Raw genomic sequence first — 57671 nt, forward strand, 5'->3', positions numbered from 1 at the left:
TGCGCCGGGGTTCGGTGGTGCTGATCGAGCGACGGGCATCGAGTTTGCCGGTGACCTGGCCCGCGGGTTGGGACGTGTTGAGCAGCCGTCGCTACGGTGACACCCGGGTGGAACTGGCCGAGGTGGGGTAGGGCGACGACCTGTAGCGTCGTCACCCATGAGTGGTGCGGTATGCCCGGGCTCCTTCGACCCGGTGACCCTTGGCCATGTCGACGTCTTCGAGCGTGCGGCCGCACAGTTCGACGAGGTGGTGGTGGCGGTTCTGGTGAACCCCAACAAGAAGGGGATGTTCGACCTCGGCGAGCGGATGGCGATGATCGCCGAATCGACCACACACCTGCCCAATCTGCGGGTGGAGTCCGGTCAGGGCCTGGTGGTCGACTTCGTCAAGGCGCATGGCCTGACCGCGATCGTCAAAGGCCTGCGCACCGGTACCGACTTCGAGTACGAGCTGCAGATGGCGCAGATGAACAAGCATGTGGCCGGGGTCGACACCTTCTTCGTGGCCACCACGCCGCAGTACTCGTTCGTGTCGTCGTCGTTGGCCAAGGAGGTGGCCTCCCTGGGCGGGGACGTGTCGGCTCTGCTGCCCGAGCCGGTGAATCGCCGGTTGCAGGAGAAGCTGGCCTAGGCTCCGGCGACGAACGGCTCGTGGTCGAGTTCTCGCCGGGATTTCGCGCACAAGCCAACGCTCGGCGGGCAAACAAGCTCGTGCGCGACACACCGATTGTGCTCCCCAGTCACAGGCGTAACACCAGGCACACTGGTCACTAACAAACGACGCCTGGAGGGTTCTGCCGTGTACCGAGTTTTTGAAGCGCTCGACGAGCTCGGCGCGATCGTCGAAGAAGCGCGTGGTGTGCCGATGACCGCCGGCTGTGTGGTGCCGCGTGGTGATGTGCTCGAGCTGATCGATGACATCAAGGACGCCATCCCGGGTGAACTCGACGACGCGCAGGACGTGCTCGACGCCCGTGATTCGCTGTTGCGGGAAGCCAAGGAGCACTGCGAGTCGGTGATGTCGAAGTCCAATGCCGACGCCGACGGCATGCTCAACCACGCCAGGGGTGAGGCCGACCGGGTGCTCGCCGAGGCCAAGGCCCAGGCGGACCGGATGGTCGCCGAAGCCCGCCAGCACAGTGAGCGCATGGTCGGTGAGGCCCGCGAAGAGGCGGCTCGCCTGGCGGCCGTGGCGAAGCGGGAGTACGACGCGAGCACGGGCCGGGCCAAGACCGAAGCCGACCGCCTGATCGAGAACGGCAACCTGGCCTACGAGAAAGCCGTCCAGGAGGGCATCAAGGAGCAGCAGCGGCTGGTGTCGCAGACCGAGATCGTCTCGACCGCGACTGCCGAGGCCACCCGGCTCATCGACGCGGCGCACGCGGAAGCCGACCGGCTGCGCGGGGAGTGCGACATCTACGTGGACAGCAAACTCGCCGAGTTCGAGGACTTCCTCAACGGCACGTTGCGGTCGGTGGGGCGCGGGCGCCACCAGCTACGTACCACCGCGGGCACCCACGACTACGCCACCCGCTGAGGGCCCGACCGATACCCGGTCCCAACGTGCGTCGTGACGGGTCCTGCCGCCGCCGTAGGATTGATTCATGGCGACTCATGCGAGATCGGGCAGGCAGGGAGGATCTGGACGGGCCGGTGTTTCCCGATCGCCGCTGGTGATCGATGTGGCGAGACTGGGCCGGCGGCCTGGTTCACTGCTGACGCATCGGGAGACTGTGCCCAGCCCGGTCCGGATCGGCGCGGAACTGATCGCCATCGAACAGGGCGCGCCGCTGGACCTCGACCTGCAGCTGCAGTCGGTCTCGGAGGGAGTGCTGGTCAGCGGGACCGTCTCGGCCCCCACGGTCGGTGAATGTGCGCGTTGTCTGACCCCGATCACCGGTGACGTCGAGATCGGTCTCACCGAGTTGTACGCCTACCCGGACAGCGCCACTGACGAGACGACCGAGGCCGACGAAGTCGGCCGGGTGGGTTCCAGTGGCCAGGCCGACACGGTCGACCTGGAACAACCGATCATCGACGCGGTCGGACTGGCCTTGCCGTTCTCGCCGCTGTGCCGCCCGGACTGCCCCGGGCTGTGCCCCGACTGCGGTGTTGCCCTGGCCAACGCAGAGCCGGGGCATCATCACGACAAGATCGATCCCCGCTGGGCCAAGCTGGCCGCGATGCTGCCCACCGAGAAGCGGCCCGGGGGAGAGAAGTGACCGATTCGCATGCCGCACTGCTCGAAGCGCTGGGCATCGAACTGCCGTCCGACCTGCTCACCATCGCGCTGACCCATCGCAGCTACTCCTACGAGAACGGCGGGATCCCGACCAACGAGCGGTTGGAGTTCCTCGGGGACGCGGTGCTGGGATTGACCATCACCGAGGAGCTCTATCACCGTCATCCCGATCGCTCGGAGGGGGATCTGGCCAAGCTGCGGGCCAGTATCGTCAACACCCAGGCGCTGGCCGACGTCGGTCGCGGCCTGACCGATTGCGGGCTGGGCAGCCACCTGCTGCTGGGCAAGGGGGAGGAGAATTCCGGGGGCGCCGACAAGTCCAGCATTCTCGCTGACGGTGTCGAATCCCTGCTCGGCGCAATCTATTTGCAACACGGCCTGACCACCGTCCGCGAGGTGATCCTGCGGCTGTTCGGTGAACTGCTCGACACCGCTCCCACCCTGGGCGCCGGCCTGGACTGGAAGAGCAGTCTGCAGGAGCTGACCGCCTCCCGCGGGCTCGGTGCGCCCTGCTACGTGGTGACCTCCACCGGCCCCGATCACGACAAGGAATTCTCGGCGGCCGTGGTGGTCGGCGACGTCGAATACGGCCGAGGTGTGGGGCGGAACAAGAAAGAAGCCGAGCTCAAAGCGGCGGCCGCGGCCTGGAACGCGCTCGACACCGCCGTCGACAAAGCCGTGGACGCAGCCGGCGACAAGGCCGTCGACAACGCCCTCGACAATGCGTGAGCACCGATGCCCGAACTGCCCGAGGTAGAGGTTGTCCGCCGCGGGTTGGCCGAACATGTTGCCGGCAAATCGATTTCGGCGGTACGTGTACATCATCCGCGCGCGGTACGCCGGCATGAGGCCGGTCCTGCGGACCTGGCGGCACGGCTGTTGGACGCGCGCATCACCGGCACCGGACGGCGCGGCAAGTATCTCTGGCTGACGCTCGCGGAGGACGGCGGCCAGGACGAAACCGAAGCCCTGGTGGTGCATCTGGGGATGAGTGGGCAGATGCTGCTGGGGCCGATCCGCGATGATCGGCATCTGCGGATCGCGGCGATGCTCGATGACGGCACGGCCTTGAGTTTCGTCGACCAGCGCACGTTCGGCGGTTGGCAACTGGCCGAGTTGGTGACGGTGGACGGCACCGCGGTACCGCAGCCGGTCGCACACGTCGCGCGTGATCCACTGGATCCGCTGTTCGATCGCGAGCACGTGGTTAGCGTCTTGCGGCGCAAGCACTCTGAGATCAAACGGCAGCTGCTCGATCAGACGGTGGTGTCCGGGATCGGCAACATCTATGCCGACGAGGCCCTGTGGCGGACCAAGATCAACGGGGCCCGGACCGCCGCGCGGCTGCCTCGCCGTCAGCTGGCCGAGGTACTCGACGCCGCAGCCGAGGTGATGACCGATGCGTTGAGCCAGGGCGGCACGTCTTTCGATTCGCTGTATGTCAACGTCAACGGCGAATCCGGTTACTTCGAGCGGTCTTTGGACGCGTATGGCCGCGAGGGCGAGCCGTGCCGGCGCTGCGGCGCGGTGATGCGCCGGGACCGGTTCATGAACCGGTCGTCGTTTTACTGCCCGAAGTGTCAGCCCCGTCCCCGGGGCTGACACCATCGATCAGGGCATGCTGGGCATGCCCGGCATGTCGGACATGCAGATCTTCCAGGATCCGCTCTCCTTGCGCAGGTAGAACTTTCCGGGACCGGCGCTGGTGGAGATGTCGACGACGGCCTTGCTTCCGTTCACCGTGATCTTGGTGATCTCCGCCGTGCCGCTGGGGTCGGTGCTGTGTGGGATGTCGATCGCATCCAGACCACCGAACTTCTCGAACAGGTCTTGATCGGCCTGACAGAAATAGGGCAGCGCGTCCTTGAGGTCACTGCTGCTCGACATGACCTCCTGTAGGAATTCGCGGACCTCTTTCTGTTCGTCGCTCTCGTTGGAGGAACCTCCGGAGGATTTTCCTCCGGACGATTGCGACGACCCGGCGTTGTTGCGTCCGGAGTTGGAATCCGAGTCACCACTCAACGCGAAAATCGCGATGCCGCCGATGAGGATCACCACGGCCAGCACCGCCGCGCCGATCGCCAGCCACTTTCCGTTTCCGCCACCTGGCGGCGTGGGTGCGGGGTAGCCGTACGGCTGCTGAGGCGCCCCGTAGGGCGGCTGCGCTCCGTAGGGCGCCCCGTAGGGCGGTTGGCCCGGCTGGGGGACGCCATAGGGCGCACCGTAGGGCGGTTGAGGCTGCTGCGGCCCGCCGTAGGGGGCTCCGTAGGGTTGTCCGTAGGGTTGCTGGCCCGGCTGGGGGGCGCCAGAGGGCGCCCCGTAGGGCTGTTCGGGTGTCGGCCCGCCGCTCGGATATCCCTGCGGCCCGCCCTGCTGATACGGCTGCTGCCACGGCTCGGGCGGACCCGAGGGTGGGGTGGGCGGATTGCTCGGCGGATACGTCACGGTGCTCCTCAACGAAAGTCGGTGTGACGAGTCTATCGTCGCGGCCCGTGGTCGCGCCGCGCCGAACCGCCGCGCCGGGGCCTCCCGCTCGTCTTTGCCGCTGGACCGCCCGCGTGTCGCGACGTGTAGAAATACTCCCATGACCGATCTTTGGGTTGATCGCACCGGCGTGCGCCGCTACGTCGGGCGCAGTTCGCGTGGTGCAGAAGTACTCGTCGGCAGTGAGGACGTCGAGGGGGTGTTCACCCCCGGCGAGCTCCTCAAGATCGCGCTCGCGGCGTGCAGTGGGATGGCCAGTGACCAGCCGCTGCGCCGCCGGCTGGGCGATGACTATCCGGCGACGATCCGGGTGTCCGGCCCGGCCGACCGGGAGCAGGAGCGCTATCCGCTGCTGGAGGAGAAACTTGAGATCGACCTCTCGGGCCTGACGGAATCCGAGGTGGCCAGGCTGCTGACGGTGGTCGAGCGGGCCATTGATCAGGTGTGCACCGTGGGCCGCACCCTGAAATCGGGTACCGAGGTGAAGTTCGAGGTCGCCGGCCGATGACCGGTCCGGAACCTCCCGCCGCGCCGGCCGACGACCAGGTCAGGTTGAGCGCCTGGGTGCACGGTCGGGTGCAGGGTGTGGGGTTCCGGTGGTGGACTCGTTCACGCGCGTTGGAACTCGGTCTGACCGGGTTTGCTTCGAATCGGCCCGACGGCCGGGTGCACGTGGTGGCCCAGGGTTCGCGGGAGATGTGTCAGCGCTTGCTTGACCTGCTGCGCAGCGGTGAAACTCCAGGATCGGTGGACAACGTCGTCGTGGATTGGGCGGATGTCGACGCCCCGATGGCGGGGTTTCACGAAAGGTAGCCGGGTCGGCGGTAGGGTAAGTCGCCGTGCACCTCAAGAGTCTGACGTTGAAGGGCTTCAAGTCCTTCGCCTCGCCGACGACTCTGCGGTTCGAGCCCGGCATCACCTGTGTCGTCGGCCCGAACGGATCGGGTAAGTCCAACGTCGTCGACGCCTTGACCTGGGTGATGGGGGAGCAGGGCGCCAAGACCCTGCGCGGCGGCAAGATGGAGGACGTCATCTTCGCCGGCACGTCCTCGCGGGCGCCGCTGGGCCGCGCCGAGGTGACACTGACCATCGACAACTCCGACAACGCGCTGCCGATCGAGTACTCCGAGGTGTCGATCACCCGTCGGGTGTTCCGCGACGGCGCCGGCGAATACGAGATCAACGGCAGCAGTTGCCGGTTGATGGACGTACAGGAGCTGCTGAGCGACTCCGGCATCGGCCGGGAAATGCACGTCATCGTCGGCCAGGGCAAGCTTGCCGAGATCCTGGAGTCGCGTCCCGAGGACCGTCGCGCCTTCATCGAAGAGGCGGCCGGGGTGCTCAAGCACCGCAAGCGCAAGGAAAAAGCGGTCCGCAAGCTCGAGTCGATGGCGGCGAACCTGGCCCGATTGACGGACCTCACCACAGAGCTTCGGAGACAGCTCAAACCGCTGGGCCGGCAGGCCGAGATGGCGCGCCGCGCCGCGACGATCCAGGCCGACCTGCGTGACGCCCGGCTCCGGCTGGCCGCCGACGACCTGGTGCGACGACAGGTGGAGTTTCACAACACCAATCAGGCCGAGACCACGATGCGCCGTGAGCACGACGAGGCGACCGTGCGGTTGGAATCGGCGACCGTCGAACTGCAGGCGCACGAAGCCGCGGTTGCCGAACTGACCCGCCGCGCCGAGGCTGCCCAGCAGACCTGGTTTCGGGCCTCGGCGCTGGCCGAACGGGTCAGCGCCACCGTGCGTATCGCCACCGACCGGGCCCAGTTGTTGGAAGCCGAGCCGGAGACGACGAGCGACCGTGACCCCGAGGCGCTGGAAGCCGAGGCCGACGAGGTCGCCGAGCTCGAGATGGAGCTGCTCGGCGAGCTGGAGGAGTCTCGCATCGTCCTGGAGAGCGCCCGGGCCGAGCTGGCCGAGCGCGAGCAGCATGCCGCCGAGGCCGAGCGGGCGCACATGGCCGCCGCCCGGGCCGAGGCCGACCGGCGCGAGGGGCTGGCCCGGCTGGCCGGACAGGTCGACACGATGCGCACCCGGGTCGAGTCGAACGACGAGGGCGTCATGCGGCTGTCGGTCAGCATCGAGGAAGCTGCCGCCAAAGCCCAACAGACTCAAGCCGAATTCGAGACCGTGCAGAGCCGGGTCGGTGAACTCGACGCCGGAGAGGTGGGCCTGGACGAACAACACGACCGCTCGGTGAACGCGTTGAAGCTCGCCGACGAGCGGGTGGCGGAACTGCAGACCGCAGAGCGGGCCGCCGAACGTCAGGTGGCCTCGCTGCGGGCCCGGATCGAGGCCCTGTCGGTCAGTTTGGACCGCCGCGACGGTGCTGCCTGGCTGCAGAAAAACCACAGTGGCACAGGACTTTTCGGCACTATCGGGGACTATCTGAAAGTGCGTCCCGGCCATGAGGTGGCGGTGGCCACCGTCCTCGGCGCAGCAGCCGACGCGTTGGCGGCCGAGGACTTCGGGGTGGCTGCCGCCGCGGTGGCTGCGCTGAAGGAATCCGATGGCGGCCGCGCGGCATTGCTGCTCGGGGACTGGAAGACGAACGGCTCGGCACCCTCGGGTGCGCTTCCCGATGGCGCGATCTGGGCCAACGACGTGGTCTCGGTTCCCGATCGGTTGCACGGTGCGATCACCGCGATGCTGGCCGGGGTGGCGGTGGTGAGCGACCTGCGCGCTGGACTGCAACTGGTCTCGGCTCGGCCGGATCTGCGTGCCGTGACCGCCGACGGTGACCTTGTCGGTGCCGGTTGGATCAGCGGCGGATCTGATCGCAAACCCTCCACACTGGAGATCAGTTCCGAGATCGACAAGGCCCGAAGCGAACTGGAGATCGTCGAGCGGCAGACCGGCGAGTTGGCCGCCGCATTGTCGGGGGCGCTGGCCGAGCAGACGGCCCGCCAGGAGTCGGCCGAAGAGGCGATGGCCGCGCTCAACGAATCCGATGCGGCCATCTCGGCGATCTACGAGCAACTGGGGCGGCTGGGGCAGGAAGCCCGCGCCGCCGGTGACGAGTGGCAGCGGCTGATCCGGCAGCGCGACGAGCTCGAGGCCGGACGCACCAAGACGGTCGAGGAACTCACCGAACTCGAGACGCGGCTGCACAACGCCGAGCAGCTGCCGATGTTCGAGGCCGAGCCGGTGGACCGGCAGGCCTCCGTCGCCGCCGCCGAGGCGGCCCGCTCGGTCGAAGTGGAGGCGCGGCTGGCGGTACGCACCGCCGAGGAACGCGCGAATGCGGTACGCGGACGGGCTGATTCGCTGCGTCGGGCGGCCGCGGCGGAACGGGAGGCCCGGGTGCGCGCCCAGCGGGCGCGGGAGGCGCGCGAGCACGCGGCCAGGGTGGCCGCGGCGGTGTCGGAGATGGGTCGCGTGGTGGCACAACGGTTGAGTGCCGTGGTCGCGGTGGCCTCCCGGATGCGCGACGAGCTGGCCACCGAACGTCAGGTGCGCGGCACCTCGCTGTCGCAGGCCCGCGAGGAGGTCGCCGAACTCAACGCGAAGATCACCGCGCTCACCGACGCGCTGCACCGCGACGAAATGGCCAAAGCGCAAGCGTCACTGCGGATCGAGCAGCTCGAGGCGCAGGTGCTCGAACAATTCGGGATGCCTGCGGCCGACCTGATTGCCGAGTACGGGCCCCAGGTGGCCCTGCCGCCGAGTGAGCTGGAGATGGCCGAGTACGAGCAGGCCCGGGAGCGGGGCGAACAGGTCATGGCACCGGCGCCGATGCCGTTCGACCGGCCGACCCAGGAGCGCCGGGCCAAGAAGGCCGAACGCGAACTCTCGGAGTTGGGGCGGGTGAATCCGCTTGCCCTGGAGGAGTTTGCCGCGCTGGAGGAGCGGTACAACTTCCTGTCCACCCAACTCGAGGACGTCAAGGCCGCCCGCGGCGACCTCCTCGATGTCATCGCCGATGTGGATACGCGGATCCTGCAGGTGTTCACCGAGGCGTATGTCGATGTGGAGCGCGAGTTCGAGCAGGTGTTCTCGACGCTGTTCCCCGGCGGCGAGGGCCGTCTGCTGCTGACCAACCCGGCGGACATGCTGACCACCGGAATCGAGGTCGAGGCCAGGCCACCGGGCAAGAAGATCAAGCGCCTGTCGCTGTTGTCCGGCGGCGAGAAGTCGTTGACCGCGGTGGCCATGCTGGTGGCGATCTTCCGGGCCCGGCCGTCCCCGTTCTACGTGATGGACGAGGTCGAGGCCGCTCTCGACGATGTGAACCTGCGCCGGCTGATCAGTCTGTTCGAGCAGCTGAGGGAGCGCTCCCAGCTGATTGTGATCACTCACCAGAAGCCGACCATGGAGGTCGCTGACGCGCTCTACGGTGTGACCATGCGCGGCGACGGGATCACCACCGTGATCTCGCAGCGGATGCGCGGGCAGGAACTTGCGCCGAGCGCCAGCTGAAAGCCGTTGGCTGCGAGCCTGTTTGATAGATCGAGGGGGATCCCTAGTCAGGCCCGGGGAAGCGGGCCATTCGAATATCGGCCGGTGTGGCCGGCGTGCGGGGTGAGCGACGGATTCCCCCGTGGATCCGCTGCTCACCCCGCACGCGTGCCGGATGTGTGCCCTTGTCGACCGTCGGACTGGCCGGTGCGCTGATGCTGTTGTGGCCTCCCTTGTGCAGCAGTGCGTTTCGAGTCACGGTGGGTGGCGGCGGCGCCGGGGGAAGCGGTCGCTTCGCTGCGGTGCACCCGGTGGGCCAGATCGGCGCGGGTGGCTGTCGCGGCGCGTGGGGCACCGTCGGATCGCCGCTTCTGCTGCAGCGGGGACCGCGGTGGTTCCTCGGCCCGCTCGGCGGTGGTGGCGCTCGCCGCGGTGTGGGATGTCGCGGTGTGGGATGTCGCGGGGCGCCTGTCGAACCCGCGCAACCGGGCGCGGGCCGGCTGTGACCGCTCCGGTGCCACGGTCGGGCCGGCTGCCGGCTCGGGGGCCGACGGCGCAGTCGGCGGTGCAGCGTCGTCGTCTCGGTGTGGCGTGGTGGTTTCGACGCCCAGGTCGGCGAGCGCTTGATGCAGGCCCTGTTTCGCCGCGGCGCTCAGGTCCGACCTGAGCTGGTCCGCGTCGATGTCGGGGATCAGCCCGGCCCGGGTCGGGATTCCCATGTGCTCCGGGGTGCGGTCGTAGGCCAGATCGATCAGCACCCGTAGCGTCGGCTCGACCAGGTCCAGCACCGGTGTGGGAAACCCGATGTCCCGCAATGGTTGCAGCAGCGGCAGGTGTTCGGTGTGCACCAGGTAGTAGGTGGTGTTGCCCGCGGTGTGGGACTGGTAGGTGGCGGGGTCGTTCAGGTCGATGACCGACGATCCGTAATTCGGGTGCAGGTAGATGTAGCCGGCCAGGGCGTTGAGATCGGCCAGCAGATTGAGTGGATATTTCGGGAAGTCCGCGATCAGGTCGTACTCGCGGGCCACGTCGATCGTGCGGTAGATGTCGTCCGGGGTGGCGGCGTCGAAACTGATTCCGAGGAGCGGAATGTAGACGCCCTCGAATCTGGCCAGAATCCCACCGTTGGGTCGGTTGGGGTTGGCGACGAATACGAACGACAGCTCGTCACCGGACGGGACGACGGCCCCCTGGGCGCGAAGTTCGGCCAGATTGCGCTTTTCGCGGGTGGCGATGTTGGCGCTCTGCGAGTAGCCGACGATCACCTTTTCTCCGGGTGTCGTCAGGATCGCGTTGTTGAGGCTCAGGACACCGCGCGCGACGGAGGTGTCGAAACTGATGTCGGCCAGGCCGGTGGCAGGCCAGAACTGCTCGGGCGTCGGCACCCACTTCAAGTCCCCGGCGCCCAGGTGGCGGCCCGACAGATAGGTGCGGTTCACCTGTTCCAGATACGTTCCGGTGCCCCACTGATGCGGGTCTCCGAGCGCTTTCATCCCGGTTCCGCCCATGATCAGCGCGGTGGCCGTCAGTTGGACCAGCGTGGTCAGGCTCGCCGAGACCACCAGGCCGGCGGTACCGATCAGCGCTACCACCGTCAGCGCAATTCCCCGAAGCACACGAATGCGCATTCCCCATCCCTTCTTTCACGGCAATTCCCGAGGGAAGGACTGCACGCCGCCGAAAGGCTGAAGTCATTCCCGACCCAGGTGGATCGTCATCCCGACTCTGGGTGCCTGTCAGCGAATTCGTAAAAGTGGGGTAATAAAAAAGAAAGACGCAGATAATAATGCATATCTGCGGTGACCGTCGGGCGAGCTCAGCTAAGCCGCAAACTAAATTTACGGCCTGTACAAAAAAATCTCTTCCCCGAGGTGTCGTGGCAGCAATATACCGCTGTGGTACATGCATGTACCAAAGTTTGGGGCAATGGGTTCCGTCGAGATTTCGGGTGACCGGTATGCGCATCGTCCGGCTCACCCGATCGCGGTGCGACGACGGGTCAGCGGGGCCGGTCGGTGCCGGACATGTCCCCTGAGACAATGGCCGGGTGACAGAAGGTGCGTTGTTGGGTCTGTGGATCGCCATCGCGGTGGTCGCCGTTCTCGTCGTCGTGGCGCTGACCGTGGGTTTGGTGCGCTACCGGCGGCGGCGAATCAGCCTGTCGGAGGGTGAGGCGACAAAGTCGATCGACCGCTCCGGGGGCTACACCGCGTCCTCGGGCATCACGTTCAGCCAAACGGCGGCACCGACCGCCGAGCGCATCGACACCAGTGGCCTGCCCGCGGTGGGCGATGACGCCACCATTCCCCGAGACGCGCCCAAGCGGACCATCTCCGACGTTCAGTTGCCGGAGCCGGCACCGGAACCCACCGTCGCACCCGAAACGCCCGCCGCACCCGAAGTGCCCGAAGCGCCTCCGGCCCCCGAGGTCGCTGACGAATCCCCTGGGGCCGTCGCCGAGCGCGAACCGGTGGATGCGGTGGCCGCTGCGGTCGAGGAGATCGCGCCGGCCGAGGGCCGGATGGACCGGTTGCGCGGCCGGCTGGCCAAATCCCAGAATGCGTTGGGCCGCAGCATGCTCGGCCTGCTCGGCGGCGGTGACCTCGACGAGGACTCCTGGGAGGAGATCGAGGACACGCTGCTGATCGCCGATCTCGGTCCGGTGGTGACGCAGTCCGTCGTCGCCGCGTTGCGAGAGCGGATGGCCAGCAAGGGGGTCCGCAACGAGGCCGAGGCACGGGCCGTGCTGCGCGAGGTGCTGATGTCGGAGCTGCGGCCTGAGCTGGACCGGTCGATCAAAGCCCTGCCACACGCCGACAAGCCGTCGGTCCTTCTCGTGGTCGGCGTCAACGGCACCGGCAAGACCACCACGGTCGGCAAACTTGCCCGGGTCCTGGTCGCCGACGGCCGCCGGGTGGTCCTCGGAGCAGCCGACACCTTCCGCGCCGCGGCGGCCGACCAGCTGCAGACCTGGGGCTCGCGGGTGGGGGCCGACGTGGTGCGCGGCCCCGAGGGCGCCGATCCGGCGTCGGTTGCCTTCGATGCGGTCGACGAAGGGATCAAGACCGGGGCCGACGTGGTGGTGATCGACACCGCCGGCCGGTTGCACACCAAGACCGGACTGATGGACGAACTCGGCAAGGTCAAGCGGGTGGTGGAGAAGCGGGCCGCGGTCGACGAGGTACTACTGGTGCTCGACGCCACGATCGGTCAGAACAGCCTGCCGCAGGCCAAGGTGTTCGCCGAGGTCGTGGACATCACCGGGGTGGCGCTGACCAAACTCGACGGCACGGCCAAGGGCGGCATCGTGTTCCGGGTTCAGCAGGAACTTGGTGTCCCGGTGAAACTCGTCGGTCTCGGCGAGGGGCCGGACGATCTCGCACCGTTCGAACCCGCTGCGTTCGTCGACGCCTTGTTGGGCTGACACCGCCCCGTCGGGGCTGGTGAGCTTCGGGAAACATGAGTGTAACGGGGTCCCGGATTGCGTTCACGTTGACGAAACGCGAGCGCATCACCGATGAAACGCCCGCGAACGAACCTCATCGGGAGGCCGATTCCTCGGCGCTCTTCCCAAGGAGGTTCACACAAAGTGGTCTTAGCCCTACCTGACGAATCGTTCGCCGCATTCGACAGCGGCGATACGGCGTGGGTGCTCGTGAGCGCCGCGCTGGTGTTGTTGATGACGCCGGCCCTGGCGTTCTTCTACGGCGGCCTCTCCCGGCAGAAGTCCGTGCTCAACATGATGATGATGTCCTTTTCAGCCCTGGGCGTCGTCAGTGTCATCTACGTGTTGTGGGGCTACTCGATGTCGTTCGCCTCGGCGCACACCGGTGGATCGGACGTCGCCGGCATCTTCGACAACCCGTTCGCCCTGTTCGGTCTGTCCCAATTGCTCGAGACGCGCGAGATCGGCGGGCAGGAATTGCACGTCATCGGTGGGTTCGGGTCGGTCCCGGCGATCGTGTGGGTGGCGTTTCAGCTGACATTCGCGGTGCTCACCGTGGCGCTGATCAGCGGCGCGCTGGCCGAGCGGGTCAAGTTCGGAACCTGGCTGGCGTTCGCTGGGATCTGGGCCACCCTGGTGTATTTCCCTCTGGCGCACATGGTTTGGGGCGGCGGTCTGCTGTCGGGCAATGAGCACGGGCTGGCGTCCTGGCTGTTCGGGACCACCGAGGGTGACGACGGCGTGGCCGCGGCCACCGTGGCGCCCATCGACTTCGCCGGTGGCACCGTCGTGCACATCAACGCAGGTATGGCCGCCCTGGTGTTGGCGATCCTGGTGGGACGGCGTCGTGGCTTCGGCAAGATGGCCTTCCGGCCGCACAACATCCCCTGGGTGATGCTCGGTGCCGCGCTGCTGTGGTTCGGCTGGTTCGGTTTCAACGTCGGCTCCGAGGGTGCCGCCGATGCCACCGCCGGTCTGGTGTGGATCAACACCACCGCCGCCACCGCCGCGGCGATGCTCGGCTGGCTCGTGGTCGAGCGTCTTCGCGACGGGCATCCCACCAGCGTGGGTGCGGCCTCCGGAATCGTGGCCGGCCTGGTGGCCATCACACCGGCGTGCGGGGCGCTGAGCCCGATCGGCTCGCTGATCCTGGGCGCGATCGCCGGCGCGCTGTCGGCCCTGGCGATCGGCCTGAAATACAAGTTCGGTTACGACGATTCGCTCGATGTGGTGGGTGTGCACCTCGTCGCGGGCTTGTGGGGCACCATCGCCATCGGCTTCTTCGCCACCGAAACCGGCCTGTTCTACGGCGGCGGCATCAGGCAGTTGGTCGTTCAGGTCGTCATCGCCGTCGTGGCAACTCTGTTCACCGCAGTCATGACTGCGATCATTGCCTTGGCCCTCAAACCGCTGGGCTGGCGTGTCACGGAAGAGGATGAGGCCACCGGTATCGATGAGACCGAGCATGCGGAAACGGCTTACGAGCTCGCCTGATCGTGAACAATTGTCCTGGAAGGGATGGAATTTATGAAGCTGATTACTGCGATCGTCAAGCCGTTCACGCTGGAGGATGTCAAGACCGGCCTGGAGCAGACGGGCATTCTGGGAATGACCGTCAGCGAGGTGCAGGGCTACGGCCGGCAGAAGGGCCACACCGAGGTCTATCGCGGAGCCGAGTACTCGGTGGACTTCGTGCCCAAGGTTCGGGTCGAGGTCGTGGTGGACGACTCTGCGGTCGACAAGGTCGTGGACGTCATCGTGCAGGCTGCCCGCACCGGCAAGATCGGTGACGGGAAGGTGTGGGTCAGCCCGGTGGACACTGTGGTCCGCGTTCGCACCGGCGAGCGGGGCGCCGACGCCCTGTAGCCGGATTCGTCAGACGGGATGTCGTCTCCGGCCGGGAGCAGTGTGGCGTTGGTGACCAGTTGGCCGGGGGAGGAGTCCAAATGACAGAGCAGAAACCAGAATCCACGCGCAACGGACTGCGGGTGGAGCCGGAGACGAGCACCGGAGCCTCCCGCGCGGAGGCTCCGGTCGGCTCACCGCGACCGGCCGACGATCTCGCCGCGGCCACCCGGCAGTTGCTCGACGGGGGATCGCACCCGCTGGATTCGGCTCCCTTGCGCGATGCCCTGCTGGATCTGCACGAGTTCTGGCTCGCCACCAAGGCCACCGAGATCGGCATCACGCCGACCAGTGGCTTTTCCATCGTGGCCACCGGTGGGCTCGGCCGTGGCGAGATGTTGCCGTACTCGGACCTCGATCTCATGCTGTTGCACGACAACATGCCGGTGGAGCTGGTTTCAGAGGTGGCCGAGAAGCTCTGGTATCCCTTGTGGGACGCCAACATTCGTATCGACCACAGTGTGCGCACCGTGCCGCAGGCGCTCAAGGTGGCCAGTGAGGACATCTCGGTCGGCCTGGCCATGCTGGATGCGCGACACATCGCCGGTGATGCCGACCTGTCGGCGCTGCTGGTGGGCGGGGCACGCAGGCAGTGGCGGATCGGAATCGCCTCGCGCTTCGACGAACTCGTCGAGCACGCGCAGGCGCGGTGGCAGCGCAGCGGGCAGATCGCCCACCGCGCCGAACCGGATCTCAAGTCGGGCCGCGGCGGCCTGCGCGACGTTCAGCTGCTCAACGCGCTAGCGATAGCGCAACTGGCCGATGTGTATCCGAGTCGCGCCCTGGCCTCGCCGACCGGGACGTTGGGCGGCGCCCACCTGGCGCTGCTGAACGTGCGTACCGAACTTCACCGGGCGTCGGGACGAGGCCGTGAGCTGTTGTTGGCCCAGCATGCCGACGACATCGGGGCGGCCCTGCGGATCGGGGACCGCTTCGACCTGGCCCGCATGCTCTCGGACGCGGCCCGCACCGTCAGCTTCTATGTCGACTCCGGCATTCGCACGGCCGCCAATGCCTTGCCCCGCCGGGGTTTTGCGGCACTGCGCCGCCCGGTACGTCGCCCGCTGGACGAAGGGGTGATCGAATACGCCGGAGAGGTGATCCTGGCCCGCGATGCCCGGCCGGAGCGCGATCCCGGTCTGGTCCTGCGGGTGGCCGCGGCGTCGGCCAGTACCGGGCTGCCGATGGCGGTGTCCACCTTGAGCCGGCTGGCCGAAACCGCCCCGGAACTGCGCACCCCCTGGCCGCGCCAGGCGCTCAAGGACCTGCTGGTGCTCCTGGCGTCGGGACCCGCCGCGGTGGCCACCATCGAGGCGCTGGACCGGACCGGGCTGTGGGGGCGGTTGTTCCCGGAGTGGGGGGCGGTGCGCGACCTGCCGCCGCGGGATGTGGTGCACATCTGGACGGTTGACCGTCACCTCGTCGAAACTGTCTCGCGGGCAAGTGCTTTCACCACCCGGGTGGCCCGCCCGGATCTGCTGCTGCTCGGTGCGCTGTGTCACGACATCGGTAAGGGCCGCGGCGGCGACCACAGCGTGATCGGTGCGGAGTTGGCCACCCAGATCGGCACCCGGCTGGGGCTGTGGCCGTCCGACATCGAACTGCTGTCCAAGGTGGTGCGCCACCACCTGCTGCTGCCCAACACCGCCACGCGGCGAGATCTGCAGGACCCCAAGACCATCGAGTCGGTCGTCGACGCGCTGGGCGGCGACATGGTGCTGCTGGAGCTGCTCGATGTGCTGGCCGAGGCCGATTCGCTGGCCACCGGTCCCGGGGTGTGGGGTGACTGGAAGGCGTCGCTGATCGGGGACCTGGTGCGGCGCTGCCGGCTGGTGATGGCCGGCGAACAGCTGCCCCGGCCCGATCCCGTCGACCCGCGATTTCTGGCGATGGCGACGCAAGTGGGCGTCCACGTCGAGCTCACCGCAGGTGACAGCCCGCACATCTACCACGTCACGATGATCGCCGGGGACCGGCGCGGTCTGCTGTCCAAGGCGGCCGGCGTGCTGGCCTTGAACGCGCTGCGGGTGCATTCGGCGTCGGTCAACAGTCATGAAGGTGCGGCGATCAACACTTTCGTGGTGTCCCCGCACTTCGGTGCGCCCCCGGCCGCCGAGCTGTTGCGGCAGCAGTTCATCTTGGCGCTCGACGGTCAGCTGGACGTGATCGATGCGCTGGAACGACGGGACCGGGAGGCGGCCCGGTATCCGAGCACCCGTGCCGGCGAAATCCTGGCCGCGGTCCCGGCGAACCACGTGCCTGCCCCGCCGCGGGTGCTGTGGTCGCCCGGCAGTGCGCCGACCGAGTTGGTCGTGCAGATCCGCACGATCGACCGTCCCGGCCTGCTGTCCCAGTTGACCGCGGTGTTCGAGCGCGACGGCGTCGACGTCGAGTGGGCCAAGGTGACCACGCTGGGATCGTCGGTGATCGACGTGTTCTGCATCACCGCACCGGCGCTGGCCTCGGGCGAGACCACGGTGCGCGACGACCTGGTGCGTGACCTCTACGCCGTGTTGCCGACACCGCCCGCGGCGAAACCGCAGAAACCGGCGGAACAGACGGATGGGCGCGCAACCACGGCATAGTTTCCGCCCCGCTAGGCTTACCACGTGTTTGAGAGCCTGTCTGACCGGTTGACCGGAGCCCTGCAGGGCCTGCGCGGCAAGGGGCGGTTGACCGACGCCGATATCGACGCCACGGCGCGTGAGATCCGGTTGGCCCTGCTGGAGGCCGACGTCTCGCTGCCGGTGGTGCGCGCCTTCGTGGCGCGGATCAAGGATCGCGCCAAGGGCGCCGAGGTCTCGGCCGCGCTGAATCCCGCGCAGCAGGTGGTCAAGATCGTCAACGAGGAGCTGATCGGCATCCTCGGTGGCGAGACGCGCCAACTGAACTTCGCCAAGAATCCGCCGACGGTGATCATGCTGGCCGGCTTGCAGGGTGCCGGTAAGACCACGCTGGCCGGCAAGCTGGCGAAGTGGCTCAAGGGGCTGGGCCACAACCCGTTGCTGGTGGCCTGCGATCTGCAGCGGCCCGGCGCGGTCAACCAGCTGCAGATCGTCGCCGAGCGCGCCGGCGTGGCCTCCTTCGCCCCGCATCCCGGTACATCACCCGACGGGTTGGAGATCGGCGGCCACGGCGATCCGGTGGCGGTCGCCTCAGCCGGTATGGCCGAGGCGCGGGCCAAGCACTACGACGTCGTCATCGTCGACACCGCGGGCCGGCTGGGCATCGATGAGGAGCTGATGGGGCAGGCCGCGGCCATCCGTGACGCCGTGCAGCCCGACGAGACCCTGTTCGTGCTCGACGCGATGATCGGTCAGGACGCCGTCGCCACTGCCGAGGCGTTCCGCGAGGGCGTCGGCTTCACCGGCGTCGTGCTGACCAAACTCGACGGCGATGCCCGCGGTGGCGCCGCGCTGTCGGTGCGCGAGATCACCGGCGTGCCGATCCTGTTCGCGTCGGCGGGCGAGAAGCTCGAAGACTTCGACGTCTTCCACCCCGACCGGATGGCCAGCCGCATCCTGGGGATGGGCGACGTGCTCACCCTGATCGAGCAGGCCGAGCAGGTGTTCGATCAGCAGAAGGCCGAGGAGGCCGCCGCCAAGATCGGCTCCGGCGAGCTGACGCTGGAGGACTTCCTCGAGCAGATGCTGGCCATCCGCAAGATGGGCCCGATCGGAAACCTGCTGGGCATGCTGCCCGGGGCCGGCCAGATGAAGGACGCGCTGGCCGCGGTCGACGACAAGCAGCTCGACCGGGTGCAGGCCATCATCCGCGGTATGACCCCGGCCGAGCGGGCCGATCCCAAGATCATCAACGCCTCGCGGAGGCTCCGGATCGCCAACGGCTCCGGTGTGACCGTGTCGGAGGTGAACCAGCTCGTGGACCGGTTCTTCGACGCCCGCAAGATGATGTCGTCGATGGCCGGCCAGATGGGCATGCCGTTCGGCCGCAAGAACTCTCCGCGCAAGGCTGCCAAGGGCAAGAACAAGCAGGCCGGAAAGAAGAAGGGCCGTCAGTCCGGGAAGGGACCGACCCCGCCGAAGAACCCGTTGGGCGCCGGCATGCCGGCCGGCTTCCCCGATCTGTCCAACATGCCCAAGGGGCTGGACGAATTACCGCCGGGCTTGGCCGATTTCGACTTGTCGAAGCTGAAGTTCCCCGGCCAGAATTAACGCCGTGCTCCACCTCCGCGGACGTGGCCTACCCGACGGCGAGACCGTCGAATGGTGGATCGACCGCGGCGTGCTCTCGGCAGAGCCGATCGCCGACGCCGACACCGTGTTCGACGGTGGCTGGATCATTCCGGGTCTGGTCGACGCGCACTGCCACGTGGGCCTCGGGCCGCACGGGGCGGTCGAGCTGGACGAGGCGGTCAGCCAGGCCGAGATCGAGCGCGATGCCGGTGCGCTGTTGCTGCGCGACGCCGGCTCGCCGGTGGACACCCGCAGCTTCGACGACCGCGAGGACCTGCCCCGCATCATCCGGGCCGGGCGCCACATCGCACGGCCGAAGCGCTATTCACCCGGTTTGCCGATCGATGTCGAGGATGAGTCGCAACTTCCCGCGGTGATCGCTGAACAGGCTCGGTGGGGCGACGGCTGGGTGAAGCTGGTCGGGGACTGGATTGACCGCGGCGTCGGGGATTTGGCGCCGCTGTGGTCCGACGACATCCTCAAGGCGGCGATCGACGCCGCCCACGCCGAGGGGGCCCGGGTCACCGCGCACGTGTTCGGCGAGGATGCACTGCCGGGGCTGATCAACGCCGGCATCGACTGCATCGAGCACGGGACCGGGATCACCGACGACACCATCGATTTGATGCTTGAGCACGGCACGGCGCTGGTGCCCACCCTGATCAACATCGACAACTTCCCGGGCATCGCCGACGCGGCCGGCAAGTATCCGACGTACGCCAAGCACATGCGCGAGCTGTATGCATCGTGCCGCCGCCGGGTGGGGGCGGCCTACGAGGCCGGCGTGCCGATCTTCGCGGGCACCGACGCCGGTGGGATGATCACCCACGGCCGCATCGCCGACGAGGTCGAGGCGCTGAAGGGTATCGGGATGAGCCCGACGGCGGCACTGGGTGCGGCGAGTTGGGATGCCCGGGCCTGGCTGGGCCGGCCCGCGCTGGAACACGGGGCGCCCGCGGATCTGGTCTGCTACCGCGAGGATCCGCGGCACGGCGGTGTCAGCCGCCCGGATCTGGTCATCTTGCGCGGCCGCGTGTGGCGTTGAGCCTGCGCTGATGGCGCAGAAGTGCGAGTAGAGAGCGCCGTCGCCGCAGTCTCAACGGCTGCTCAGTACACGTCGCGCAGGTAGCGGTGGGTCTTGATCAGGTCGTTGACGTAGGCGTGCGCGGCGTCGGCGTCCAGGCCGCCGGATTCGGCGATGATCTCGTGCAATGCGGCGTCGACGTCCTTGGCCATGTGGTCGGCGTCGCCGCACACGTAGAGGTGCGCGCCGTCCTGTAGCCAGGCGAACAGCTCGGTGGCGTTTTCCCGCATGCGGTGCTGCACATAGACTTTCGTCTCTTGGTCGCGGGAGAATGCCAGGTCGAGCCGGGTCAGGGAGCCGGATTCGTGGAACGCCTGCAGCTCGTCGCCGTAGAGAAAGTCGTTGTCGCGGCGCCGGTCTCCGAAGAACAGCCAGGACTGTCCCGGTGCGGCGGCGGCCGCGCGTTCCTGCAGGAAGGCCCGGAACGGTGCGATGCCGGTACCCGGTCCGATCATGATGATCGGGACATCGGCGGCCGGCAGCCGGAAGTGGTGGTTGGGGCGCAGGTGCACCTGTACCGTCTGGGCCCGCTCGGCCAGATAGGTTGAGGCCACACCGCCGTGCTGACGGTCGCCGGCCGGGTAGCGCACGGTGGCCACGGTCAGGTGGATGTGATCGGGATGCACCAGGGGGCTGGACGCGATCGAGTAATCGCGGAACTGCAACGGGCGCAACGTGTCGACCACCTCGTCGACCGTCAGGCCGGCCCGCTTGATCAGGTCGAGGACATCCTCACCGTAGCCGGCCGGACCGGCCAATTCCTGCAAGGCGCGGGACGGGGTGCGGATCTCCAGCCGCTCGCTGAGCAGGACGCCCAGCGTCTCGTCGGCGTCGGCGACGCGGTGGTCGGGCCCCACGTTGAGTTGGGCCAGGATCGCGGCGACCAGATCCGGATCGTTGGTGGCGTGCACGGCCAGCGAATCGCCGGCCTGATAGGCGATTCCGGAGCCGGTGAGGTCGAGTTCGTAGTGGCGGACCTCCTTGTCGGAGTCCGTCGTGGTCAGCAGGCGGTTCACCGTGAGGGTGGCGGCGACGGGACGGTTGCGTTCCTGGGCGCGCACCGCGGTGTCCGCCGCGACGGTCTCGCCGACTACGGGTGCCGCTGCGGGGCCGGCCTGGGCGGCGGTCAGTTGCTTGACGAGGTCTGTGGTCCAGGCCTTCGCCGGGTCCTCGTAGTAGCCGTCGACGTCGACCCGGTCGGCGAGGCGGGTGGCGCCCAGCTCTTCCAGTCGCGCGTCGAGGAGTTTGCCTGCGTTGCAGAACAATTCGTAGGACGTGTCGCCCAGGGCCAGGATCGCGAAACTGAGATGCTCCAGGCGCTCGGTGCTGGCGCTGATCGCCTCCCAGAACAGGGTTGCGGTGTCGGGGAATTCGCCGTCGCCGAAGGTGGAGACGACGACGATGAAATGTGTGGTGGTGTTCAGCTGGTCGAGTTCGACCTGGTTGAGTTCGACGGCCTCGGCCGGAATGCCGGCGGCGGTGGTGGCCTCGGCGAACGTCATCGCCGCGTCCTCGGCGTTGCCCATATCGGTGCCGTAGGCGACCAGCAACGAGAACTCACGGTCGGACACATCGGCTCCCCTCATCGCGCGGGCATTCCACACAAAATTTAGGGTCACCTTACTTCGGTGTGAGTCCCGGTGGTGCCCTACCTTTTCTGGGCCGCCGGTCAGTGCGAAAAGCCGTAGTCGAACAGGTCGATGGCCTGGCTGTAGAGATCGCCGGTGCCGTACATCTGGACCACCACGATGCGCCGGTTGCCGCGTTGGGCGGCACCCACATACGTCTTGCGGGCCAGATCGGTGTAGCCGGTCTTGCCTGCGATGTCACCGGGGTAGCGCTGGAGCAGCTCATTCTGGTTGGTCAGGGTCTTACCCGGGAACTGGGCCGACGGTTGGCGCATGATCTGCGCGATCAGCGGATACTTCAGGGCGGCCCGCAGGATCACCGCGAGGTCATGCGGGGTGGTCACGGTCTCCCACCCCGGCCCGTCCAGGCCCGACGGCGAGGCCGCCCGGGTGTTGCGGGCGCCAACACTGGCCGCCTTGCGGGTCATCGCCGCCACTGTGGCGCGCTGTCCGCCGAGCATGTCGGCGAGCATGTTGGCCGCGTCGTTGCCCGACACCATCAGCAGCGCTTCGAGCAGTTGGCGGGTGGTGTACGGCTGTCCCGGGGTGAGGCCTACGCACGAGCATTCGACCTTGGTATGGGATTCGTTGGCCCTGGCGAAGTTGTCGGGCCGCAGGTGGTCGAGTACCACCATGGCCAGCAGCGGCTTGATGGTGCTGGCCGGGGCGTACGAGCCGTTGGGGTCTTTGGCTGCCAGCACCTGGCCGGTGTCCAGGTCGGCCACCAGCCAGGCCTTGGCCGGTCCGTCGGGAATCTGGGCGCCTGCCGGCTGAACGCCGGGCTGCGCGTTCGCGGCGGGTGTGACCGCGAGCACCGCGCCGAGGGCGAGCACGGTCGCCGCGAAACGTCGTCGCACGGAGGTCGACGCTACGGATCACAGGACTCACTCAGCGCGCGATCAGGTCTCCGTATGGTTGCGGCGCCGGAGTGCTGATCAGCCCGCTACAGCTGGCTGATTCCGGCTGAGTGGTCCTGCGCGAAACCCCAGTCCAACAGGCTGGTGGCCTGGTCCCAGTAGGTCGGGCCACCTTCCTTGACCAACCCGTACATCATGGCGATCACCAACCGGCGGCCGTCGCGCTGCGCAGCGCCGACGAACGTCTTGCGAGCCACATCGGTGAAACCGGTCTTACCGCCGAGCATGCCTGGATACCGGCCCAGCATCTCGTCCTGGTTGACCAACGTGACCGGTCCCGTGGCACCTGGGAAGGACGCCGACGGTGATGACGTGATCGCCGCGAACACCGGATTCGCCAGCGCGGCGCGGAAGATCACCGCCAGGTCCCGCGGTGTGGTGGCCCCGTCGATGCCGGGGCCGTTCAAACCTGATGGCGATCCGGCATGGGTGGCGTTCGCGCCGAGCGCGGCGGCCTTGGCGTTCATCTTGGCCACCGTGGCTTCGGTCCCTCCGAGCATGTGTGCCAATGTGTTGGCGGCGTCGTTGCCGGACACCAGCAGTGCCGCATCCAGCAGCTGCCGCATCGTGTAGGTGCGTCCGGCCTTGACCCCGACGCAGGTGCACTCGACCTTGGCATCGGCTTCGTCGGCAACGACCGTTGCATCCAACGGAATCTCGTCGAGGGCGACCAGCGCCAGCAGGGTCTTGATGGTGCTGGCGGGTGCGTGCGGAACATACTGATCCCGGCCGGCCAGGATCTGGCCGGTATCCATGTCGGCGACGATCCAGGCCGGGGCGGGGCCGTCCGGGATGGGCGTCGCGCCGACCTGCTGCACGCTGCTGTCGGCGTACGCCGCGGGGGAGCTTGGTATAGCTGTTGGGAGAAGAGCTGCGAGACAGAGCGAGATCGCGCCGACGAGCCTGACCATGTCCACTGACACTAGTGGCACATTCCGCGGGCATCGGTGTGTGAGGAAGATCCGACGAATTCGAGGTGAGAAAGCGTGGCCGAGACCGCCGTCATGCCGGAGGCCGAACGTAAGTGGATGGTCGACACGCTGCTGTCGTTGCTGCAGACCCCGAGTCCTTCGGGGCGCACCGACGCCGTGATGCAGTTGATCGGCGACATTCTCAACGATCTGGGCGTGCCGTTCACGTTGACCCGGCGCGGTGCGTTGACCGCCGAGCTGCCCGGTGAGTCGTCCACGATCGACCGAGCGCTGGTGGTGCACGCCGACACCATCGGCTGCATGGTCCGGAATCTGAAGGACAACGGCCGCCTCGAATTGGTCCCGGTCGGCACGTTCTCCGCACGGTTCGCTGCGGGCGCGCGGGTGCGGATCTTCTCCGACGACCCCGACGAGTTCTTCACGGGCACGATCATGCCGCTCAAGGCCAGCGGGCATGCCTACGGCGACGAGATCGACACCCAGCCCACCGACTGGGACCACGTCGAGGTACGGGTGGACCGAAACGTCTCGACACGTGCGGATCTGCAACGACTGGGTCTGAATGTGGGTGACTTCGTCGCGCTGATCGCCAGCCCCGAACTCACCCAGGACGGCTTCGTGGTGTCGCGGCACCTTGACGGGAAGGCCGGGGTGGCGGTCGCGCTGGCTCTGGCCAAGACCATCTCGGAGCAGAAGATCGTGCTGCCGCACCGCGCCACTCTCATGGTGACCATCACCGAGGAGGTGGGGCACGGTGCCAGTCACGGGCTTCCGCCCGAGGTGGCCGAGTTGGTCTCGGTGGACAACGCGGTCTGCGCCCCGGGGCAGCACTCGATCGAACACGGCGTGACGATCCCGATGGCCGACCTGCACGGCCCGTTCGACTATCACCTCACCCGCAAGCTCTGCCGCCTGGCCGAGGGGCAGGGCATCCCGTTCGCGCGGGATGTATTCCGCTACTACCGGTCCGACGCGGCAGCCGCCATCGAAGCCGGCGCGGGCACCCGCGCGGCACTGCTGGGGTTCGGCCTCGACGGGAGCCACGGTTGGGAAAGGACCCACCTGGACTCGCTGGAGGCCACCTATCTGTTGCTCAACGCCTGGCTGCAGACACCGTTGACGTTCGAGGCATGGGATTCCAACCCGACCGGCGCGCTGCGTGACTTCCCGTCCTCGAAGCAGCCGGCTCCCAGTGAGCAGTGGGTGCCGTTGTCCCGCGGCGACTTCACCGAGCCGGGGGACGCCTCGCCGGGGGCGCATTGGCCGCCGTCGGAGGGCCCTCAATCGTGATCTGGTGTTCAATCGAGACATGTTGAGCCTGGCCGAGATTTCGGACCGCCTGGAGATCCAGCAACTGCTGATCGATTACTCCACGGCGATCGACCGTCGACTGTTCGATGACCTCGATGTGGTGTTCACGCCGGACGCCTACATCGACTATCGGGCGCTGGGCGGGATCGACGGGCATTACCCGGAGGTCAAGGCCTGGCTGGCCGAAGTGCTGCCGAGCTTCCCGGCCTACGCCCACATGCTCGGCAACTTCGATGTACGGATCACGGGGGACACCGCGTCGTCCCGCACCATCTGTTTCAACCCGATGGTGCTGCCGGGACTGGAGCAACAGGTGTTGTTCTGCGGTCTGTGGTACGAGGACGAGTTCGTCCGGACCGCCGAGGGCTGGCGGATGAGCCGCCGCGTCGAAACCAAGTGCTTCGACAAGGTGGTCTGACGCCACCGGTGCGATAACTGCCATCCGCACCGGATTTGGGCTGGTCGGCATCGTTCTGGCACAATTGTCGGCTGTCTGCCGTGCGACTCGTTCGATGCGCTGCGCGGCGGTCACACACGTAAGGCAAAACCGGATCGGGCAATTCCGCCCGCATCGCCGAATTGCAGCGTGACACTCAAGGAGAAGTCTCAACCATGGCTGTCAAGATCAAGCTCACCCGGCTTGGCAAGATCCGCAACCCCCAGTACCGCATCGCCGTCGCCGACGCGCGCACCCGCCGCGAAGGCCGCGCCATCGAGGTCATCGGCCGCTACCACCCCAAGGAAGAGCCGAGCCTGATCGAGATCGATTCGGAGCGCGCGCAGTACTGGCTGGGTGTCGGTGCGCAGCCCACCGAGCCGGTTCTGGCCCTGCTGAAGATCACCGGCGACTGGCAGAAGTTCAAGGGCCTGCCCGGCGCCGAGGGCACCCTGAAGGTCAAGGAGCCCAAGCCGTCCAAGCTGGAGCTGTTCAACGCGGCGCTGGCCGAGGCGGAGAGCGGCACCGGTGCCGCGGCCGTCACGCCCAAGAAGAAGAAGGCTCCCAAAAAGGACGAAGCGGCCGAGCCCGCTGAGGCCGAGGCGCCCGCCGCTGAGGCCGCTGTCGACGAAGCCGCAAGCGAAAGCTGAGCGTCGCAGTGAGTTCTGTCGTGGTCGACGCCGTCGAGCACCTGGTGCGCGGGATTGTGGACAATCCCGACGACGTCCGCGTCGACATGGTCACCAACCGCCGTGGTCGGACCGTCGAGGTGCACGTGCACCCCGATGACCTGGGTAAGGTCATCGGCCGTGGCGGCCGGACCGCCACTGCGCTGCGCACCCTGGTCGCCGGCATCGGCGGCCGCGGTATCCGTGTCGACGTGGTGGACACCGACCAGTAGCGTCACGTTCATGGACCTGGTTGTCGGGCGGGTCGCCAAAGCCCACGGCATCTCCGGTGAGGTTGTCGTCGAGGTCCGTACTGACGACCCGGATGCCCGATTCGCCCCCGGCGTGGCCCTTCGGGGCCGCGCCAAGGGCGGTGCGGAACGCAGTTTCGCCATCGAATCCGTGCGTGAGCACGCGGGCCGGCTGCTGATTCGGCTGGCCGGCGTCGCCGACCGCAACGCCGCCGACGCGTTGCGCGGCACCCTGTTCATGGTGGACACCGCAGAATTGCCGGCGATCGAGGATCCCGACGAGTTCTACGACCATGAACTCGAGGGGTTGCGGGTCCAGACCGTCGACGGCACCCCGGTCGGTGCGGTCACCGAGGTGCTGCACACTGCCGCGGGAGAACTGTTGTCGGTCAAGACCGAGGATGGCCGTGAAGTGCTGGTGCCGTTCGTCAGCGCTATCGTCACCGCGGTGTCTCGGGACACCGGGACTGTCGTCATCGACCCGCCCGACGGTCTGCTGAACCTGGACCAGGTCTGACGGGCCGCGTAGTGCGTATTGACGTCGTCACGATCTTCCCGGCCTACCTTGATCCGATCCGGCAGTCGTTGCCGGGCAAGGCGATCGAGGCTGGAATTCTCTCCGTGGCCGTGCACGACCTGCGGAACTGGACCCATGACGTGCACCGTTCGGTGGACGATTCCCCCTATGGGGGCGGCCCGGGAATGGTGATGAAAGCGCCGGTGTGGGGCGAGGCGCTCGACGAAATCTGTTCTGAGGAAACGCTTCTGGTGGTGCCGACCCCGGCCGGGCGGCCGTTCACGCAGGCGGTGGCCGAGCGCTGGAGCGCCGAGTCACACCTGGTGTTCGCCTGTGGGCGTTACGAGGGGATCGACCAGCGGGTGGTCGACGACGCGGCCCGGCGGATGCGGGTCGAAGAGGTCTCCATCGGCGACTATGTGCTCAACGGCGGTGAATCCGCGGCATTGGTCATGATCGAGGCGGTGGTTCGGTTGATGCCCGATGTGCTGGGCAATCCCGTGTCGCACCAACAGGATTCGCATTCCGATGGGTTGCTGGAAGGTCCCAGCTACACCCGCCCGCAGAGCTGGCGTGGGCTCGATGTGCCCGACGTGCTGCTGTCGGGCGACCACGCCAAGGTCGAGGCGTGGCGGCGGGAACAGTCGCTGCAGCGCACCCGTGAGCGTCGCCCCGACCTGCTCACCTGACCGCCGAGCAGACGCGTACGTACCCGAAACAGCAGCGTGACGGGTACTCCCGCGTCTGCTCGTGGGAAGGAAAGACGCTAGATCCGGCCGCCGGGGAACATCGTCTTCACCGCGTCGGTGATGGTGTCCCGGGCGGTCGTGGCATTGGTGGGTTGCAGTGCGCCGATCACCATGATGAAGCGACGGTCGGGACCGATCACGCCGGTCGACAGGTGCATCCAGTCCGATCCGATGCAGCACATCCAGCCCTGTTTGACCGCGACCGGTTCGGCGTAGAGGCCCTCCGGGATGCCGAACCGCTGCGGGTAGGTGCCGCCGGGCTGGGTGCCGTCGATCGCGTCAGGAGTCGATTGGGCCAGGTTGGACAGGATGACGTTGGCCTGCTCGGCAGGCAGGCCACCGCTGCCGTTCATCAGCATGTCGTAGTAGCGCACCAGATCCGCCGCGGTGCTGATGGTGTTCCACCACCGTCCGTCGTTCGGTGGGCGGGTGGAGCCCAGGCCGTAGCGGGCCGCGACCCGGTTGACGATCGCGCTGCCGCCGCTGCGGTTCCAGAAGACCTCGGCCGCGCTGTCGTCGGACGACCGCAGCATCACGTCGAGGTTGTCGCGGTCTTCGGGGCTGAGCACCGTCTCGCCTTTGGCTTCCTGCAACAGCAGGTCATCGGCGATGAACAGCTTGACCACCGACGCGATCGCCATGGCGGTCGAATTCCCGTTGGAGACCAACTGACCGGTGTTGCGGTCGAGGACCAGCACGGTGATGTCGGCGCCGACGTCGGCTGCGTTCGCGGTGGCTTGCCGGGCGCGCTCGTCGAGGCCGGCGAATGTGGCGACGGGTTCTCCGGGCGGAGGTTCAGGCAGCGGCGCCATGCCGCCCTGGGGCACGACGACGGTCAGCTGCGGCGCTTTCGGCGCGAACGGCGCGGTTCCGTACACCTGGGCGTCGCAACCGGTGAGCGTCACGCCGGCCATCGCGACGATTGCCGTCAGACTGGCCGCACTCGCCACCATGAGCCTCGACGGCCGCCGTCGCATGGTCCTCCTTGAACCGTCGATAAAATCCGATGGACCCCGCAGTGCTGGTACATCGGTGGATGAAGCCTAGCTGTTCGCCACATCGCACGTGCGGCAAGTTGCGCCGGGGCAGCGCCGGCCGAATAGTGGCGGTCACCGGCGCCGACCCGGCGGATTTCACGGTATGGGGACCCGTCTGGCACAATTGAGCAGTTGTCTGCGCAGGACTGGGCTGATGGGCCCGGGTTCGGCTGCGAGATACACCCCGATACACCCGAAAATAGCTCCGGCTGCGCGAATGACGCGCCCCCGTCCGGAGCCGCGAACAACAAGGAAGTGTCACCGATGAACACGCTGGACTTCGTCGATCAGGCGTCGCTGCGCGACGACATCCCGACCTTCAGCCCCGGCGACACCGTGAACGTGCACGTCAAGGTGATCGAGGGCTCCAAGGAGCGCATCCAGGTCTTCAAGGGCGTAGTGATCCGTCGCCAGGGTGGCGGCATCCGCGAGACCTTCACGGTGCGTAAGGAAAGCTACGGCGTCGGCGTCGAGCGGACCTTCCCGGTGCACTCGCCCAACATCGACCACATCGATGTCGTGACCCGCGGCGACGTGCGCCGCGCCAAGCTCTACTACCTGCGCGAACTGCGCGGTAAGAAGGCGAAGATCAAGGAAAAGCGCTGAGCGCGCTGCTCCGCCTGACGAAGCTCTCGTCGCGGGACCGGTCACGACGCTCGCTACTGTGGTTGCCGTGACCGGACCCACCGACTCCACCGACGAATCCTCGGAGGGCACCGTCGACTCCGATTCCGACCCCGGGCAGGCCGCTGCCGAAACGGCGTCGGAAGAGTCGCCCCAACCCAAGGCCAAGCACTCCACGGTGCGCGAGGTGGCCATTCTCGCCACGATCGCCCTGGTGCTCTATTACGTGACGCTGACGTTCATCGCGCGGCCGTATCTGATCCCCTCGGAATCCATGGAGCCCACACTGCACGGCTGTGCCGGTTGCGTGGGCGACCGGATCATGGTGGACAAGGTCACCTACCGGTTCTCGGCGCCCGAACCCGGCGATGTCGTGGTGTTCAAGGGTCCGCCGGCGTGGAACGTCGGTTACAAGTCGATCCGATCGGACAACACGGCCGTCCGCTGGGTGCAGAACGCTCTTTCGTTCATCGGGTTCGTGCCGCCGGATGAGAATGACCTGGTCAAACGGGTGATCGCGGTCGGCGGTCAGACCGTGCAGTGCCGCGCTGACACCGGGCTGACGGTGGACGGGAAGGCGCTGGACGAGCCCTACCTGGATCCGGCCACGATGATGGCCGACCCTGGCGTCTACCCGTGCCTGGGCCCTGAGTTCGGACCCGTCGAGGTCCCGCCGGACCGGCTGTGGGTGATGGGGGACAACCGGACGCACTCGGCTGATTCGCGGGTGCACTGCAGCAGCCCGCGCACCGACGCGGCGGGAGCTCCGGTGCAGGAACGCGTGATGTGCACCGGAGACCCGATGGTCGGCACCGTTCCGGTGGAGAATGTCATCGGAAAGGCACGGTTCATCGCCTGGCCGCCGTCCCGCTGGGGTGGCATCAACGGCGTGAACCCGCAGACCAACTCCTAGGAGCTGCCCGGTGCCACCAGTGGCGAAGATGTCGTGGCCGCCTCGTACGGTGATCCGGAGATCGTCCGGACTCCGCACCCTGGAATCCGCGCTGTATCGCAACGGACTGGGGCCGGTGGCCGGGGTGGACGAAGTGGGCCGGGGGGCCTGTGCCGGACCGCTGGTGGTGGCGGCCTGCGTGCTCGGTCCCAACCGGATGGACAGTCTGGCCTCGCTCGACGATTCCAAGAAGTTGGTTGAGCGTGAGCGCGAGCGCCTGTTCCCACTGATCCGCCGCTACGCCGTGGCCTACCACGTGGTGTTCATTCCGTCCGAGGAAGTGGACCGACTCGGTGTGCACAAGGCCAACATCGAGGGCATGCGCCGGGCGGTGGCGGGACTGTCGGTGCGCCCCGGCTACGTGTTGTCGGACGGGTTCAGGGTTCCGGGTCTGGCGGTGCCGTCCCTGCCGGTGATCGGGGGTGATGCCGCGGCGGCCTGCATCGCGGCGGCCAGTGTGTTGGCCAAGGTCAGTCGTGACCGGTTGATGGTCGAGATGGAGCGCCATCATCCCGGCTACGGGTTCGCCGAGCACAAGGGATACAGCACGCCGGCGCATACCGCGGCGTTGGTGGAGTTGGGGCCGTGTGTGCAGCACCGCCACTCGTATGTGAACGTGCGGCGGGCCGCGGAGACGACTGACGTGCGGCGGGCCGCAGAGACGGTGGACGTGCGGCGGGCGGTGGAAACCGCCGGGGTGCCGCGCGATGTGGCACCAATGCGGCATGCTGAGGCGACGTACGCAAAGATGGAAGCCAGGGTATCCGGACAACCAGAAGGACAGCAGACCAGATGAGCGCCGAGGATCTCGAGAAGTACGAAACCGAGATGGAGCTCTCGCTGTACCGCGAATACAAGGACATCGTCGGGCAGTTCAGCTACGTCGTGGAGACCGAGCGGCGGTTCTACCTGGCCAACAGTGTGGAGTTGATTCCGCGTAACTCCGAGGGCGAGGTCTATTTCGAGCTGCGGCTCGCCGATGCCTGGGTGTGGGACATGTACCGGCCGGCCCGGTTCGTCAAGCAGGTGCGGGTGATCACGTTCAAGGACGTGAACATCGAGGAAGTCGAAAAACCCGAACTGCGGCTGCCGGAGTAGTACGACGTGACCAGTCGGGCCGAGGAGATACTCGTCGGGTTGCCCGGCGTGCGGGACTGGCAGGAAGCGTTGTACCGGGACCTGCATCAGCACCCGGAACTGTCACACCGGGAAGAGCGTACGGCCGGCATCGTCGCTGCACGTCTGGCCGAGTCGGGATTTCAGGTCCATGAGGGTGTCGGGGGCACCGGCGTGGTAGGGATTCTCCGTAACGGCGAGGGCCCCGGGGTCCTGCTGCGGGCTGATATGGACGCGTTGCCGGTGGGGGAGAACACTGGCCTGCCGTATGCGAGCGCGGTGCCGGGGGTCATGCACGCGTGTGGCCATGACGTCCACGTGGCCTGCCTGTTGGGTGCGGCCGAACTGTTCGCCCGCGCAACACAATCCTGGCGCGGCACCCTGGTGGCGTTGTTCCAGCCGGCCGAGGAGGTCGGCGACGGTGCCCGCGGGATGGTCGATGACGGGCTGGCCGAGTTGGTCGGCCGGCTCGACGTGGCATTGGCGCAGCATGTTCTGCCGGCACCGGCCGGTTGGGTGGGTACTCGGCGTGGGCCGGTGCTGACGGCCGCGGACAGTATCCGGGTGACGGTCCACGGCCGGGGCGGGCACGGGTCGATGCCGCAGGCCACGGTCGATCCTGTGGTGCTGGCGGCGATGATCGTGATCCGGTTGCAGACCATCGTGTCGCGGGAGGTCGGTGCGACGGACGCGGTGGTGTTGACGGTCGGGAGCATTCAGGCCGGCACGAAGAGCAATGTGATCAGCGACCATGCGGTGCTGGAGCTCAATTTGCGTACCTATGATCCGTCGGTGCGTACCGCGGTGCTCGACGCGATCCGGCGCATCGTCGTGGCCGAATGCCAGGCGTCGGACTCGCCGAGGCCGCCCGAATTCGAGTTCTACGACAGCTTTCCGCTGACCGTCAACGACGCTGCGGTGACGGATCGTGTCGAGGCCGCATTCGGTGAGTATTTCGGCGACCGTGCGCAGACCATGCCGGCCGGGTCGGCCAGTGAGGATTTCGGCGATATCCCGACGGCACTGGGAATCCCTTACAGCTACTGGGGCTTTGGCGGTGTCGACGAGCAGGCGTACCGCGCGGCGGTCGAGGCCGGGCGGATCGGTGCCGATATTCCGGTCAATCACTCGCCACGGTTCGCCCCGCTGATCCAGCCGACGTTGGATACCGGCACCCAGGCCCTGGTGGTGGCTGCGCTCAATTGGCTTTAGTGCGTAGGTGTTCGCCGAAGAAGGTGAACACCCGGGACCAGGCATCGGTGCTGGCGGCTTCGTCGTAGCCGAACCCGGTGATGCGCATCAGCGATTGTCCGGGGAGTTGGTTGGCAAAGCTGTGACCGGCCCGGGGATACACCTTGATGTCGGCTGGAATATGTTTGTCGGCAACGATTTTGCGCAGTCGTGCCGGCGCGCCGATGCCCAGCGGATCACGACGGCCGAAGCTCGCCACGATGGGGCAGGACGCGTCCAGCGTTTCGTCGAGGTGGCGGGGCAGCGGTGTGCCGTAGAACGGTGCTGCCGCGGCGAATCCTTTGGGCCCCATGATGAGTGCGAACTGACCGCCCATGCAGAACCCGGCGATACCGACGGCTCCGCTGCACTGATCGTGTGCCAGCAGATGGTCGCGGGCGGCGAGGATGTCGTCGAGGGCTCGGCCGCGCTGGGTCAGCAATTCGCGGAAGACCCGGGTGATGCAGCGGGCCCGGCCGCCCCGGGAGTACAGGTTCGGCGTGATGGCCAGGTAGCCGGCCGCGGCGATCCGGTCCGAGACCGCCTCGTTGTCGGGCCCGTAGCCGATGGCGTCGTGGATCACCACCACGCCGGGCCACGGCCCGGTTCCCTGGGGAATGCCCAGGAGCGCGTCGATCGAACCGTCGGGGGTGGGCAGCGAGATCGTGGTCACCTCACCGAATGTAGTGGCTCACGTGCCGCAGAAGGTTCGGTAGTGGCCGAATTCGGGCGGAGCGGGTGCGGCGTAGCGGTCCAGCCCCGCGCGTTCGTCGTAGGGGGCGGCCAGGATGTCTGCCAGCTGTTGCAGCGGTTGGAGATCGCCGTCGGTTGCGGCGGCCAGGGCTTCCTCGACGAGGTGGTTGCGCGGAATGTAGAGCGGGTTGACCCGGTCCATCGCCTCGGGGTCGGGGTGCAGGGCGCGCCACCGCGGCAACCACGCGTCGATGCCGGCCGGCAGCGGCCGGTCGGTGCCGCGCAGTACCTGGGCCAGGTGCCGGAAGGTAGTGGTGTAGTCGAAGCTGTTCTGCTGCAACAAGGTGAGCAGGTCGTCGAACAGTGGCCGGATGGTTGTGACGTCGATGTCGGAGGCCAGGCCGAGCTTGGTCCGCATGCCTGCCAACCAGGCGTCGTCGAACTGGCCGCCGAACCGGCCGAGGGATTCGGTGGCCAGCGCCACCGCCTCCTGATCGTCGTCGGCGATCAGGGGCAGCAGGGTTTCGCCGAAGCGGGCCAGATTCCACTGGGCGACCGCGGGTTGATTGCCGTAGGCGTAGCGGCCGCCGTGGTCGATCGAGCTGAAAACCGTTGCCGGGTGGTAGCTGTCCATGAACGCGCACGGCCCGTAGTCGATCGTCTCACCGGAGATGGTCATGTTGTCGGTGTTCATCACCCCGTGGACGAAGCCGACCAGCATCCACTGCGCCAGCAGCCTGGCCTGCACGGTGATCACGGCCTGATACAGCGCCAGGTACCGGTTCTCGGCTGCGGCGGCGTCGGGATGGTGCCGGTCGATGGCATGGTCGGCGAGGCGGCGCAGCAGATCCAGATCGTCTGCGGCCCGGCAGTATTGGGCCGCGTACTCGAAGCTGCCCACCCGCAGGTGGCTGCCGGCGACGCGGGCCAGGACCGCCCCGGGCAACCGGGTCTCGCGCGCTACGGCGCGACCGGTGGCCACCACGGCCAGCGACCGGGTGGTCGGAATTCCCAGCGCATGCATCGCCTCGCTGACGAGGTACTCCCGCAGCATCGGCCCGACCACTGCCAGTCCGTCGCCGCCCCGGGCGAACGGGGTGCGTCCGGATCCTTTGAGATGCAGATCGCGCTCTCGGCCACCGGGCCCGGAGAATTCGCCGAGCAGCAGGGCGCGGCCATCGCCCAGGCGGGGGACGAACCCGCCGAACTGATGCCCGGAGTATGCCTGCGCCACCGGGGTGGCTCCGTCGGGTATGGCGGTGCCCACCAACAGGCCCATACCGTCGGGGCTGCGCAGCCAGGTCGGATCGAGGCCGAGTTCGGCGGCCAGCGGTTCGTTGAGGATCAACAATCGCGGCACCGGGGCAGGTTCGGCCTGCCAGGCGACCGCCATCTCGGGCAACTCCCGCGCGAAGCGGTTGTCCAGGATGGCCGTCTGTGGCGTCGCACTCACGCCACGAGCCTACGGAGCCTCACAGGCTGCCCAGGTCGTCGGGCACATCGACGGCGTATTGCCGAAGCACCGCCAGCGGCACGATGTCCAGCGTGCGCTCATGGGTGGCCGCCAGCACCACTGGTGCCGCGTGTCCGTCTTCGTGGGCACGCAGCCAGTTCGCGGCGGTGACGCACCAGCGGTCCCCCGGCATCAGACCCGGGAAGCGAAACTGCGGAGCCGGCGTGGACAGGTCGTTGCCGATCGAGCGTTGGTGTTCGAGGAATTCAGCGGTGACGACGGCGCAGATGGTGTGCCGGCCCAGGTCGGCATCGCCGGTTGAGCAGCAGCCATCGCGGTAGAAGCCGGTGAGCGGGTCCGTGCCGCACTCTTGCAGTGGTTCGCCGAGAACGTTGCGATCTGCCATCTCATCAGTATGGGTTCAGCCTGACGGATCCTGGACGCGCGCTGCGCCGCGCGTCCAGGATGAGCAGCGCCACGTGCAGGGAGGTCATCGACTCGCCGTCGTCGAGGTTGACGCCGAGCCGACGTTCGATCGAGGCGAGCCGGCTGTACAGCGCCGGTCGGCTCAGGTGGAATCGCTTGGCCAGCGCGGACTTGTTGCCCGCGAGTTCCAGGTAGCCGCGCAGCACGGCCAGCTCGTCGCTGCCATGGGCGGCATCGTGCCTCAGCAATGCCTTGAGCTCGGTCTCGGCGAAGGCCTGGACCCGTGGATCGTCGTACAGCAGGGTGATCAGGCCGCGCAGCCGAACGTCGGAGGCCCGGACGAACGGTCGGGGCAGATTCGGCATCGACGCCGCGACCTCGGCGACGTGTGCAGCTTCCGGTAACCCGTGCACGGCATCGGCGAACCCGGCCGCGCCGGTCCCGAGCGCAACGACGGTGTTGGTATCGGTGTCGCCGCCGCGCGCGACGGCTTCATGCCAACTCTCGGCCAGCCGGCGCAGGGTCGCGTCGGCGTCGAGCCCGCGGCGCACATCGAGCGCCAGCACCAGGCCGATCTCCCCGTCCCGGCGGATGGTGCAGATCGCGCTGTGGCCTTGGGATTTCACACCGTGGGTGACCGCGTCGAGTACGGCGATGTTGCGGCGTTGGGTGGCGACCGGATCGAGCCGGTCCGCAGGGGCGCCGGCGCGGACCGTGACCGGCAGAAACCGGCTGCTGCGGCGCAGGCCGAGGGCCAGGGCACGGGCGTCGGCATCCCGGTCGTCGATGCGTCCGCCCAGCACGTCGTCGATCAACCCGCTCTGGGCCTGATGTTCGAGACCCGACCGGTCCCGCTCGGCCATCCGGCGCAGCGCCAGTGCCTGCGCGGCGCGTTCCAGCACCATCGTGGTCTTGGCCGCGGCGGCCGGGGTGTGCGGGACGATCAGCCGCCCCCATTCCTCGGTGCGGGGCCCGACCGGGGTGGTGACCCAGGGTTCGGTCATGGCCCGGGACCGGCGTTGCCAGTCGACGAGCACCGCGGTGGCCGGTTGGTTGCAGGGCGAGACTGCCAGCACGTGATGCGACAGATCCTCCAGCACCACCGACTCGTCGATCAGCTCGGCGGCGGCGCGGACGATATCGGCCATCGCCGGGCGCTTCATGCTCAGCGTGGTGAAGATCTGGTGGACCCGGTGGGCAAACTCCAGTTCCCCGTACTGGTCGGCGACGATGAGCCGGTGCACCGCCTCGGTGACTTTGACGAACCGGGTCTGCCGGTGCAGCACCACCAGCGCCAGGCCCAGGCTCTGCGCGATCGCTCCGACGTCGTCGGGAAGCGAGTCGATGCGGGTGCCCAGTTCCACGACCACACCGACCGCCCCCGCGTCCCGCATCCGGCGGAGGTAGTCGTGCGGGGCGGCGCGCAACGCCGCGCCGGTGGTGAGCACCAGTTCGCCGCCCTCGAGCAGGCCCGCCAGGTCGGACATGTCGCTGACGTGTACCCAGCGCACGGGGCGGTCCAGCTGCTCGGCGCTGAGCACCGTGGGTTCGCCGGCCTGCACCACCGGCAGACCCACGATGTCGCGCACCGTCGGGATCATTGACAAAGTGTATGAAATTTCGTGGCGGAAGTTACATATTGTCGGGACGGATCGTGCCGATTCCGGGCCAGAGTGGGAGTCCTGTCACCTCGAAGGAAGGTCGTACCCATGAGCAACGTCATCCAGCACTGGCGCAACGGCAAGGTCTTCGCCGGCACGTCGGCCGCCACCGCCCCGGTGACCAATCCGGCGACCGGCGCGGTGACCGGCGAAGTGGCGCTGGCCGGCGTGGACGACGCCCGTGCGGTGATCGAGGCCGCGGCGGCGGCGTTTCCGGCTTGGCGGGACGCGTCGCTGGCCAAGCGCACCACGGTGCTGTTCGCTTTCCGCGAGTTGCTCAACCAGCGGAAGCACGAACTCGCCGAGATCATCACCAGCGAGCACGGCAAGGTGCTCTCCGACGCGCTCGGTGAGGTCAGCCGCGGGCTCGAGGTCGTCGAATTCGCCTGTGGTATCCCGAATCTGCTCAAGGGTGGGTTCACCGAGAACGCCTCCACGAAGGTCGATGTGCACTCGGTGCTGCAGCCGCTGGGGCCGGTCGCGGTCATCTCACCGTTCAACTTCCCGGCCATGGTGCCGATGTGGTTCTTCCCGATCGCGATCGCCGCGGGCAACACCGTGGTGCTCAAGCCCTCGGAGAAGGACCCGAGCGCCTCGCTGTGGATGGCGCGGCTGTGGGCTGAGGCCGGCCTGCCCGACGGGGTGTTCAACGTGCTGCAGGGAGACAAGGCCGCCGTCGACGAACTGCTGACCAACGCCAAGATCAAGGCGGTGTCCTTCGTCGGATCGACCCCGATCGCCCAGTACGTGTATGCCACCGCCACCGCGGCGGGCAAGCGGGTGCAGGCCCTGGGCGGGGCCAAGAACCACGCGGTGATCCTGCCCGATGCCGACCTGGACCTGGCCGCCGACGCCATGGTCAACGCCGGCTTCGGCTCGGCAGGCGAGCGGTGCATGGCGATCTCGGCGGCAGTGGCCGTGGGTCCGATCGCCGACGAGCTGGTGGCCAAGATCGCCGAGCGGGCCAGCACCATCAAAACCGGTGACGGGACCAAGGATTCGGACATGGGTCCCCTGGTCACCAAGGCGCACCGGGACAAGGTGGCCGCCTACATCGACGCCGGCGAGGCTGACGGGGCCAAGGTGGTGGTCGACGGTCGTACCGTGCTGGACGGGGCCGGCCAACGGGATTCGGCCGGGTTCTGGCTGGGCCCGACCCTGCTGGACAACGTCACGCCGGAGATGAGCGTGTACACCGACGAGATCTTCGGGCCGGTGCTCGCGGTGCTGCGCGTCGAAACCTACGACCAGGCACTGGAATTGATCAACAGTAATCCTTACGGCAACGGCACCGCGATCTTCACCAATGACGGCGGCGCGGCCCGACGCTTCCAGAACGAGGTCGAGGTCGGCATGGTCGGCATCAATGTCCCGATCCCGGTTCCGATGTCCTACTACAGCTTTGGCGGGTGGAAGGCCTCGCTGTTCGGTGACAGCCACGCCCACGGCGCCGAAGGCGTGCACTTCTTCACCCGCACCAAAGCCATCACCACCCGCTGGCTGGACCCCTCCCATGGCGGTATCAACCTCGGGTTCCCCGAGAACAAGTGAGAGAATTGCCGGCATGACTGTGACCCAAACTCCTGCCGCGCTGCCCAACGGGTTGACCGTCGAGGCGGCGAAGGCCGAGGCCGCGCGGGCCTACGAACTCGACCGCGCACACGTGTTCCACTCCTGGTCGGCGCAGGAGGAGATCTCGCCGATGACGATCACCGCCGCGCAGGGGTCGTATGTGTGGGACGGTGACGGCAACCGCCTGCTGGACTTCTCCTCTCAGATGGTCAACACCAACATCGGCCACCAGCATCCGAAAGTTGTTGCCGCCATTGCCGAGCAGGCTGCCAAGCTGTGCACGGTGGCCCCGCAGTACGCCAACGACGCGCGTTCGGAGGCGGCCCGGTTGATCGCCGAGCGCACTCCCGGGGAGCTCAACAAGATCTTCTTCACCAATGCCGGCGCGGACGCCGTCGAGCATGCGGTGCGGATGGCCCGGCTGCACACCGGGCGCTACAAGGTGCTTTCGCGGTACCGCTCGTACCACGGCGGCACGGACACCGCGGTCAACCTCACCGGTGACACCCGGCGCTGGCCCAACGACTACGGCAACAGCGGTGCAGTGCACTTCTTCGGACCGTTCCTGTACCGCTCACAGTTCCACGCCACCACCGAGGCCGAGGAGACCGAGCGGGCGTTGGCCCACCTCGAGCAGGTGGTGCGTATGGAAGGGCCGTCGACGATCGCCGCGATCATCCTGGAATCCATCCCGGGTACCGCCGGCATCATGGTGCCCCCGCCGGGGTACATGGCCGGGGTGCGCGAGATCTGCGACCGCTACGGCATCGTCTTCATCGCCGACGAGGTGATGGCCGGGTTCGGCCGCAGCGGAAAGTGGTTCTCCATCGACCACTTCGACGTCGTGCCCGACCTGCTGACCTTCGCCAAGGGGGTCAACTCGGGGTACGTCCCGCTCGGTGGGGTGGCGATCAGCCCGGCGATCTACGAAACGTTCGCCCACCGGGCCTACCCCGGTGGGCTCACCTACTCGGGGCACCCGCTGGCGTGTGCCGCAGCGGTCGCGACCATCAATGCGATGGCCGACGAAGCCATGGTGGAGAACGCGGAGAAGATCGGCGCCGAGGTGATCGGCCCCGGCCTGGCCGAGCTGGCCGCCAAACACCGCAGCGTCGGCGAGGTGCGCGGCGCCGGGGTGTTCTGGGCCGTCGAACTCGTCGCCGACCAGCAGACCCGCGAACCGCTGGCGCCCTACGGTGGGACCAGCCCGGCGATGGCCGCCCTGATCGGCGCGTGCAAGGCCAACGGGTTGCTGCCGTTCGCCAACTACAACCGCATCCACGTGGTGCCGCCGTGCAACGTGACGGCCGACGAGGTGCGGGAGGGCCTGGCGATCCTCGACTCCGCGCTCGACGTCGCCGATCAGCACGCGAACTGACGTTCTGAGTTCGATGCCCGGCTCCGCAAAAGGAGCGCGGCCGGGCATCGGCGTCAGTGCCCGTTGTTTCGGCTGATGATGAGGTCCTTGATCTCGGCGAGGTGCTCGTCGACGGAGCTGAACCGGGCGCGCGTCTCCTGACGGAAATCGGCGAGTTCGCGCTCGACGGCGGTGAGTCGCCCCTCGACCGACGTCAATCTCGTTCCGTGTTCGCGCTGGTTGGCGCCGAGCGTGTTGACCGCGGCGAGCACCGCGCGATAGTCGAAACGATCCGCCTCCAGGGCAGCCACCCGCGCTTCGAGATCCTCCAGCGCCGCCATCGCCCCATCGTAAGGGCGTCCAGGTCTGACGGCCATGCCTCCGCGACACCCGGTGGATAACCGCGTTGGCCCCTGATCGGCGGCGCAAATTGAGACACTGGACCTGTGCGTTCACCCGCCGAGTGCTGGCTCACCGACATGGACGGCGTCCTGGTGCGCGAAGACCACGCGTTGCCGGGTGCTGCGGAGTTCCTGCAGACCCTGGCCGAGAAGGCGCGGCCGTTTCTGGTGCTGACCAACAACTCGATCTTCACCCCGCGGGATCTGGCTGCCCGGCTCGCCCGCTCCGGGCTGCTGGTGCCCGAGACGTCGATCTGGACCTCGGCCTTGGCCACCGCGGCCTTCCTGGCGGATCAGCAGCCGGGCGGTTCGGCCTATGTGATCGGCGAGGCCGGGTTGACCACCGCGCTGCACGAGGCCGGCTACACCCTGACCGACATCGATCCGGACTACGTGGTGCTGGGGGAGACCCGCACCTATTCGTTCGAGGCGATCACCAAGGCGGTCCGGCTGATCCTGGGCGGCGCGCGGTTCATCGCCACCAATCCCGACGTCACCGGCCCCTCGGCGGAAGGGCCGCTGCCGGCGACCGGGTCGGTGGCCGCGATGATCACCAGGGCCACCGGCCGTGATCCGTATTTCGTCGGCAAGCCCAATCCGATGATGTTCCGCAGCGCGCTCAACCGCGTCGAGGCACATTCGGAGACCACCGTGATGGTGGGCGACCGGATGGACACCGATGTGGTGGCCGGCATCGAGGCCGGCCTGGAAACCATCCTGGTCCTCACCGGCTCGACGTCGGTCACCGACATCGAGCGGTATCCGTTCCGGCCCAGCCGGGTGCTGCCCTCGATTGCCGAAGCCATCGAATTGATCTGAGATGGCCGGTGTTTCCGGGATCGAGCCGATCGACGAGTATTTCGTCGCGACGGTGTCGGCGCTGCCGGTGCCGTCCCAGGCGCCGACGGCGGCGCTGACCGTGCCGAATCCGTTGGCGCTCTTCGATGCCCAGCTCGGTAGCCGACATCTGGACCTGGCGGCACGCTGGTTGCGTGCCCAGGGCAGGGGCTACTACACGATCGGATCGTCCGGGCATGAGGGCAACGCCGCGGTGGCCGCGGCGCTGCGGCCGACGGACCCGGCGCTGCTGCACTACCGTTCGGGCGGCTTTTATCTGGCCCGGGCGGCGCAGGTCGGTGGCATCGATGCGGTGCGCGACGTGCTACTCGGATTGGTCGCGGCCACCGCCGAGCCGATCTCGGGTGGGCGGCACAAGGTGTTCGGCCGTCGCGAGCTCAACGTCATTCCGCAGACGTCCACGATCGCCTCCCACCTCCCGCGGTCGGTGGGGGTGGCCTTCTCGATCGCCCGTACCCGCAAGCTCGGCGTGCCCTGCCCGTGGCCCGACGACGCGGTGACGGTGTGCAGCTTCGGGGACGCCTCGGTCAATCACTCGACGGCTGTCGGTGCGGTCAATGCGGCCTTGCACGCGGCCTGTCAAGGTGTGCCGATGCCGTTGTTGTTCGTGTGTGAGGACAACGGGATCGGCATCAGCACACCGACACCGCGCGGGTGGATCGCCCGGGCCTACGCCTGCCGGGAGGGGCTGCAATATTTCACAGCCGACGGCTGCGATCTCGTCGACGCGTTCACCACCGCACGGGCAGCGGCCGACTGGGTCCGTCGGGTCCGCAAACCGGCGTTTCTGCATCTGCGCACGGTGCGGTTGATGGGGCACGCCGGCAGTGACTACGAGCCGGGCTACCGCCGCACCGCCGACATCCGCTCAGACTTCGACCGCGACCCGGTGCTGAACACTGCGAGAATCCTTGTCGCCCATGGGGTACTCACACCATCGGAGGTCATCGAGCGATACGAGGCCAAACGCGCCGAGGTGATCGGACTGGCTCGCCGGCTCAGCGACAGCCTGCAGCTGGACAGCGCGGCGGCGGTGATGCAGCCGTTGCGCGAGCCGCTGGACGAAGCCCGGGAGATTGCCGTCGTCGCTTCCGGGCAACCCGGGGGCACACCGGTGACACTGGCCCAGGCCGTCAACCGGGCATTACAGCAGATCCTGGCCGAACATCGGGAGACGATCCTGTTCGGTGAGGACGTCGCCCGCAAGGGCGGGGTGTACGGGGTGACCCGTGGCCTACAGGACGTGCTCGGGCCGGCCCGGGTGTTCGACACCCTGCTCGACGAGCAGACCATCCTGGGCCTGGCGCTGGGTGCGGGCCTCTCGGGTCTGCTGCCGATTCCGGAGATCCAGTACCTGGCCTATGTGTACAACGCTGCCGATCAGATCCGCGGCGAAGGCGCGACCCTGCAGTTCTTCTCCAACCGGCAGTACCGCAATCCGATGGTGGTTCGGATCGCGGGCTACGGGTACCAGAAGGGGTTCGGCGGGCACTTCCACAACGACAACTCGATCGCGGCGCTGCGCGACATCCCCGGCGTGGTGATCGCCTCACCGTCCCGGCCCGACGACGCCGCGGCCATGCTGCACACCTGCATCGTCGCGGCGAAAACCACTGGGGCGGTGTGTGTTTATCTGGAACCTATCGCGCTGTATCACACCAGGGATCTTCATGCCGAGGGCGACGGGCGATGGCTGGCGCCGTACCCGTCCGAGCCCGTGCAGATCGGCCGGGCCCGCACCTACGCTGACGGGGCCGACCTGACCATCCTGACCTTCGGCAACGGGGTGTGGATGAGCCTGCGGGTGGCCCGCCGGCTGGCCGAAGCCGGCATCGCGGCCCGCGTGGTGGACCTGCGCTGGCTGGCCCCGCTCCCGGTCGCCGACATGATGCGGGAAGCCGATGCCACCGGCCGGGTACTCATCGTCGACGAAACCCGCCGCAGCGGAGGCGTGGGCGAAGGTGTGCTGGCCGAACTGCTCGACGGTGGCTACACCGGTGTGGTGCGGCGGGTGGCCGGTGCCGACAGCTTCATCCCGCTCGGCGACGCCGCACTCCAGGTGCTGTTGTCCGAGGACACCATCGAGGCTGCCGCGGTGAAACTGATGGGCGCACGATAGCTTGACTGTCATGGCCGAATCTGTAACGCCCGATCCGACCCGTCCGCTGGCCGGGGTGCGGATCATCGAGATCTCCAGCTTTGTCGCCGTGCCACTGGCCGGCATGACGCTGTCCCAGCTGGGCGCCGAGGTGGTCAGGGTGGATCCCATCGGGGGCGCCGCCGATTATCACCGCTGGCCACTGACCGACGGCGGCGAGAGCATCTACTGGGCCGGTCTGAACAAGGGCAAGCGCTCGGTGGCGGCCGACCTGCGTTCGCCCGAGGGGCAGCAGCTGGTGCAGCGCCTGGTCGCCGAGGCCGGTGTGCTCATCACGAATGTGGCGGGCCGGCAATGGCATTCCTACGACGTGCTGTCCGAGCTGAGGCCCGATCTGATCCACGTCGAGGTGTCCGGGAAGGCCGACGGCGGCACCGGGGTCGACTACACGGTCAACGCCGGGCTGGGCTTCCCGCTGGTCACCGGGCCGGCGCAGCTTGCCACGCCGGTCAACCACGTGCTGCCGGCCTGGGATGTCAGCTGCGGGCTCTACGTGGCGCTGGCGGTCACTGCCGCGCTGCGCCACCGCGACGCCACCGGTGTGGGGGCCCGGATCAGCATCCCGTTGGAGAACGTCGCGCTCGCCACCGCGGGCAACCTCGGATTCCTGACCGAGGTGATGATCAACGGCACCGGCCGTGAACGGCTGGGCAACACCCTCTACGGCACCTACGGGCAGAACTTCACCAGCAGCGACGGTGTCGGCTTCATGCTCGTCGCACTCACCGGCCGGCACTTCCGCGACCTCACCGAGGTCACCGGCACCACCAAAGCCGTTGCCGCCCTTGCCGAGGCGTTCGGCGCCGACTTCACCGACGAAGGTCAGCGCTACACCCACCGCGATGCCCTCACCGGCCTGTTCACCCTGTGGTTCAGCGAGCACACCGCCGAGGAGATCAGCGCGGCGCTCTCCGGCACCTCGGTGCTGTGGGAGCGCTACCGCAGCTTCGCCGAAGTCGCGGTCGACGATCGGGTGGTGGCCAATCCGCTGTTCGCCCCGCTCGAGCAGCCGCGAATCGGCACCTACCTGGCGCCGGGCCTGCCGGTGTCGATCGGCGGGGTGTATCCGCCGGCGGTTCCCGCGCCCGCTCTCGGCGACGACACCACCGCCGTCTTGACCGATCACCTCGGGCTGAGCGCCAACGAGATCGTGGCGCTGACCGAATCCGGCACCGTGGCAACAGGTACCGAAGACCGGTGAGCACCCTGCTGCAGCTGCTGGACGTACAGCCGGCCGAGGGTGAGGTGTTCACCGGGCAGGCCAGCGGTCCGGCCGGCAAGCGGGCGTTCGGTGGTCTACTGGCCGCGCAGAGCCTGGCGGCGACCTGCCGGACCGTGGGCGACGACCGGTCACCGACCAATATGCACATGCAGTTCCTGCGTGGCGGGAACGCCGGGGAAGCCGCCGAGTACCACGTGCACCAGGTGTATGACGGGCGTACCGCCTCGGCCCGACGGGTCGAATCCTACGAACACGGCCGGATGCTGACGACGGCCACCGTGTCGTTCGCGACGGCACTTGCCGGGCCCGAACACGGGATCGGCGCACTGCCGCACGATCCCGAGGGACTGCCGCGCACCGGCCCGCCCGGGCCGGCGCCCGCGCTGCCGCTCGACGAGTTCGACATCCGCGTCGCCGACGAGGGGTTGGGAGATGAGTTTGTGCGCCGGATGTGGTGGCGGGTGACGACTGCGCTGCCCGACGATCCGTTGTTGCACACGCTCATCGCGGTGTACATCACCGATCTGTACGGCATCGATCCCGCACTGGCCGTGCACGGCCACAGCATGCGCTCGCGCACTCACCGCAGTGGCACCACGGACTCGTCGATCTGGTTTCACCGGCCGCTGAACGCCGGGCAATGGAACTTGTTGGAGTCACGCTCTCCGGCGTCTGCCCGCGGCCGCGGCGTCATCACGTCGAGCCTGATCGCTGCCGACGGTGTGGTGACGGCCACGCTGGTGCAGGAGGGTTTGGTGGCCGACCGGCTGGGGGTTGATTCCTCCACCGAACAGACGCGAAGGTACCCAAACACGGGGTAGTTCGGGTGCTTTCGTGTCTGTTCGGCCGCCGGGTATCCGTCACCGATTGTGCTCCAGAAGCGAGGCCAAGAGCGTCACTCCTTGGAGGATGTCTCCCGACGGTCGGTCACTGAGGTTGTTGGTCGCTTGCAAGGTCGCGAGGCCGTGTGACATGGACCAGCCTGCGATGACGAGGCTCGCGACGTCGGCGTCGGTGACCGTCGCTGGGGCACGCGTACTGACCAGGCTCCGCCGCGCGCTGCCGTACAGGATGTCGAAGGCGGCTGAGCGTGCCTGTTCGAGTTGCGGGTCGTCCCGGTGGCTGAGGTTGGGTCGGAACAGCACTTCGTAGAACCCACGGTTTTCCAGCGCAAACCTCACGTATTGTGCGCCGCCGGCCAAGAATCCCAGTTCTGCCGAGGCCGCTGGTCCGATCGCCGCTGCCATGCGCCGAAATCCCTCTGTGGCCACGGCGGTGAAAAGCCCTGTCTTGTCGGTGAAGTGGTGGGCCAAGGCGGCGTGCGAAACCCCTGCGCGGCGGGCGATTCGGCGCATGGAAGCCGCGGATACCCCGAACTCTTCGATCTCGGCGACGGCGGCGGCGATCGCGGCGGTGCGAAGGTCGCCGTGATGGTACGGCCGGGCAGAGTCGGCGTCGGTCATCGGTTCAGGCTAATGGCCGGGAGCATCTGTCCATTGATAAGTTCCCTGTCCGAGGTTAATCTTACCGTTGGTAAGTTCGCACCGGTAAGGGGGCGACGGTGGATTCGTTCGACGTAATCGTGGTGGGCGGCCGGTGTGCGGGCTCGGCGCTTGCCATCTACCTCGCTCGCGCCGGTATACAGGCCTGCGTCGTGGACAAGGCCACGTTCCCGAGTGAGACCCCGTCGACGCATGTGGTGCATCCACGGGGAGTCGCGATCCTTGCGGATGTGGGCGTGTTGACCTCGGTGCTGGCCGAGGGTGCGGCGCAGCTGGACCGCATGACTCTGGAGTACGACGACGTCCGCATCGATGGATTTCTCGGCGACGAGTTCAGCTTCCCGGGGCTGAACGTGCGTCGCACCGTCCTCGATCACGCGCTGCAACAGGAGGCGAAGCGCTCGGGTGTTGAGGTGCGGACCGGATGTCGTGTCAACGGCGTCCGGAGATCCAACGGACGGGTGGTGGGGGTCGAGACCGCCGACGGTCCTCTCGTCGCGCCCGTGGTTGTCGGCGCCGACGGCAGGGGATCGATAGTCGCGAAGTCCGTCGCCGCCCGCGAATATCTGGTGAAACCAGCGGGCCGGATACCGGTTTGGGGATATTTCGCTGCCGGCCCTCAGGAGCCTCGGCTGCGCGTCGGCATCAAAGGCAACCTGGGATTCCTGGCCAGCCCGACTGACTCGAATCTCTACCTCGCCGGTGTCACTGTGGACCGTCGCGATGCCGGTGACTTCCAGCGGGAACGGGAGGCGAACTTCTGCGCAGCGTTGCGTGCGTGGCCTGAGATCGACGGCATCGTGCGCGGTACCCGCCGCGAAGGTCCGTTGCGGGTGATGGCGAACTGGCACAACTACTTTCGCGAATCCGCCGGGCCAGGCTGGGTGCTTGTCGGCGACGCGGGGCATTTCAAGGACTTCACCCCGGCACAAGGTATCGCCGACGCCCTCTGTCAGGCCAAGTCGCTGGCCGGTGTCATCGTCGGCACATTCGGCGCACCGGCAGCCGACGAGGCACTGAGGTGCTGGTGGCGGGCTCGCGACCGCTCTCACCGCGACATGTACTGGTTTGCACTGCAGATGGGCCGCGCCGGGATGTCCTCACCGCTCACCGCTGAGGTTCTCCACAGGATCAGTGACGATCCGCACGGCGCGACCACCTTGCTGAAGGTTCTCAACCACGATCTGCCTTCAAGCGCGTTGCTCACACCTCGGCGGCTCGTCGCCGCGACGTATACGACGCTGCGGAAGCATCCCCACAGGATGTGGACGACACTGGCCGAGATTGGTGGCGAGCTCGCTGTCGAGGTCGACAAGCAACGTGCCCGACACCGGTCGTACCGGGCCTGGCGAGGATTCGGCCCCGCCGATGCCTGTGGATGAAATCGAAGTTGGGGATAACTGGCCCGATCTGAGCCGGATCTGTCGGAGGCTGTCCCGATGGTGTGGTCATGACATCCATGACACGAGCCGAGATCGGTGCACTCGGTGAACAGCTGGCCGTCGAGCATCTGACGGCGCAGGGATTACGGACGTTGACCCGGAACTGGCGCTGCCGCTACGGCGAACTCGACGTGATCGCCGTGGAGGTGGCCACCAACACGGCGGTGTTCGTCGAGGTCAAAACCCGCACCGGCGACGGGTTCGGTGGTCTCGCCGAGGCCGTCACGGCGCAGAAGGTGCGCCGTATCCGGCGGCTGGCGGCGCTGTGGTTGACCGAGCAGGAGGTCCGGTATGCGGCGTTGCGCATCGACGTGATCAGAGTACGCATCCGCCGGCGTCGCGAACCCGAGATCACCCACCTCAAGGGGGTGGGCTGAGATGGGTTTGGGGAGAGCGTTTTCGGTGGCCGTGCGCGGAGTGGACGGTGTGATCGTGGAGATCGAGGCCGACATCACCTCGGGGCTGCCCGGGGTGCACCTGGTGGGACTGCCCGACGCCGCGCTGCAGGAATCACGGGACCGGGTGCGCGCAGCGATCACGAACTGTGGCAACGAATGGCCGATGTCGCGTCTGACGCTGGCACTGTCGCCGGCGACATTGCGCAAGGTCGGGTCGGTCTACGACCTGGCGCTGGCCGCGGCCGTGCTCTCCGCGCACACCAAGACGGCCTGGGAACGGCTGGAAAAGGCGGTGCTGCTCGGTGAGCTCGCCCTCGACGGCCGGGTCCGTCCGGTGCACGGTGTGCTGCCCGCGGTGCTGGCCGCCAAACAGGAAGGCTGGCCGACCGTCGTGGTGCCGGTGGACAACCTGGCCGAGGCCAGCCTGGTCGACGGGATCGAGGTGTGCGGAGTGCGGTCCTTACGCCAGCTACAAGCCTGGCTCAACGGCAAGGGCAATCTGCAGCCCCGGGTGACCGCACCGGGACGTGCGCCGGAGCCGACAGCGGATCTCGCCGATGTGGTCGGACAGGGCCAGGCCCGCTATGCCGTCGAGGTGGCTGCGGCGGGGGCGCATCATCTGATGCTCACCGGTCCGCCCGGTATCGGGAAAACGATGCTGGCCCAGCGTCTCCCAGGTCTGCTACCGCCGTTGTCCGATGCCGAGTCGCTGGAGGTGACGGCCATCCATTCGGTGGCCGGGCTGTTGGCGGGGGACACGCCGTTGATCACGCGGCGGCCATTCGTGGCGCCGCACCACACCTCGAGCGTGGCGGCCCTGGTCGGCGGCGGCAGCGGTTTCGCGCGCCCCGGCGCGGTCAGCCGGGCCCACCGGGGTGTGTTGTTTCTCGACGAGTTCGCCGAAATGGGGACCAGTGCTCTGGAAGCATTGCGAACTCCATTGGAAGACGGCGAAATTCGATTGGCCCGGCGCGACGGCGTGGCGTGCTATCCAGCGCGGTTCCAACTGGTTCTGGCGGCGAACCCGTGCCCGTGCGCTCCACCGAACCCGGTCGACTGTGTCTGCTCTGCGCAGGCCAGGCTGCGTTATCGAGGCAAATTGTCCGGACCCCTGGTGGACCGAGTCGACTTGCGGGTGCAACTGCATCCGGTCAGTGTGGGAGCCTTCACGCCGGAAGCCGGGGAGTCCACCGAGGTGGTGCGTGAGCGGGTCGCAGCCGCGCGCCTGGCCGCCCAGCAGCGGTGGGGACCCTTCGGGATACGAACGAATGCCGAAGTCAGCGGATCGTTGTTGCGACGGCAATTTCGACTGCCCAAAGCCGTCATGGAGCCGCTGCGGTCGATCGTCGACCGGGGTGTGATCAGCATGCGTGGTGCCGATCGATGCTTACGGGTGGCATGGACATTGGCCGATCTGGCCGGTCGGACCATTCCGGCGCGTGAGGACGTCACCACGGCGTTGAGCTTCCGTCAGGCCGGGGGTATGTCGTGAGCGACGAGCTGCGGCGCGCCTGGGCCTACCTGTCTCGGGTGGCCGAACCGCCGTGCCCCCAACTGCGTGTGTTGGTCGACCAGGTGGGGCCGATCGAGGCAGCCGACCGCGTCAAAGCCGGCAACGTGGACTCGACCCTGATGGAGCGAATCGATGCACGTCGTGAACTCGATTGCGCAGTAAAAGATCTGGAAATCCTCGACCGGATGGACGGACGGTTGATCACCCCGCTCGACGACGAGTGGCCCCTCCTACAGCTTCAGTCCTTCCGCGGGGATGTGACCAAACGGCCCAATGGCCATCCGCCGCTGGTCTTGTGGGCAAGTGGGCCGGTTCGCCTCGATGAGGCCGCCGGCCGGGCTGCTGCGATCGTCGGCACCCGTGCGGCCACGGTGTATGGCGAGCATGTCGCCGCGGAGCTGGCCGCCGGCCTGACCGAACGCGATGTCGCGGTGGTATCCGGCGGCGCCTACGGCATCGACGGGGCGGCGCACCGCGCGGCGCTGGCATGCGAGGGTACGACCGTCGCGATCGTGGCCGGCGGCATCGACAACCCATATCCGGCTGGACACAGTGCCCTGTTCCACCGGATCCGTCAGGATTGCCTGTTGGTCAGCGAGTATCCACCGGGCGAGCCGCCGGGCCGGCTGCGCTTTTTGACCCGCAACCGGCTGGTGGCCGCACTCTCCGGTGTCACGGTCGTGGTGGAGGCGGGCCTACGCAGCGGCGCCGCCAACACCGCCGGGTGGGCGCGGGAGCTGGGCCGGCCGCTTTGCGCGGTGCCCGGCCCGGTGACCTCGGCGGCATCGGCGGGATGCCACGTACTGCTGCGAGACCGCGAAACCCACCTGGTCGGTCGCGCCGAAGAAGTCGTCGAACTCGTGGGACGGATCGGTGAATTGGCCACCGACGAGCCGCACCCCGCGACACCACTCGACGGGCTCGAGCCTGTGGAGAAGCAGGTCTACGACGCACTGCCGGCACGGGGTGGGCACACCGTGGACGAGATCGCCGTGCTGGCGGCGCTTCCGCCGCATCAGGTGCTCGGGCCCTTGACGATGCTGGAGCTCAATGGGCTGGTCGAGAACGCCGACGGAGGCTGGCGGATCGTGCGGCGCCGACGATCCCGCGCGCCGGGATGAGTATCGAGGGCAGGTGACGGTGAAGCACGAGGCCCGACGGAGGGAGCGCCCGTGCGAGCCGGCCATCTCCGTATAGTCGGTGAGGTCGGCTAACAAAGGAGCCGGCTGCGAGTTTTGGAGGCGCCATGGCAGGACGACCGATACACACGTTTCAGGTGGTGCGCCGCGAGCAGCTAACCGACCACATGGTCCGGCTGGTGCTCGGTCAGGGCAGCGGGACCGGTTTCGACACATTCTCGCCCAGCGAATACACCGACTCCTACGTCAAGATCGCCGTCGTCCCCGACGGCGTGGACGTCGCCGCGCTGCCACAACCCTTGACCCTGGACAGCTTCGCGGGCCTGGCCGACGAACAACGCCCCACCGTGCGCACCTATACCGTGCGCAGTGTCGACACCGAGCGCGGCGAGATCAGCATCGACTTCGTGGTGCACGGCGAACAGGGAGTGGCCGCGCCGTGGGCCGCCGCCGCCGAACCGGGGCAACCCGCCTACCTGATGGGCCCTTCCGGGGCGTACGCCCCGGATCCGGCCGCCGACTGGCACCTGCTGGCCGGTGACGAGGCCGCCCTGCCCGCCATCAGCGCCGCCCTGGAAGCGCTGCCCGACAACGCGATCGGCAGGGTTTTCCTCGAGATCGCCGGTCCCGAGGACGAGGTCGAGCTCACCGCCCCTGACGGCGTCCAGGTGAACTGGATCTACCGCGGTGGGCGCGCCGATCTGGTCGGTGACGAGCGGGCCGGGGACAACGCTCCGCTGATCGCCGCCGTCAAGGGCGCCGAGTGGCTGCCCGGGCAGGTCCAGGTGTTCATCCACGGCGAGGCGCAGGCCGTCATGCACAACCTGCGTCCCTACATCCGCAAGGAGCGCGGCGTCGAGGCGAAATGGGCGTCGTCGATCTCGGGGTACTGGCGTCGCGGGCGCACCGAGGAGACTTTCCGGCAGTGGAAGGCCGAGCTGGCGAAAGCCGAGGCCGACACCGCCGGCTGAGCCCGGACGGACGGGATGGAAAGGTAGCCGTCATGGCGTACGGCGACTATCAACTCGAGATCTACCTGCAGGGCCTGTCCGGCGTGTTGCCGACGATGCCGATGGACTACGCGACGCTGGAGGCCAAGGCCCAGGCGGCGATGCCGTCGTCGGTGTGGTCATATGTGGCCGGCGGCGCCGGCGACGAGCGCACCCAGCAGGTCAACCGCACCGCATTCGACCGGTGGGGCCTGATACCCCGGATGCTCAACGCCCACCGTGAGCGCGACCTGACCGTGGACCTGTTCGGTCTCACCCTGCCGTCGCCGTTGTTCATGGCGCCGATCGGGGTGTTGGGGATCTGCGGACAGGACGGGCACGGTGATCTGGCCGGGGCGCGGGCCGCCGCCCGCACCGGGGTACCGATGGTGCTGTCCACCCTCACCGAGGATCCGCTGGAAGACGTGGCCGCCGAATTCGGTGAAACCCCAGGCTTTTTCCAGCTCTACACGCCGACAGACAAGGAGCTGGCCGCCAGCCTGGTGCAGCGCGCCGAGGCGGCCGGGTTCAAGGGAATCGTCGTCACGTTGGACACCTGGGTGCCGGGATGGCGCCCGCGGGATCTGTCCACCTCGAACTTCCCGCAGCTGCGCGGCAAGTGCCTGGCCAACTACATCAGCGATCCGGTGTTCCGGGCCGGGCTGGGTCAGCCGCCGGAGGAGAACCCGCAGGCCACCGTGTTGCGCTGGGTCAGTCAGTTCGGAAATCCGCTCACCTGGGACGACCTGCCGTGGCTGCGGTCGCTGACCACATTGCCGCTCATCCTCAAGGGCATCTGTCATCCCGACGACGTCCGGCGGGCCAAGGACGGCGGAGCCGACGGTATCTACTGCTCCAATCACGGTGGGCGCCAAGCCAATGGCGGCCTGCCGGCGATCGATTGTCTGCCCGGTGTGGTCGAAGCCGCCGACGGGCTGCCGGTGCTGTTCGACTCCGGAATCCGCCACGGCGCCGACATCGTCAAGGCGCTGGCGTTGGGGGCCACCGCGGTCGGGGTGGGCCGCCCCTATGTGTACGGGCTGGCGCTCGGCGGGGCCGACGGCATCGTGCACGTGCTGCGCTCGTTACTCGCCGAGGCCGACCTGATCATGGGGGTCGACGGCTATCCGCGGCTGGCCGACCTCACCCCCGACGCGCTGCGCCGGGTGCACTGACCGGCCGGTTCAGCCCGCGAACCTGTCGCGGATCCGGTTCACCAGGTCGGCGGTCTGATCGGTGGGTCGCCCGCACACCCTGACATCGACGACGACATTCGACTTGGCGCCCACCGCGTGCCGGCAGCCGTCGATGGGGCGATCACCGGAGCGCACCTCGACGGTCACCAGCCCGGTCCTCTCGGTGACCTCCCCGATCTGATGACGTGCGTCGGCACCGTCGCGCCGGAGCGTCAGTTCGCTGTGTGCGCAGCGTTTCCACGTCGCGCGCGTCGCATCCACAAACTCGGATGCGTGGTGCGGTGTGTCGAACTCGATGACACTTTCCTGCACCAGAACCGGCGGTGAGCCGGCGAGTTCGCGTACATACCGGACCCGGTAGCCGGTCGTGTCGGACATCAGCTGGGTGCCCGAATCCACGGTGCCGGCACAATTCTGGGTCCGCGCACCGTCGGCGGCAGAACGCTGGATGTACTCCGTGGCCACGGTCAGATCGGTGCCGAAGACCCGGCCGGCGTCGGCGGCGGCAAGCAGCTGGCCCTGCACCTCGGCTCCGGTGGCGGTGGGCACCAACTCCGGGCAGGGCCAATACTCGCGGACGTTGGCCCCGTTGCCCACCCGATCGGGGGCGTCCTTGATGGTGCGCAGGGTGATGCGGTGTGACGAATCCGCGTTCACCAGAACGGCATAGCCGAACTGCGGGCGCCAGTTCGCCGGTAGCAACACCCACAGGCCGCCGCGCACCGCGTATCCCCGGAAGCACTCGTAGCGGTATGTCTCGCCCTGGGGGGATGATGCCTCGGTCAACAAGCTGGTCCGGACGAGTTCGTCGGGAAGGAACAACCGGTCGCCGGTGTCGAGGATGACCGTGGTCTCTTTCGTCCACAGGTCCCCGGCAGCATTGATCCCGGCGACTTCACCGACCTTGGTGGCGAAGATGTTGGTGGTCCAGAACGCGGCCAGGACCATCACCACCACGGCCACCGTCAGCAAGGCCCGTTCGAGTGCGCTCACCGGCGGCCGGTCCGCCTCGGGTCCGACAGTGCGAAACACCCAGGCCGCCAGGATCAGCAGGGCCGCGCCGAGACCCAGCGTCACCGGGGTCAGCCACAGCTGCTCGTCGGGGGTGAGGGTGGGCCGGACGACGCCGACCATGCCGCGGACCAGACACGCCAGACCCAACGCCCCGAGCATCCAGGCCAGGGCACGCAGGGCCCCGGCGTGCCGGCCCGCCGTCGCCACCCGGCGCAGGTACGTGCACAACCCGAGCACCGCAGTGCAGGCCAGCAGCGCCACCAGGATCGTCACGAACAGCACGCTGGTGCTCTTGGTGACGTAGTCATTGGTGGTGAACCCCACCGCGTCGGAATCAATACCCAGGTACGCCAAGGTCTTTCGGGTCGAGGTGTAGCCGAAGTAGTAGCACAGTCCGGTCGCCAGGGTGGTCGGCGCAACCACCAGACCGATCACGCCGATCCACTTGTGCAGTGACGGTGGGATGGGACCGTCGTTGTCGGGCATGGCCGCTCACTCGGCCGGGGGAGCGGGAACGACGTTCGTCGGGACGTCGGTAGGCACCGTGGTCGGTGGTGTCACCGTGACCGAGCTGGGCGGCGGCACGAGCGTCGGTGTTCCGATGAACGTGGTGGTGGTCGGAACCGGACCCGACGTCGTCGGCGCCTGAACGAACGTCGTGACGGTCGGCGTCGGCCCCGAGGTCGGTGTCGGTGCGGTATAGGTGACCACGCCCGTATGGCCTCGCGGCGTGGTGGGTGTCTGCAGCGTGGTGTGCTCGGCGTGGTCGGTGACGGTGATCGTCTCGGTGAGCTCGCTGACCGGCGGTGCACCGCCGCAACCCGCGAGCAGCCCGACCGGGCCGAGAAGGGCCAGACTGACCGTGATCGCCGTCAGGTTCCGCTGCCGCGCCTCCATGTCGCACTCCTGTCCGCCGTCGCTGATTTCAGTCTCGGGGTGGATGTGGGGCAGGGCACGAGTAGTGAGGTACCTGAATCCCGGGAAATGCTCACCTGGATTGCAGATCGGTTGCGCCCCGGCGCGTCGGGTGCAGGACACTCGTGGTTCTGCGACGGTGGGCCCCGTGCCCGCGGTCGAGGACGTACTCGCAGAGTTCGATGAATACCTGGCATTGCAGTGTGGCCGCTCCGACCACACCCGCCGGGCATATCGGGGCGACCTGACGGCGCTGTTCGAGTTCACCGGCGGTGGCCTGGAAACTCTGGCGCTGCCGATGCTGCGTTCCTGGCTGGCCGCCCAGGCGGCGGCAGGAACGGCGCGGACCACGTTGGCCCGGCGCACGTCGTCGGTCAAGACGTTCTGCACCTGGGCGGCCCGCCGAGGACTGCTCAGCGACGACGTGGCGGCCCGCCTGCAGGTACCCAAAGCCCATCGCACGTTGCCCGCGGTGCTGCGCCGCGATCAGGCGGTCGACGCCATGGAAGCGATGAATTCCGCGGCGCAGGAAGGGGATCCGCTGGCACTGCGGGACCGGCTGATCGTCGAGATGCTGTATGCCACCGGCATCCGGGTCAGTGAGCTGTGCGGGCTCGACATCGACGACGTCGACACCGCGCGGCGGGTGGTGCGGGTGCTGGGCAAGGGCAACAAACAACGGACCGTACCGTTCGGTGAACCGGCCCAGGTGGCGCTGACGGCCTGGCTCACGCAGGGGCGCCCCGATCTCGCCACGCCCGACTCCGGCCCGGCCCTGCTGTTGGGTGCGCGGGGCCGACGGCTCGACCCGCGGCAGGCCCGCACCGTGGTGCATCAGACCGTCTCGGCCGTCGACGGCGCGCCGGACATCGGTCCGCACGGACTGCGGCACAGCGCCGCCACCCACCTCCTCGAAGGGGGCGCCGATCTGCGCATCGTGCAGGAACTACTGGGCCACACCTCCCTGGCCACCACCCAGCTCTACACCCATGTCACCGTGGAGCGTCTGCGCGCGGTCCACGACCAGGCCCATCCCCGGGCCTGAAAGGGGGATGGTGCACGACGCCGCGATGGAACCCAGCAGAACGGTCATCGAGTTGCCGTCCGGACCGATCTCCTACCTGACCTGGGCGGTTGACCGCGACGTGCCGACGGTCGTGCTGCTGCATGGCGGCGGAGTCGACAGCGCGTCACTGTCGTGGGGCGGGATCGGCCCACGACTGGCCGAGGCGGGCTACCGCGTCCTGGCACCGGATCATCCCGGCTACGGCCACAGTCCGCCGGCACGGTTGCCGGCAACGCAGCAACATCTGGTGGCCTACGTGGGGGAGTTCGTCGACGGGCTCGGACTGCAGCGCTACGCCATCGCTGGGCTGTCGCTCGGCGGGGGGATGACCATCGGCCATGTGCTCGACCGGCCGGACGGTGTGACCGGCGCGATGCTGTTGGGCAGCTACGGCGTCATGCCGCGACTCTCGGACGGCCCACTGTCGGGCCCGCGGCAACTGTTCACCTGGGCGATGGTGCGTACCGGCCTGCTGGGGGTCATGACCCGATGGGTCGGCACCAACCGTCGGGCGATGCTGCGCAGTATGCAGGCACTGATCACCGACCCCGCGCAGCTCACCGACGGGTTGATGGACGAGATCATGGCCGCGGCGGGCACACCGGAGGGATTCCGCGCGTTCGAACAATGGCAGCGTGACCAGGTGTTGTGGAATCGGCAGCGCACGGATTACACCAACCGGCTGGCCTCGTTCGCGCGCCCTGCGCTCGTCGTTCACGGGGACCGCGATCCAGGGGTGCCGGTGGCCCGTGCCCGGGCAGCCGCCGCGCTGATCCCCGACTCGCGGCTGGTGATCGCGCCGGGCGCCGGGCATTGGGTGCAGCGCGACCGGCCGGACATCGTGCTCGCGGCGATGACCGAGTTTCTCAGCCCCCGAGGGGTTTGAGCCGGATCGGGGTTTCGGCCAGCAGCTCGAGAGGATTGACGTAATCGGCCCGGGCTGCCGCACCCCACATGGCACCCCAATGCAGGCAGGCCGCGGCGGGACAGCCGGGGTGACCGGTCAGCAATGTCCCGAGCAATTGCCCGGCCGCGACGAGTTGCCCGGCCCGCACCGCGGCCCGCACCGGTTCGTAGCTGGTGCGCAGCCCGCCTGGATGGGCCACCGAGATCACCGGCCGCCCGGCCAGCACACCGGCGAACACCACGGTGCCCGGCCCCGCGGCATAGATCGGCTGATCTGCGGCGGCGGCCAGATCCACACCTCGGTGGCCGCGGCTCCAGTTGGGGGAGGGAGCGTCGAAACCCCTGGTCACAGCCGGTCGCGGGGACACCGGCCAGCGCAACCGGGACTCGTCGGCGTGCGCGGTGGCGGACCCGGCCCAGATCGTGACCAGCCCCAGAACCAGGGCCGTCACCGCCGCGGCAAACCTCACGCGTCCAGTCCAGCGTGCGTCGGCCGAATTCGGAAGCCCCAAGCACCGGGGCTGTGGATGAATGCGTCCGCGCCCGTCGGCGTGGTAAAAGCACCCCTGTCCAGCGTGTAAACTTCTACCCGCAGCTCGCGGAGCGGGCTGACTTCGCGTGTCCACGCAGCGATCCCCTCAACGGGGTCGCAACCGGATGCCGGCGGTCCTGACCTGGGAACTTCCAGATCGGGTCCGGCAACCAGTGGGCACCAGGGTCCGGGATCACCGATGCCGGACGACAACCGACAACATAAGGAATGAGCTCATGGCTGTTGTGACCATGAAGCAGCTGCTGGACAGCGGCGCTCACTTCGGGCATCAGACCCGACGCTGGAACCCCAAGATGAAGCGGTTCATCTTCACCGACCGCAACGGCATCTACATCATCGATCTGCAGCAGACGCTGACCTACATCGACAAGGCCTACGAGTTCGTCAAGGAAACCGTCGCCCACGGTGGCAGCGTGCTGTTCGTCGGCACCAAGAAGCAGGCGCAGGAATCCATCGCCGAAGAGGCCACCCGCGTCGGCATGCCCTACGTGAATCAGCGCTGGCTGGGCGGCATGCTCACCAACTTCTCCACCGTGCACAAGCGCCTGCAGCGCCTCAAGGAGCTCGAGGCCATGGAGCAGACCGGTGGCTTCGAGGGTCGCACCAAGAAGGAAATCCTCATGCTCACGCGTGAGAAGAACAAGCTGGAGCGCTCGCTCGGCGGTATCCGCGACATGCAGAAGGTGCCTTCGGCGGTCTGGGTCGTCGACACCAACAAGGAGCACATCGCTGTCGGCGAGGCCCGCAAGCTGGGTATCCCCGTCATCGCGATCCTCGACACCAACTGCGATCCCGACGTCGTGGACTACCCGATCCCGGGCAACGACGACGCCATCCGTTCGGCTGCCCTGCTGACCAAGGTCGTCGCGTCCGCTGTGGCCGAGGGCCTGCAGGCCCGCGCCGGCGCCGGGCAGAAGCAGGACGCCGAAGGTGCTGAGCCGCTCGCCGAGTGGGAGCAGGAACTGCTGGCCGGTGCCACCGCCGGTGCCGCCGCCGGTGCCGCCGAGGGCGACGCCGGTGCGGCCACCGAAACATCCACTGACGCTTCGTAATTGCAGGAGAAGTCTTTTAAATGGCTAACTACACCGCTGCCGACGTCAAGCGACT

The 57671-nt window shown here is 67.8% G+C and carries 57 protein-coding genes (2 of these 57 cut by a window edge); 42 read left to right on the forward strand and 15 right to left on the reverse strand.

Translation table 11 applies throughout. The annotated features are described in order from the left end of the window. From rsmD to mutM, 6 genes are all read left to right on the forward strand, one after another. Positions 1-131, forward strand: partial view of a 16S rRNA (guanine(966)-N(2))-methyltransferase RsmD gene (gene rsmD / locus FR943_RS11360; protein ID WP_217158163.1) — the final stretch only. The gene continues 427 nt to the left of window position 1, outside the view; only the last 131 of its 558 coding nucleotides appear in the window; its start codon lies off the left edge, out of view; the stop codon is at positions 129-131. A gap of 26 nt (positions 132-157) precedes the next feature. Then, positions 158-631: a pantetheine-phosphate adenylyltransferase gene (coaD, locus tag FR943_RS11365; RefSeq protein WP_217157002.1), complete on the forward strand. Its 474-nt coding sequence runs from the start codon at positions 158-160 to the stop codon at positions 629-631. Between the two features lie 168 nt (positions 632-799). Beyond that, positions 800-1537 carry a cell division protein SepIVA gene (gene sepIVA / locus FR943_RS11370; protein ID WP_217157004.1) on the forward strand — a complete coding sequence of 246 codons (738 nt, stop codon included), beginning with the start codon at positions 800-802 and terminating at the stop codon, positions 1535-1537. A gap of 67 nt (positions 1538-1604) precedes the next feature. After that, positions 1605-2222, forward strand: a complete 618-nt coding sequence (locus FR943_RS11375; RefSeq protein WP_217157006.1) for a YceD family protein — start codon at positions 1605-1607, stop codon at positions 2220-2222. Then, the gene (rnc, locus tag FR943_RS11380; protein WP_217157013.1) at positions 2219-2971 is read left to right on the forward strand and encodes a ribonuclease III; all 753 of its coding nucleotides are present in this window, start codon (positions 2219-2221) and stop codon (positions 2969-2971) included. The genes FR943_RS11375 and rnc overlap by 4 nt, the downstream gene beginning before the upstream one ends. A 6-nt stretch (positions 2972-2977) precedes the next feature. After that, complete coding sequence (gene mutM / locus FR943_RS11385) at positions 2978-3844, forward strand: bifunctional DNA-formamidopyrimidine glycosylase/DNA-(apurinic or apyrimidinic site) lyase (protein WP_217157015.1); 867 nt, start codon at positions 2978-2980, stop codon at positions 3842-3844. A gap of 9 nt (positions 3845-3853) precedes the next feature. Here the strand turns inward: mutM and FR943_RS11390 are convergent, their stop codons facing one another. Continuing rightward, positions 3854-4687: a hypothetical protein gene (locus FR943_RS11390; protein ID WP_217157017.1), complete on the reverse strand. Its 834-nt coding sequence runs from the start codon at positions 4685-4687 to the stop codon at positions 3854-3856. 139 nt (positions 4688-4826) lie between these two features. On the opposite strand from FR943_RS11390, the gene FR943_RS11395 reads away from it, so the two are divergent. From FR943_RS11395 to smc, 3 genes are read left to right on the forward strand one after another with little or no spacing between them, the layout of a single operon-like run. After that, a complete protein-coding gene (locus FR943_RS11395; RefSeq protein WP_217157019.1) occupies positions 4827-5234 on the forward strand; it encodes an OsmC family protein in 408 nt (135 codons plus the stop codon). After that, the gene (locus FR943_RS11400; protein ID WP_217157020.1) at positions 5231-5539 is read left to right on the forward strand and encodes an acylphosphatase; all 309 of its coding nucleotides are present in this window, start codon (positions 5231-5233) and stop codon (positions 5537-5539) included. The genes FR943_RS11395 and FR943_RS11400 overlap by 4 nt, the downstream gene beginning before the upstream one ends. 26 nt (positions 5540-5565) lie before the next feature. Then, positions 5566-9153: a chromosome segregation protein SMC gene (gene smc / locus FR943_RS11405; protein ID WP_217157022.1), complete on the forward strand. Its 3588-nt coding sequence runs from the start codon at positions 5566-5568 to the stop codon at positions 9151-9153. 134 nt (positions 9154-9287) lie between these two features. On the opposite strand, the gene FR943_RS11410 is transcribed toward smc, so the two are convergent. Beyond that, positions 9288-10760 (reverse strand): PE-PPE domain-containing protein, encoded by a 1473-nt coding sequence (locus FR943_RS11410; protein ID WP_217157024.1) that lies wholly within the window; start codon positions 10758-10760, stop codon positions 9288-9290. A gap of 419 nt (positions 10761-11179) precedes the next feature. Here FR943_RS11410 and ftsY point away from each other — a divergent pair, with 419 nt between their 5' ends. The 6 genes from ftsY to FR943_RS11440 all read left to right on the forward strand — a co-directional run bounded on the left by ftsY (position 11180) and on the right by FR943_RS11440 (position 19723). Then, entirely contained in the window at positions 11180-12556 is a 1377-nt protein-coding gene (gene ftsY, locus FR943_RS11415) for a signal recognition particle-docking protein FtsY (protein WP_308170527.1), read from the forward strand. 165 nt (positions 12557-12721) lie between these two features. Beyond that, positions 12722-14071 (forward strand): ammonium transporter, encoded by a 1350-nt coding sequence (locus tag FR943_RS11420; RefSeq protein WP_217157026.1) that lies wholly within the window; start codon positions 12722-12724, stop codon positions 14069-14071. A gap of 33 nt (positions 14072-14104) precedes the next feature. Next, on the forward strand, positions 14105-14443 hold the full coding sequence (locus FR943_RS11425) for a P-II family nitrogen regulator (protein WP_003881099.1): 339 nt from the start codon (positions 14105-14107) through the stop codon (positions 14441-14443). An 80-nt stretch (positions 14444-14523) separates the two neighbouring features. Next, complete coding sequence (locus FR943_RS11430) at positions 14524-17067, forward strand: [protein-PII] uridylyltransferase (protein ID WP_217157028.1); 2544 nt, start codon at positions 14524-14526, stop codon at positions 17065-17067. 24 nt (positions 17068-17091) lie between these two features. Next, positions 17092-18657: a signal recognition particle protein gene (gene ffh, locus FR943_RS11435; protein WP_217157030.1), complete on the forward strand. Its 1566-nt coding sequence runs from the start codon at positions 17092-17094 to the stop codon at positions 18655-18657. Beyond that, the gene (locus tag FR943_RS11440; RefSeq protein ID WP_217158167.1) at positions 18653-19723 is read left to right on the forward strand and encodes a metal-dependent hydrolase family protein; all 1071 of its coding nucleotides are present in this window, start codon (positions 18653-18655) and stop codon (positions 19721-19723) included. Before ffh ends, FR943_RS11440 begins: the two co-directional genes overlap by 5 nt. A 62-nt stretch (positions 19724-19785) precedes the next feature. Here FR943_RS11440 and FR943_RS11445 read toward each other — a convergent pair whose 3' ends face one another. The 3 genes from FR943_RS11445 to FR943_RS11455 all read right to left on the reverse strand — a co-directional run bounded on the left by FR943_RS11445 (position 19786) and on the right by FR943_RS11455 (position 23218). Further along, positions 19786-21348 (reverse strand): diflavin oxidoreductase, encoded by a 1563-nt coding sequence (locus FR943_RS11445; RefSeq protein ID WP_217157032.1) that lies wholly within the window; start codon positions 21346-21348, stop codon positions 19786-19788. Between the two features lie 83 nt (positions 21349-21431). Then, positions 21432-22247 (reverse strand): D-alanyl-D-alanine carboxypeptidase family protein, encoded by an 816-nt coding sequence (locus FR943_RS11450; protein ID WP_217157034.1) that lies wholly within the window; start codon positions 22245-22247, stop codon positions 21432-21434. Between the two features lie 86 nt (positions 22248-22333). After that, complete coding sequence (locus FR943_RS11455; RefSeq protein WP_217157036.1) at positions 22334-23218, reverse strand: D-alanyl-D-alanine carboxypeptidase family protein; 885 nt, start codon at positions 23216-23218, stop codon at positions 22334-22336. Between the two features lie 75 nt (positions 23219-23293). On the opposite strand from FR943_RS11455, the gene FR943_RS11460 reads away from it, so the two are divergent. From FR943_RS11460 to trmD, 6 genes are all read left to right on the forward strand, one after another. Next, a complete protein-coding gene (locus tag FR943_RS11460; protein ID WP_217157038.1) occupies positions 23294-24529 on the forward strand; it encodes an osmoprotectant NAGGN system M42 family peptidase in 1236 nt (411 codons plus the stop codon). Positions 24530-24548: 19 nt separating this feature from the next. Next, complete coding sequence (locus FR943_RS11465; protein ID WP_217158169.1) at positions 24549-24968, forward strand: nuclear transport factor 2 family protein; 420 nt, start codon at positions 24549-24551, stop codon at positions 24966-24968. A gap of 194 nt (positions 24969-25162) precedes the next feature. Further along, positions 25163-25636 (forward strand): 30S ribosomal protein S16, encoded by a 474-nt coding sequence (gene rpsP / locus FR943_RS11470; RefSeq protein WP_217157039.1) that lies wholly within the window; start codon positions 25163-25165, stop codon positions 25634-25636. A gap of 8 nt (positions 25637-25644) precedes the next feature. After that, complete coding sequence (locus FR943_RS11475) at positions 25645-25887, forward strand: RNA-binding protein (RefSeq protein ID WP_003928628.1); 243 nt, start codon at positions 25645-25647, stop codon at positions 25885-25887. A gap of 10 nt (positions 25888-25897) precedes the next feature. After that, positions 25898-26422, forward strand: coding sequence for a ribosome maturation factor RimM (rimM, locus tag FR943_RS11480; RefSeq protein ID WP_217157041.1), 525 nt, complete (start codon positions 25898-25900; stop codon positions 26420-26422). An 11-nt stretch (positions 26423-26433) separates the two neighbouring features. Then, complete coding sequence (trmD, locus tag FR943_RS11485) at positions 26434-27111, forward strand: tRNA (guanosine(37)-N1)-methyltransferase TrmD (RefSeq protein WP_217157043.1); 678 nt, start codon at positions 26434-26436, stop codon at positions 27109-27111. Positions 27112-27188: 77 nt separating this feature from the next. On the opposite strand, the gene FR943_RS11490 is transcribed toward trmD, so the two are convergent. Next, positions 27189-28148, reverse strand: a complete 960-nt coding sequence (locus FR943_RS11490) for a serine hydrolase (RefSeq protein ID WP_217157045.1) — start codon at positions 28146-28148, stop codon at positions 27189-27191. A 324-nt stretch (positions 28149-28472) separates the two neighbouring features. Between FR943_RS11490 and rplS the strand changes: the two genes are divergently transcribed. The 5 genes from rplS to FR943_RS11515 are packed head-to-tail and all read left to right on the forward strand — an operon-like array spanning position 28473 to position 32112. Beyond that, positions 28473-28814, forward strand: a complete 342-nt coding sequence (rplS, locus tag FR943_RS11495; protein WP_029372100.1) for a 50S ribosomal protein L19 — start codon at positions 28473-28475, stop codon at positions 28812-28814. A gap of 58 nt (positions 28815-28872) precedes the next feature. After that, the gene (gene lepB, locus FR943_RS11500; protein WP_217157046.1) at positions 28873-29745 is read left to right on the forward strand and encodes a signal peptidase I; all 873 of its coding nucleotides are present in this window, start codon (positions 28873-28875) and stop codon (positions 29743-29745) included. Between the two features lie 28 nt (positions 29746-29773). Beyond that, the gene (locus tag FR943_RS11505; protein ID WP_217158171.1) at positions 29774-30580 is read left to right on the forward strand and encodes a ribonuclease HII; all 807 of its coding nucleotides are present in this window, start codon (positions 29774-29776) and stop codon (positions 30578-30580) included. After that, positions 30577-30882, forward strand: a complete 306-nt coding sequence (locus FR943_RS11510) for a DUF2469 domain-containing protein (RefSeq protein WP_003881082.1) — start codon at positions 30577-30579, stop codon at positions 30880-30882. The genes FR943_RS11505 and FR943_RS11510 overlap by 4 nt, the downstream gene beginning before the upstream one ends. Positions 30883-30909: 27 nt before the next feature. Beyond that, positions 30910-32112, forward strand: coding sequence for an amidohydrolase (locus tag FR943_RS11515; RefSeq protein ID WP_217158173.1), 1203 nt, complete (start codon positions 30910-30912; stop codon positions 32110-32112). On the opposite strand, the gene FR943_RS11520 is transcribed toward FR943_RS11515, so the two are convergent. From FR943_RS11520 to FR943_RS11535, 4 genes are read right to left on the reverse strand one after another with little or no spacing between them, the layout of a single operon-like run. Continuing rightward, positions 32099-32803 carry a dienelactone hydrolase family protein gene (locus tag FR943_RS11520; protein ID WP_217157048.1) on the reverse strand — a complete coding sequence of 235 codons (705 nt, stop codon included), beginning with the start codon at positions 32801-32803 and terminating at the stop codon, positions 32099-32101. The two genes, FR943_RS11515 and FR943_RS11520, sit on opposite strands and share 14 nt — an antisense overlap. An 18-nt stretch (positions 32804-32821) precedes the next feature. Next, complete coding sequence (locus FR943_RS11525) at positions 32822-34276, reverse strand: protein adenylyltransferase SelO (RefSeq protein WP_217157050.1); 1455 nt, start codon at positions 34274-34276, stop codon at positions 32822-32824. A 19-nt stretch (positions 34277-34295) separates the two neighbouring features. Then, the gene (locus FR943_RS11530) at positions 34296-34682 is read right to left on the reverse strand and encodes a DUF2237 family protein (protein WP_217157057.1); all 387 of its coding nucleotides are present in this window, start codon (positions 34680-34682) and stop codon (positions 34296-34298) included. A 4-nt stretch (positions 34683-34686) separates the two neighbouring features. After that, entirely contained in the window at positions 34687-36303 is a 1617-nt protein-coding gene (locus FR943_RS11535) for a PucR family transcriptional regulator (RefSeq protein WP_217157059.1), read from the reverse strand. Between the two features lie 108 nt (positions 36304-36411). Between FR943_RS11535 and FR943_RS11540 the strand changes: the two genes are divergently transcribed. Both FR943_RS11540 and FR943_RS11545 read left to right on the forward strand, forming a co-directional pair. After that, positions 36412-37914 (forward strand): CoA-acylating methylmalonate-semialdehyde dehydrogenase, encoded by a 1503-nt coding sequence (locus FR943_RS11540; protein ID WP_217157061.1) that lies wholly within the window; start codon positions 36412-36414, stop codon positions 37912-37914. A 13-nt stretch (positions 37915-37927) separates the two neighbouring features. After that, a complete protein-coding gene (locus FR943_RS11545) occupies positions 37928-39313 on the forward strand; it encodes an aspartate aminotransferase family protein (protein ID WP_217157063.1) in 1386 nt (461 codons plus the stop codon). Positions 39314-39366: 53 nt separating this feature from the next. On the opposite strand, the gene FR943_RS11550 is transcribed toward FR943_RS11545, so the two are convergent. Beyond that, positions 39367-39633 carry a hypothetical protein gene (locus tag FR943_RS11550; protein WP_217157065.1) on the reverse strand — a complete coding sequence of 89 codons (267 nt, stop codon included), beginning with the start codon at positions 39631-39633 and terminating at the stop codon, positions 39367-39369. Positions 39634-39738: 105 nt separating this feature from the next. On the opposite strand from FR943_RS11550, the gene FR943_RS11555 reads away from it, so the two are divergent. Genes FR943_RS11555 through FR943_RS11570 form a run of 4 tightly spaced genes read left to right on the forward strand, consistent with a single transcriptional unit; the run spans position 39739 to position 44752 of the window. Continuing rightward, entirely contained in the window at positions 39739-40512 is a 774-nt protein-coding gene (locus tag FR943_RS11555) for an HAD-IIA family hydrolase (RefSeq protein ID WP_217157067.1), read from the forward strand. Between the two features lies 1 nt (position 40513). Next, the gene (locus FR943_RS11560) at positions 40514-42670 is read left to right on the forward strand and encodes a thiamine pyrophosphate-dependent enzyme (protein WP_217157069.1); all 2157 of its coding nucleotides are present in this window, start codon (positions 40514-40516) and stop codon (positions 42668-42670) included. Positions 42671-42680: 10 nt separating this feature from the next. Further along, positions 42681-43910, forward strand: a complete 1230-nt coding sequence (locus FR943_RS11565) for a CoA transferase (protein ID WP_217157071.1) — start codon at positions 42681-42683, stop codon at positions 43908-43910. Next, positions 43907-44752 (forward strand): acyl-CoA thioesterase, encoded by an 846-nt coding sequence (locus tag FR943_RS11570; RefSeq protein WP_217157072.1) that lies wholly within the window; start codon positions 43907-43909, stop codon positions 44750-44752. The genes FR943_RS11565 and FR943_RS11570 overlap by 4 nt, the downstream gene beginning before the upstream one ends. 39 nt (positions 44753-44791) lie before the next feature. Here FR943_RS11570 and FR943_RS11575 read toward each other — a convergent pair whose 3' ends face one another. Then, entirely contained in the window at positions 44792-45394 is a 603-nt protein-coding gene (locus FR943_RS11575) for a TetR/AcrR family transcriptional regulator (protein WP_217157074.1), read from the reverse strand. A gap of 98 nt (positions 45395-45492) precedes the next feature. On the opposite strand from FR943_RS11575, the gene FR943_RS11580 reads away from it, so the two are divergent. From FR943_RS11580 to FR943_RS11605, 6 genes are all read left to right on the forward strand, one after another. Further along, on the forward strand, positions 45493-46815 hold the full coding sequence (locus tag FR943_RS11580) for an FAD-dependent oxidoreductase (RefSeq protein WP_217157076.1): 1323 nt from the start codon (positions 45493-45495) through the stop codon (positions 46813-46815). Between the two features lie 68 nt (positions 46816-46883). Next, a complete protein-coding gene (locus FR943_RS11585; protein ID WP_217157078.1) occupies positions 46884-47252 on the forward strand; it encodes a YraN family protein in 369 nt (122 codons plus the stop codon). Position 47253: 1 nt separating this feature from the next. Next, a complete protein-coding gene (locus FR943_RS11590; protein ID WP_217157080.1) occupies positions 47254-48765 on the forward strand; it encodes a YifB family Mg chelatase-like AAA ATPase in 1512 nt (503 codons plus the stop codon). Further along, on the forward strand, positions 48762-49907 hold the full coding sequence (gene dprA, locus FR943_RS11595) for a DNA-processing protein DprA (protein ID WP_217157082.1): 1146 nt from the start codon (positions 48762-48764) through the stop codon (positions 49905-49907). Before FR943_RS11590 ends, dprA begins: the two co-directional genes overlap by 4 nt. A gap of 125 nt (positions 49908-50032) precedes the next feature. After that, positions 50033-50896 carry a siderophore-interacting protein gene (locus FR943_RS11600; protein WP_217157084.1) on the forward strand — a complete coding sequence of 288 codons (864 nt, stop codon included), beginning with the start codon at positions 50033-50035 and terminating at the stop codon, positions 50894-50896. Between the two features lie 32 nt (positions 50897-50928). After that, positions 50929-52089, forward strand: coding sequence for an alpha-hydroxy-acid oxidizing protein (locus FR943_RS11605; protein ID WP_217157086.1), 1161 nt, complete (start codon positions 50929-50931; stop codon positions 52087-52089). A 9-nt stretch (positions 52090-52098) separates the two neighbouring features. Here FR943_RS11605 and FR943_RS11610 read toward each other — a convergent pair whose 3' ends face one another. Together FR943_RS11610 and FR943_RS11615 are read right to left on the reverse strand one after the other, a co-directional pair. Next, positions 52099-53610 carry a sensor domain-containing protein gene (locus FR943_RS11610; RefSeq protein ID WP_217157088.1) on the reverse strand — a complete coding sequence of 504 codons (1512 nt, stop codon included), beginning with the start codon at positions 53608-53610 and terminating at the stop codon, positions 52099-52101. Between the two features lie 6 nt (positions 53611-53616). Continuing rightward, positions 53617-54021: a hypothetical protein gene (locus FR943_RS11615; RefSeq protein ID WP_217157090.1), complete on the reverse strand. Its 405-nt coding sequence runs from the start codon at positions 54019-54021 to the stop codon at positions 53617-53619. A 166-nt stretch (positions 54022-54187) separates the two neighbouring features. On the opposite strand from FR943_RS11615, the gene FR943_RS11620 reads away from it, so the two are divergent. Both FR943_RS11620 and FR943_RS11625 read left to right on the forward strand, forming a co-directional pair. Further along, a complete protein-coding gene (locus tag FR943_RS11620; protein WP_217157092.1) occupies positions 54188-55084 on the forward strand; it encodes a tyrosine recombinase XerC in 897 nt (298 codons plus the stop codon). A 25-nt stretch (positions 55085-55109) separates the two neighbouring features. Further along, on the forward strand, positions 55110-55991 hold the full coding sequence (locus tag FR943_RS11625) for an alpha/beta fold hydrolase (RefSeq protein WP_246584970.1): 882 nt from the start codon (positions 55110-55112) through the stop codon (positions 55989-55991). On the opposite strand, the gene FR943_RS11630 is transcribed toward FR943_RS11625, so the two are convergent. Then, on the reverse strand, positions 55972-56481 hold the full coding sequence (locus FR943_RS11630; protein ID WP_217157096.1) for a M23 family metallopeptidase: 510 nt from the start codon (positions 56479-56481) through the stop codon (positions 55972-55974). The genes FR943_RS11625 and FR943_RS11630 overlap by 20 nt on opposite strands. A gap of 298 nt (positions 56482-56779) precedes the next feature. Here FR943_RS11630 and rpsB point away from each other — a divergent pair, with 298 nt between their 5' ends. Together rpsB and tsf are read left to right on the forward strand one after the other, a co-directional pair. Further along, positions 56780-57616 (forward strand): 30S ribosomal protein S2, encoded by an 837-nt coding sequence (rpsB, locus tag FR943_RS11635; RefSeq protein WP_217157098.1) that lies wholly within the window; start codon positions 56780-56782, stop codon positions 57614-57616. A gap of 20 nt (positions 57617-57636) precedes the next feature. Next, positions 57637-57671: the 5' portion of a translation elongation factor Ts gene (gene tsf / locus FR943_RS11640; RefSeq protein ID WP_217157100.1), read on the forward strand. 793 nt of this gene lie beyond the right edge of the window; 35 of the gene's 828 nt are visible here — the first part of the coding sequence; the start codon lies at positions 57637-57639; its stop codon lies beyond the right edge, outside the window.

The organism is [Mycobacterium] fortunisiensis, assembly GCF_019050325.1.
Lineage (GTDB): Bacteria > Actinomycetota > Actinomycetes > Mycobacteriales > Mycobacteriaceae > Mycobacterium > Mycobacterium fortunisiensis.

Coding starts and splice junctions, on each gene's coding strand:
- coaD (WP_217157002.1), top strand. CDS start 158: ATGAGTGGTGCGGTATGCCCGGGCTCCTTCGACCCGGTGACCCTTGGC.
- FR943_RS11375 (WP_217157006.1), top strand. CDS start 1,605: ATGGCGACTCATGCGAGATCGGGCAGGCAGGGAGGATCTGGACGGGCC.
- mutM (WP_217157015.1), top strand. CDS start 2,978: ATGCCCGAACTGCCCGAGGTAGAGGTTGTCCGCCGCGGGTTGGCCGAA.
- FR943_RS11395 (WP_217157019.1), top strand. CDS start 4,827: ATGACCGATCTTTGGGTTGATCGCACCGGCGTGCGCCGCTACGTCGGG.
- FR943_RS11400 (WP_217157020.1), top strand. CDS start 5,231: ATGACCGGTCCGGAACCTCCCGCCGCGCCGGCCGACGACCAGGTCAGG.
- FR943_RS11410 (WP_217157024.1), bottom strand. CDS start 10,760: ATGCGCATTCGTGTGCTTCGGGGAATTGCGCTGACGGTGGTAGCGCTG.
- FR943_RS11425 (WP_003881099.1), top strand. CDS start 14,105: ATGAAGCTGATTACTGCGATCGTCAAGCCGTTCACGCTGGAGGATGTC.
- FR943_RS11430 (WP_217157028.1), top strand. CDS start 14,524: ATGACAGAGCAGAAACCAGAATCCACGCGCAACGGACTGCGGGTGGAG.
- FR943_RS11445 (WP_217157032.1), bottom strand. CDS start 21,348: ATGAGGGGAGCCGATGTGTCCGACCGTGAGTTCTCGTTGCTGGTCGCC.
- FR943_RS11455 (WP_217157036.1), bottom strand. CDS start 23,218: ATGGTCAGGCTCGTCGGCGCGATCTCGCTCTGTCTCGCAGCTCTTCTC.
- FR943_RS11465 (WP_217158169.1), top strand. CDS start 24,549: ATGTTGAGCCTGGCCGAGATTTCGGACCGCCTGGAGATCCAGCAACTG.
- rpsP (WP_217157039.1), top strand. CDS start 25,163: ATGGCTGTCAAGATCAAGCTCACCCGGCTTGGCAAGATCCGCAACCCC.
- rimM (WP_217157041.1), top strand. CDS start 25,898: ATGGACCTGGTTGTCGGGCGGGTCGCCAAAGCCCACGGCATCTCCGGT.
- FR943_RS11490 (WP_217157045.1), bottom strand. CDS start 28,148: ATGCGACGGCGGCCGTCGAGGCTCATGGTGGCGAGTGCGGCCAGTCTG.
- rplS (WP_029372100.1), top strand. CDS start 28,473: ATGAACACGCTGGACTTCGTCGATCAGGCGTCGCTGCGCGACGACATC.
- FR943_RS11505 (WP_217158171.1), top strand. CDS start 29,774: ATGTCGTGGCCGCCTCGTACGGTGATCCGGAGATCGTCCGGACTCCGC.
- FR943_RS11510 (WP_003881082.1), top strand. CDS start 30,577: ATGAGCGCCGAGGATCTCGAGAAGTACGAAACCGAGATGGAGCTCTCG.
- FR943_RS11530 (WP_217157057.1), bottom strand. CDS start 34,682: ATGGCAGATCGCAACGTTCTCGGCGAACCACTGCAAGAGTGCGGCACG.
- FR943_RS11535 (WP_217157059.1), bottom strand. CDS start 36,303: ATGATCCCGACGGTGCGCGACATCGTGGGTCTGCCGGTGGTGCAGGCC.
- FR943_RS11540 (WP_217157061.1), top strand. CDS start 36,412: ATGAGCAACGTCATCCAGCACTGGCGCAACGGCAAGGTCTTCGCCGGC.
- FR943_RS11545 (WP_217157063.1), top strand. CDS start 37,928: ATGACTGTGACCCAAACTCCTGCCGCGCTGCCCAACGGGTTGACCGTC.
- FR943_RS11550 (WP_217157065.1), bottom strand. CDS start 39,633: ATGGCGGCGCTGGAGGATCTCGAAGCGCGGGTGGCTGCCCTGGAGGCG.
- FR943_RS11560 (WP_217157069.1), top strand. CDS start 40,514: ATGGCCGGTGTTTCCGGGATCGAGCCGATCGACGAGTATTTCGTCGCG.
- FR943_RS11565 (WP_217157071.1), top strand. CDS start 42,681: ATGGCCGAATCTGTAACGCCCGATCCGACCCGTCCGCTGGCCGGGGTG.
- FR943_RS11575 (WP_217157074.1), bottom strand. CDS start 45,394: ATGACCGACGCCGACTCTGCCCGGCCGTACCATCACGGCGACCTTCGC.
- FR943_RS11585 (WP_217157078.1), top strand. CDS start 46,884: ATGACATCCATGACACGAGCCGAGATCGGTGCACTCGGTGAACAGCTG.
- FR943_RS11590 (WP_217157080.1), top strand. CDS start 47,254: ATGGGTTTGGGGAGAGCGTTTTCGGTGGCCGTGCGCGGAGTGGACGGT.
- FR943_RS11600 (WP_217157084.1), top strand. CDS start 50,033: ATGGCAGGACGACCGATACACACGTTTCAGGTGGTGCGCCGCGAGCAG.
- FR943_RS11605 (WP_217157086.1), top strand. CDS start 50,929: ATGGCGTACGGCGACTATCAACTCGAGATCTACCTGCAGGGCCTGTCC.
- FR943_RS11610 (WP_217157088.1), bottom strand. CDS start 53,610: ATGCCCGACAACGACGGTCCCATCCCACCGTCACTGCACAAGTGGATC.
- FR943_RS11615 (WP_217157090.1), bottom strand. CDS start 54,021: ATGGAGGCGCGGCAGCGGAACCTGACGGCGATCACGGTCAGTCTGGCC.
- FR943_RS11625 (WP_246584970.1), top strand. CDS start 55,110: ATGGAACCCAGCAGAACGGTCATCGAGTTGCCGTCCGGACCGATCTCC.
- rpsB (WP_217157098.1), top strand. CDS start 56,780: ATGGCTGTTGTGACCATGAAGCAGCTGCTGGACAGCGGCGCTCACTTC.